The sequence below is a fragment of the Staphylococcus sp. AC872 genome, assembly GCF_979255425.1.
This window is the reverse complement of sequence record NZ_CEEDKW010000001.1, coordinates 1-57,264: the sequence shown is the minus strand read 5'-3', so window position 1 is coordinate 57,264 and position 57,264 is coordinate 1. Positions and strand designations below refer to the sequence as shown.

71 protein-coding genes and 2 pseudogenes (1 of these 73 only partly in view) are annotated in these 57,264 nt (G+C 32.7%); 67 read left to right on the top strand and 6 right to left on the bottom strand.

The window, feature by feature from the left end; all coding sequences use genetic code 11:
• Positions 1-20: the 3' portion of an NCS2 family permease gene (locus tag ACZ267_RS00365; protein ID WP_002466521.1), read on the top strand. 1,315 nt of this gene lie to the left of the window's left edge; 20 of the gene's 1,335 nt are visible here — the last part of the coding sequence; its start codon lies off the left edge, out of view; its stop codon occupies positions 18-20.
• 64 nt (positions 21-84) lie between these two features.
• Here the strand turns inward: ACZ267_RS00365 and ACZ267_RS00360 are convergent, their stop codons facing one another.
• Positions 85-477 carry a hypothetical protein gene (locus ACZ267_RS00360; protein WP_002450527.1) on the bottom strand — a complete coding sequence of 131 codons (393 nt, stop codon included), beginning with the start codon at positions 475-477 and terminating at the stop codon, positions 85-87.
• 355 nt (positions 478-832) lie between these two features.
• On the opposite strand from ACZ267_RS00360, the gene rpsJ reads away from it, so the two are divergent.
• The 37 genes from rpsJ (at position 833) to ACZ267_RS00175 (ending at position 21,179) form a co-directional block, all read left to right on the top strand.
• Complete coding sequence (gene rpsJ, locus ACZ267_RS00355) at positions 833-1,141, top strand: 30S ribosomal protein S10 (RefSeq protein WP_001118667.1); 309 nt, start codon at positions 833-835, stop codon at positions 1,139-1,141.
• A 27-nt stretch (positions 1,142-1,168) separates the two neighbouring features.
• Positions 1,169-1,840, top strand: coding sequence for a 50S ribosomal protein L3 (gene rplC / locus ACZ267_RS00350; protein WP_002450526.1), 672 nt, complete (start codon positions 1,169-1,171; stop codon positions 1,838-1,840).
• A gap of 28 nt (positions 1,841-1,868) precedes the next feature.
• Positions 1,869-2,492, top strand: a complete 624-nt coding sequence (rplD, locus tag ACZ267_RS00345) for a 50S ribosomal protein L4 (RefSeq protein ID WP_002450525.1) — start codon at positions 1,869-1,871, stop codon at positions 2,490-2,492.
• Positions 2,492-2,767: a 50S ribosomal protein L23 gene (gene rplW / locus ACZ267_RS00340; RefSeq protein WP_002450524.1), complete on the top strand. Its 276-nt coding sequence runs from the start codon at positions 2,492-2,494 to the stop codon at positions 2,765-2,767. Before rplD ends, rplW begins: the two co-directional genes overlap by 1 nt.
• Positions 2,768-2,798: 31 nt before the next feature.
• Positions 2,799-3,632, top strand: a complete 834-nt coding sequence (gene rplB / locus ACZ267_RS00335; RefSeq protein ID WP_002450523.1) for a 50S ribosomal protein L2 — start codon at positions 2,799-2,801, stop codon at positions 3,630-3,632.
• Between the two features lie 67 nt (positions 3,633-3,699).
• Positions 3,700-3,978: a 30S ribosomal protein S19 gene (gene rpsS, locus ACZ267_RS00330; RefSeq protein WP_002450522.1), complete on the top strand. Its 279-nt coding sequence runs from the start codon at positions 3,700-3,702 to the stop codon at positions 3,976-3,978.
• Between the two features lie 28 nt (positions 3,979-4,006).
• The gene (rplV, locus tag ACZ267_RS00325; RefSeq protein ID WP_001829734.1) at positions 4,007-4,360 is read left to right on the top strand and encodes a 50S ribosomal protein L22; all 354 of its coding nucleotides are present in this window, start codon (positions 4,007-4,009) and stop codon (positions 4,358-4,360) included.
• 23 nt (positions 4,361-4,383) lie between these two features.
• A complete protein-coding gene (gene rpsC, locus ACZ267_RS00320; RefSeq protein WP_002450521.1) occupies positions 4,384-5,040 on the top strand; it encodes a 30S ribosomal protein S3 in 657 nt (218 codons plus the stop codon).
• 2 nt (positions 5,041-5,042) lie between these two features.
• Entirely contained in the window at positions 5,043-5,477 is a 435-nt protein-coding gene (gene rplP / locus ACZ267_RS00315; RefSeq protein WP_002450520.1) for a 50S ribosomal protein L16, read from the top strand.
• Entirely contained in the window at positions 5,467-5,676 is a 210-nt protein-coding gene (gene rpmC / locus ACZ267_RS00310; protein WP_000644737.1) for a 50S ribosomal protein L29, read from the top strand. Before rplP ends, rpmC begins: the two co-directional genes overlap by 11 nt.
• Before the next feature lie 25 nt (positions 5,677-5,701).
• Positions 5,702-5,965, top strand: coding sequence for a 30S ribosomal protein S17 (rpsQ, locus tag ACZ267_RS00305; protein WP_002432741.1), 264 nt, complete (start codon positions 5,702-5,704; stop codon positions 5,963-5,965).
• 31 nt (positions 5,966-5,996) lie between these two features.
• Positions 5,997-6,365 (top strand): 50S ribosomal protein L14, encoded by a 369-nt coding sequence (rplN, locus tag ACZ267_RS00300; RefSeq protein WP_002466492.1) that lies wholly within the window; start codon positions 5,997-5,999, stop codon positions 6,363-6,365.
• A 35-nt stretch (positions 6,366-6,400) separates the two neighbouring features.
• On the top strand, positions 6,401-6,718 hold the full coding sequence (rplX, locus tag ACZ267_RS00295) for a 50S ribosomal protein L24 (protein ID WP_002466469.1): 318 nt from the start codon (positions 6,401-6,403) through the stop codon (positions 6,716-6,718).
• A 25-nt stretch (positions 6,719-6,743) separates the two neighbouring features.
• Positions 6,744-7,283, top strand: a complete 540-nt coding sequence (gene rplE / locus ACZ267_RS00290) for a 50S ribosomal protein L5 (RefSeq protein ID WP_002466470.1) — start codon at positions 6,744-6,746, stop codon at positions 7,281-7,283.
• 22 nt (positions 7,284-7,305) lie between these two features.
• Positions 7,306-7,491 carry a type Z 30S ribosomal protein S14 gene (locus ACZ267_RS00285; RefSeq protein WP_001829713.1) on the top strand — a complete coding sequence of 62 codons (186 nt, stop codon included), beginning with the start codon at positions 7,306-7,308 and terminating at the stop codon, positions 7,489-7,491.
• Between the two features lie 31 nt (positions 7,492-7,522).
• Positions 7,523-7,921, top strand: a complete 399-nt coding sequence (rpsH, locus tag ACZ267_RS00280; protein WP_002450517.1) for a 30S ribosomal protein S8 — start codon at positions 7,523-7,525, stop codon at positions 7,919-7,921.
• Positions 7,922-7,945: 24 nt separating this feature from the next.
• Positions 7,946-8,482: a 50S ribosomal protein L6 gene (rplF, locus tag ACZ267_RS00275; protein WP_002450516.1), complete on the top strand. Its 537-nt coding sequence runs from the start codon at positions 7,946-7,948 to the stop codon at positions 8,480-8,482.
• 31 nt (positions 8,483-8,513) lie between these two features.
• Positions 8,514-8,876, top strand: coding sequence for a 50S ribosomal protein L18 (gene rplR, locus ACZ267_RS00270; protein WP_002450515.1), 363 nt, complete (start codon positions 8,514-8,516; stop codon positions 8,874-8,876).
• Between the two features lie 20 nt (positions 8,877-8,896).
• The gene (gene rpsE / locus ACZ267_RS00265) at positions 8,897-9,397 is read left to right on the top strand and encodes a 30S ribosomal protein S5 (RefSeq protein WP_002450514.1); all 501 of its coding nucleotides are present in this window, start codon (positions 8,897-8,899) and stop codon (positions 9,395-9,397) included.
• Positions 9,398-9,413: 16 nt separating this feature from the next.
• Positions 9,414-9,593, top strand: a complete 180-nt coding sequence (rpmD, locus tag ACZ267_RS00260; RefSeq protein WP_001096576.1) for a 50S ribosomal protein L30 — start codon at positions 9,414-9,416, stop codon at positions 9,591-9,593.
• 16 nt (positions 9,594-9,609) lie between these two features.
• On the top strand, positions 9,610-10,050 hold the full coding sequence (rplO, locus tag ACZ267_RS00255) for a 50S ribosomal protein L15 (RefSeq protein ID WP_079448959.1): 441 nt from the start codon (positions 9,610-9,612) through the stop codon (positions 10,048-10,050).
• Positions 10,050-11,345, top strand: a complete 1,296-nt coding sequence (secY, locus tag ACZ267_RS00250) for a preprotein translocase subunit SecY (protein ID WP_002466482.1) — start codon at positions 10,050-10,052, stop codon at positions 11,343-11,345. The genes rplO and secY overlap by 1 nt, the downstream gene beginning before the upstream one ends.
• A gap of 17 nt (positions 11,346-11,362) precedes the next feature.
• Positions 11,363-12,013, top strand: a complete 651-nt coding sequence (locus tag ACZ267_RS00245; RefSeq protein WP_002450511.1) for an adenylate kinase — start codon at positions 11,363-11,365, stop codon at positions 12,011-12,013.
• Positions 12,014-12,208: 195 nt separating this feature from the next.
• Complete coding sequence (gene infA / locus ACZ267_RS00240) at positions 12,209-12,427, top strand: translation initiation factor IF-1 (RefSeq protein ID WP_001829792.1); 219 nt, start codon at positions 12,209-12,211, stop codon at positions 12,425-12,427.
• 31 nt (positions 12,428-12,458) lie between these two features.
• Complete coding sequence (gene rpmJ, locus ACZ267_RS00235) at positions 12,459-12,572, top strand: 50S ribosomal protein L36 (protein ID WP_000868342.1); 114 nt, start codon at positions 12,459-12,461, stop codon at positions 12,570-12,572.
• 22 nt (positions 12,573-12,594) lie between these two features.
• On the top strand, positions 12,595-12,960 hold the full coding sequence (gene rpsM / locus ACZ267_RS00230) for a 30S ribosomal protein S13 (RefSeq protein WP_002450510.1): 366 nt from the start codon (positions 12,595-12,597) through the stop codon (positions 12,958-12,960).
• 23 nt (positions 12,961-12,983) lie between these two features.
• Positions 12,984-13,373 carry a 30S ribosomal protein S11 gene (gene rpsK / locus ACZ267_RS00225; protein ID WP_002450509.1) on the top strand — a complete coding sequence of 130 codons (390 nt, stop codon included), beginning with the start codon at positions 12,984-12,986 and terminating at the stop codon, positions 13,371-13,373.
• A 76-nt stretch (positions 13,374-13,449) separates the two neighbouring features.
• Positions 13,450-14,394, top strand: a complete 945-nt coding sequence (locus ACZ267_RS00220) for a DNA-directed RNA polymerase subunit alpha (protein ID WP_002450508.1) — start codon at positions 13,450-13,452, stop codon at positions 14,392-14,394.
• Positions 14,395-14,410: 16 nt separating this feature from the next.
• Positions 14,411-14,779, top strand: a complete 369-nt coding sequence (gene rplQ, locus ACZ267_RS00215) for a 50S ribosomal protein L17 (protein ID WP_002466473.1) — start codon at positions 14,411-14,413, stop codon at positions 14,777-14,779.
• 305 nt (positions 14,780-15,084) lie between these two features.
• Positions 15,085-15,894 carry an energy-coupling factor transporter ATPase gene (locus tag ACZ267_RS00210; protein ID WP_002466476.1) on the top strand — a complete coding sequence of 270 codons (810 nt, stop codon included), beginning with the start codon at positions 15,085-15,087 and terminating at the stop codon, positions 15,892-15,894.
• On the top strand, positions 15,891-16,751 hold the full coding sequence (locus ACZ267_RS00205) for an energy-coupling factor transporter ATPase (RefSeq protein ID WP_079448958.1): 861 nt from the start codon (positions 15,891-15,893) through the stop codon (positions 16,749-16,751). The genes ACZ267_RS00210 and ACZ267_RS00205 overlap by 4 nt, the downstream gene beginning before the upstream one ends.
• Positions 16,741-17,547: an energy-coupling factor transporter transmembrane component T family protein gene (locus tag ACZ267_RS00200; protein WP_002466501.1), complete on the top strand. Its 807-nt coding sequence runs from the start codon at positions 16,741-16,743 to the stop codon at positions 17,545-17,547. Before ACZ267_RS00205 ends, ACZ267_RS00200 begins: the two co-directional genes overlap by 11 nt.
• Before the next feature lie 4 nt (positions 17,548-17,551).
• Positions 17,552-18,355, top strand: coding sequence for a tRNA pseudouridine(38-40) synthase TruA (gene truA, locus ACZ267_RS00195; RefSeq protein ID WP_002466509.1), 804 nt, complete (start codon positions 17,552-17,554; stop codon positions 18,353-18,355).
• 269 nt (positions 18,356-18,624) lie between these two features.
• The gene (gene rplM, locus ACZ267_RS00190; protein WP_002450502.1) at positions 18,625-19,062 is read left to right on the top strand and encodes a 50S ribosomal protein L13; all 438 of its coding nucleotides are present in this window, start codon (positions 18,625-18,627) and stop codon (positions 19,060-19,062) included.
• A gap of 19 nt (positions 19,063-19,081) precedes the next feature.
• On the top strand, positions 19,082-19,474 hold the full coding sequence (rpsI, locus tag ACZ267_RS00185; protein ID WP_002450501.1) for a 30S ribosomal protein S9: 393 nt from the start codon (positions 19,082-19,084) through the stop codon (positions 19,472-19,474).
• A gap of 185 nt (positions 19,475-19,659) precedes the next feature.
• Positions 19,660-20,481 carry a DUF2268 domain-containing putative Zn-dependent protease gene (locus tag ACZ267_RS00180; RefSeq protein ID WP_079448957.1) on the top strand — a complete coding sequence of 274 codons (822 nt, stop codon included), beginning with the start codon at positions 19,660-19,662 and terminating at the stop codon, positions 20,479-20,481.
• Positions 20,460-21,179, top strand: coding sequence for a MerR family transcriptional regulator (locus ACZ267_RS00175; RefSeq protein WP_002466500.1), 720 nt, complete (start codon positions 20,460-20,462; stop codon positions 21,177-21,179). Before ACZ267_RS00180 ends, ACZ267_RS00175 begins: the two co-directional genes overlap by 22 nt.
• A 49-nt stretch (positions 21,180-21,228) precedes the next feature.
• Here ACZ267_RS00175 and ACZ267_RS00170 read toward each other — a convergent pair whose 3' ends face one another.
• Entirely contained in the window at positions 21,229-21,957 is a 729-nt protein-coding gene (locus ACZ267_RS00170) for an NAD-dependent protein deacylase (protein WP_002466505.1), read from the bottom strand.
• Positions 21,958-22,216: 259 nt separating this feature from the next.
• Here ACZ267_RS00170 and ACZ267_RS00165 point away from each other — a divergent pair, with 259 nt between their 5' ends.
• The 9 genes and pseudogenes from ACZ267_RS00165 to ACZ267_RS00125 all read left to right on the top strand — a co-directional run bounded on the left by ACZ267_RS00165 (position 22,217) and on the right by ACZ267_RS00125 (position 30,596).
• The gene (locus ACZ267_RS00165; RefSeq protein ID WP_015364794.1) at positions 22,217-22,972 is read left to right on the top strand and encodes a DeoR/GlpR family DNA-binding transcription regulator; all 756 of its coding nucleotides are present in this window, start codon (positions 22,217-22,219) and stop codon (positions 22,970-22,972) included.
• A 277-nt stretch (positions 22,973-23,249) separates the two neighbouring features.
• The gene (gene lacA / locus ACZ267_RS00160) at positions 23,250-23,678 is read left to right on the top strand and encodes a galactose-6-phosphate isomerase subunit LacA (RefSeq protein WP_002466484.1); all 429 of its coding nucleotides are present in this window, start codon (positions 23,250-23,252) and stop codon (positions 23,676-23,678) included.
• 17 nt (positions 23,679-23,695) lie between these two features.
• A complete protein-coding gene (lacB, locus tag ACZ267_RS00155) occupies positions 23,696-24,211 on the top strand; it encodes a galactose-6-phosphate isomerase subunit LacB (RefSeq protein ID WP_002466506.1) in 516 nt (171 codons plus the stop codon).
• Positions 24,212-24,223: 12 nt separating this feature from the next.
• Positions 24,224-25,156, top strand: a pseudogene (lacC, locus tag ACZ267_RS00150) (tagatose-6-phosphate kinase).
• 3 nt (positions 25,157-25,159) lie between these two features.
• Positions 25,160-26,131, top strand: coding sequence for a tagatose-bisphosphate aldolase (gene lacD, locus ACZ267_RS00145; protein WP_002466502.1), 972 nt, complete (start codon positions 25,160-25,162; stop codon positions 26,129-26,131).
• Between the two features lie 31 nt (positions 26,132-26,162).
• Positions 26,163-26,474: a PTS lactose/cellobiose transporter subunit IIA gene (locus tag ACZ267_RS00140; protein WP_002450492.1), complete on the top strand. Its 312-nt coding sequence runs from the start codon at positions 26,163-26,165 to the stop codon at positions 26,472-26,474.
• Between the two features lie 5 nt (positions 26,475-26,479).
• The gene (locus ACZ267_RS00135; RefSeq protein ID WP_124747918.1) at positions 26,480-28,198 is read left to right on the top strand and encodes a lactose-specific PTS transporter subunit EIIC; all 1,719 of its coding nucleotides are present in this window, start codon (positions 26,480-26,482) and stop codon (positions 28,196-28,198) included.
• A gap of 18 nt (positions 28,199-28,216) precedes the next feature.
• Positions 28,217-29,629, top strand: a pseudogene (gene lacG, locus ACZ267_RS00130) (6-phospho-beta-galactosidase).
• A gap of 106 nt (positions 29,630-29,735) precedes the next feature.
• Complete coding sequence (locus ACZ267_RS00125) at positions 29,736-30,596, top strand: alpha/beta hydrolase (protein ID WP_079448955.1); 861 nt, start codon at positions 29,736-29,738, stop codon at positions 30,594-30,596.
• Positions 30,597-30,702: 106 nt separating this feature from the next.
• On the opposite strand, the gene ACZ267_RS00120 is transcribed toward ACZ267_RS00125, so the two are convergent.
• Positions 30,703-31,701 (bottom strand): LLM class flavin-dependent oxidoreductase, encoded by a 999-nt coding sequence (locus ACZ267_RS00120; RefSeq protein WP_019236020.1) that lies wholly within the window; start codon positions 31,699-31,701, stop codon positions 30,703-30,705.
• A 124-nt stretch (positions 31,702-31,825) separates the two neighbouring features.
• On the opposite strand from ACZ267_RS00120, the gene ACZ267_RS00115 reads away from it, so the two are divergent.
• From ACZ267_RS00115 to ACZ267_RS00090, 6 genes are all read left to right on the top strand, one after another.
• Positions 31,826-32,833 (top strand): NADP-dependent oxidoreductase, encoded by a 1,008-nt coding sequence (locus ACZ267_RS00115; RefSeq protein WP_015364800.1) that lies wholly within the window; start codon positions 31,826-31,828, stop codon positions 32,831-32,833.
• A 64-nt stretch (positions 32,834-32,897) separates the two neighbouring features.
• Entirely contained in the window at positions 32,898-33,905 is a 1,008-nt protein-coding gene (locus tag ACZ267_RS00110; RefSeq protein ID WP_079449202.1) for a zinc-binding alcohol dehydrogenase family protein, read from the top strand.
• A gap of 299 nt (positions 33,906-34,204) precedes the next feature.
• Positions 34,205-35,767 (top strand): BCCT family transporter, encoded by a 1,563-nt coding sequence (locus tag ACZ267_RS00105; RefSeq protein WP_002466475.1) that lies wholly within the window; start codon positions 34,205-34,207, stop codon positions 35,765-35,767.
• Positions 35,768-35,949: 182 nt separating this feature from the next.
• Complete coding sequence (gene amaP / locus ACZ267_RS00100) at positions 35,950-36,486, top strand: alkaline shock response membrane anchor protein AmaP (protein ID WP_002450483.1); 537 nt, start codon at positions 35,950-35,952, stop codon at positions 36,484-36,486.
• Between the two features lie 12 nt (positions 36,487-36,498).
• Positions 36,499-36,738 (top strand): DUF2273 domain-containing protein, encoded by a 240-nt coding sequence (locus tag ACZ267_RS00095; protein ID WP_002450482.1) that lies wholly within the window; start codon positions 36,499-36,501, stop codon positions 36,736-36,738.
• Positions 36,739-36,821: 83 nt separating this feature from the next.
• Positions 36,822-37,343, top strand: coding sequence for an Asp23/Gls24 family envelope stress response protein (locus ACZ267_RS00090; RefSeq protein ID WP_002466478.1), 522 nt, complete (start codon positions 36,822-36,824; stop codon positions 37,341-37,343).
• Between the two features lie 88 nt (positions 37,344-37,431).
• On the opposite strand, the gene ACZ267_RS00085 is transcribed toward ACZ267_RS00090, so the two are convergent.
• Positions 37,432-39,387 carry an IucA/IucC family protein gene (locus ACZ267_RS00085; RefSeq protein WP_079449203.1) on the bottom strand — a complete coding sequence of 652 codons (1,956 nt, stop codon included), beginning with the start codon at positions 39,385-39,387 and terminating at the stop codon, positions 37,432-37,434.
• A gap of 102 nt (positions 39,388-39,489) precedes the next feature.
• On the opposite strand from ACZ267_RS00085, the gene ACZ267_RS00080 reads away from it, so the two are divergent.
• From ACZ267_RS00080 to ACZ267_RS00050, 7 genes are all read left to right on the top strand, one after another.
• Entirely contained in the window at positions 39,490-40,665 is a 1,176-nt protein-coding gene (locus tag ACZ267_RS00080; RefSeq protein ID WP_002466514.1) for an MFS transporter, read from the top strand.
• Positions 40,662-42,419: an IucA/IucC family protein gene (locus ACZ267_RS00075; protein WP_002466481.1), complete on the top strand. Its 1,758-nt coding sequence runs from the start codon at positions 40,662-40,664 to the stop codon at positions 42,417-42,419. Before ACZ267_RS00080 ends, ACZ267_RS00075 begins: the two co-directional genes overlap by 4 nt.
• Before the next feature lie 4 nt (positions 42,420-42,423).
• Entirely contained in the window at positions 42,424-43,503 is a 1,080-nt protein-coding gene (locus tag ACZ267_RS00070; RefSeq protein ID WP_002466487.1) for an alanine racemase, read from the top strand.
• Between the two features lie 238 nt (positions 43,504-43,741).
• The gene (locus tag ACZ267_RS00065; RefSeq protein ID WP_002466489.1) at positions 43,742-44,749 is read left to right on the top strand and encodes an ABC transporter substrate-binding protein; all 1,008 of its coding nucleotides are present in this window, start codon (positions 43,742-43,744) and stop codon (positions 44,747-44,749) included.
• Positions 44,750-44,760: 11 nt separating this feature from the next.
• The gene (locus ACZ267_RS00060; protein ID WP_079449204.1) at positions 44,761-45,792 is read left to right on the top strand and encodes a FecCD family ABC transporter permease; all 1,032 of its coding nucleotides are present in this window, start codon (positions 44,761-44,763) and stop codon (positions 45,790-45,792) included.
• Positions 45,789-46,754, top strand: coding sequence for a FecCD family ABC transporter permease (locus ACZ267_RS00055; protein WP_019236015.1), 966 nt, complete (start codon positions 45,789-45,791; stop codon positions 46,752-46,754). Before ACZ267_RS00060 ends, ACZ267_RS00055 begins: the two co-directional genes overlap by 4 nt.
• 281 nt (positions 46,755-47,035) lie before the next feature.
• Complete coding sequence (locus tag ACZ267_RS00050; RefSeq protein WP_015364805.1) at positions 47,036-48,406, top strand: YjiH family protein; 1,371 nt, start codon at positions 47,036-47,038, stop codon at positions 48,404-48,406.
• 81 nt (positions 48,407-48,487) lie between these two features.
• Here the strand turns inward: ACZ267_RS00050 and ACZ267_RS00045 are convergent, their stop codons facing one another.
• Entirely contained in the window at positions 48,488-48,811 is a 324-nt protein-coding gene (locus tag ACZ267_RS00045) for a heme oxygenase (RefSeq protein ID WP_079449205.1), read from the bottom strand.
• 160 nt (positions 48,812-48,971) lie between these two features.
• A complete protein-coding gene (locus ACZ267_RS00040; protein WP_002450471.1) occupies positions 48,972-49,232 on the bottom strand; it encodes a SunI/YnzG family protein in 261 nt (86 codons plus the stop codon).
• A 197-nt stretch (positions 49,233-49,429) separates the two neighbouring features.
• Here ACZ267_RS00040 and ACZ267_RS00035 point away from each other — a divergent pair, with 197 nt between their 5' ends.
• The 7 genes from ACZ267_RS00035 (at position 49,430) to ACZ267_RS00005 (ending at position 56,787) form a co-directional block, all read left to right on the top strand.
• Positions 49,430-49,951, top strand: a complete 522-nt coding sequence (locus ACZ267_RS00035; RefSeq protein ID WP_002466485.1) for a metal-dependent hydrolase — start codon at positions 49,430-49,432, stop codon at positions 49,949-49,951.
• A 66-nt stretch (positions 49,952-50,017) separates the two neighbouring features.
• Positions 50,018-51,205: a UTP--glucose-1-phosphate uridylyltransferase gene (locus tag ACZ267_RS00030; protein WP_015364806.1), complete on the top strand. Its 1,188-nt coding sequence runs from the start codon at positions 50,018-50,020 to the stop codon at positions 51,203-51,205.
• 18 nt (positions 51,206-51,223) lie between these two features.
• Positions 51,224-51,907: a PAQR family membrane homeostasis protein TrhA gene (gene trhA, locus ACZ267_RS00025; protein ID WP_002466495.1), complete on the top strand. Its 684-nt coding sequence runs from the start codon at positions 51,224-51,226 to the stop codon at positions 51,905-51,907.
• A 226-nt stretch (positions 51,908-52,133) separates the two neighbouring features.
• Positions 52,134-53,471 (top strand): multidrug efflux MFS transporter SdrM, encoded by a 1,338-nt coding sequence (gene sdrM, locus ACZ267_RS00020; protein WP_079449206.1) that lies wholly within the window; start codon positions 52,134-52,136, stop codon positions 53,469-53,471.
• 119 nt (positions 53,472-53,590) lie between these two features.
• Positions 53,591-54,058, top strand: a complete 468-nt coding sequence (locus tag ACZ267_RS00015) for a SepA family multidrug efflux transporter (protein ID WP_002466494.1) — start codon at positions 53,591-53,593, stop codon at positions 54,056-54,058.
• 75 nt (positions 54,059-54,133) lie between these two features.
• Positions 54,134-55,576: an MDR family MFS transporter gene (locus tag ACZ267_RS00010; RefSeq protein WP_002466479.1), complete on the top strand. Its 1,443-nt coding sequence runs from the start codon at positions 54,134-54,136 to the stop codon at positions 55,574-55,576.
• Positions 55,577-55,722: 146 nt separating this feature from the next.
• Positions 55,723-56,787: an Mrp/NBP35 family ATP-binding protein gene (locus ACZ267_RS00005; RefSeq protein ID WP_002466519.1), complete on the top strand. Its 1,065-nt coding sequence runs from the start codon at positions 55,723-55,725 to the stop codon at positions 56,785-56,787.
• Positions 56,788-57,264 lie beyond the last annotated feature (477 nt).

Here is a 57,264-nt window from a genome sequence, read left to right as displayed (position 1 = left end):
TCGTATTCGTACATGGCTAAATAAAAAGGACGTTCACACCAACATGAGTGTGAACGTCTTTTTTAGATTGAAGTAATAAGATATCTATTTAGATTTATGACCATCTTTATATTGTGTATAGATGACTCTTGCGTTTTTATTCGGAATGTACGTTGGCGCAGCTAGTACAATAAAGACAAAGAAAATCATCAATACAAACAATGCCCAATGAATAATCATACCTACAAAAGGAATAAATGCGACAAACGATCCAATGATCCCAAGTATCGGAATAATCACCATAGGTTTAATAGTATTTTGAGTATCTACTAATAATATTATAGTAAGAATTAGATATAAAAATGCATTAAATAATAATGGCTGCCATCCAAAGCTTACAATAACGCTGCCACCTAAAAATGGAATGCCGTAAAAGAATTCGCAAATGATTAAAAATACTCCAATAATTGCTAGGGTTAGTTTAATACCGTTTTTCATTTAATTCACCCCCGTTCTCTTCTATTATAATAAAAAGAAACTAAAGTTAGTATTAAAAAGTTTATAACAGACAAAATGAAAATAGAAATAAAGTAAAAAAATTCCCTAAAACGGTTGAATAAGCAATACATTTAAAGTACAATAACAAAGTATGTGTTAGACAAAACAGAAAAAAGTTAGTGAAAACCATTGATTTATCAGTGTTTTTCATGTAACATATCTAATGTTGGACTTTAAGAAACGCGATGAAGCGAAAGGTTACTGACACACCCGGCCGCTTTGCCATGGCGCTGTGTGAGATAGTTTTCGTGGAGAAGTCTATCACTTAAATGTAGACGAATAAGGAGGGAAAATTATGGCAAAACAAAAAATCAGAATCAGATTAAAAGCTTATGATCACCGCGTGATTGATCAATCAGCAGAGAAAATTGTTGAAACTGCTAAACGTTCTGGTGCAGATGTTTCTGGACCAATTCCGTTACCAACTGAAAAGTCAGTTTATACAATCATCCGTGCCGTGCATAAGTACAAAGATTCACGTGAACAATTCGAACAACGTACTCATAAACGTTTAATCGATATTGTTAACCCAACACCAAAAACAGTTGATGCTCTTATGGGCTTAAACTTACCATCTGGTGTAGACATCGAAATCAAATTATAATAGAAAAATTTAGGAGGTGGACTTTCGATGACCAAAGGAATCTTAGGAAGAAAAATCGGGATGACACAAGTGTTTGGAGAAAACGGTGAATTAATCCCAGTTACAGTAGTAGAAGCAGGACAAAACGTTGTATTACAAAAGAAAACTGAAGAAGTTGATGGTTACAACGCAATCCAAGTAGGATTTGAAGATAAAAAAGCATACAAAAAAGGTTCTAAAACTAATAAATATGCTAATAAACCAGCTGAAGGTCATGCTAAAAAAGCTGACACAGCACCTAAGCGCTTCATTCGTGAATTCAGAAACGTTAACGTTGATGAATACGAAGTAGGTCAAGAAGTCTCAGTTGATACATTCGAAACTGGTGACATCATTGATGTTACAGGCGTTTCAAAAGGTAAAGGTTTCCAAGGTGCTATTAAACGTCACGGACAAGCTCGTGGACCAATGGCACACGGTTCTCATTTCCACAGAGCACCAGGTTCTGTAGGTATGGCTTCAGATGCTTCAAGAGTATTTAAAGGTCAAAAAATGCCAGGCCGTATGGGTGGAAACACAGTTACTGTACAAAACCTAGAAGTAGTACAAGTTGACACTGAAAACAGTGTAATCTTAGTAAAAGGTAATGTACCTGGACCTAAAAAAGGTTTAGTAGAAATTTCAACTTCAATTAAATCAATTAAAAAAGGTAATAAATAATTAACAAGCGAAAGGAGGAAAATGCATAATGGCTAATTATGATGTTTTAAAAGTAGACGGATCAAAAAGTGGTTCAGTTGAATTAAGCGATGCAGTATTTGCAATCGAACCTAATAATAGCGTTCTATTTGAAGCTATTAATTTACAACGTGCTTCATTACGTCAAGGTACACATTCTGTTAAAAACCGTTCAGCAGTACGTGGCGGTGGACGTAAACCATGGAGACAAAAAGGAACAGGTCGTGCTCGTCAAGGTACAATCCGTGCACCACAATGGCGTGGCGGTGGCGTTGTATTCGGACCAACTCCAAGAAGTTATGGTTACAAAATGCCTAAGAAAATGCGTCGTTTAGCATTACGTTCTGCATTATCATTCAAAGTTAAAGAAAATGGATTCACAGTTGTAGATGCATTCGGTTTCGATGCACCAAAAACAAAAGAATTCAAAAATGTTTTAACTACATTAGAACAACCTAAAAAAGTCTTAGTAGTTGTTGAAAACGAAGATGTAAATGTTGAATTATCAGCACGTAACATCCCAGGTGTTCAAGTAACAACTGCTCAAGGTTTAAATGTATTAGATATCACAAGCGCTGACAGTGTTGTAATCACTGAAGCTGCTGCTAAAAAAGTTGAGGAGGTGCTCGGATAATGGAAGCTAGAGATATTCTTAAGCGCCCCGTAATCACTGAGAAATCTTCAGAAGCAATGGCAGAAGATAAATATACATTCGATGTTGATACTCGTGCTAACAAAACACAAGTTAAAATTGCTGTTGAAGAAATCTTCGACGTAAAAGTTGATAATGTAAACATCATCAACTACAAACCTAAGAAAAAGCGTATGGGCCGTTACCAAGGCTACACAAATAAAAGAAGAAAAGCGATTGTAAAACTTAAAGAAGGTTCAATCGACTTATTCAACTAAAAAAACATTACCAATAAGGAGGTAAACGACAATGGCTCTTAAAAAGTATAAGCCAATAACTAATGGTCGTCGTAATATGACTTCATTAGATTTCGCTGAAATTACGAAAACTACACCAGAAAAGTCATTATTACAACCGCTACCGAAAAGAGCGGGACGTAACAACCAAGGTAAATTGACTGTTCGCCATCATGGTGGAGGACATAAACGTCAATACCGTGTTATCGATTTCAAACGTAACAAAGACGGCATCAACGCTAAAGTTGATTCTATCCAATATGATCCAAACCGTTCAGCTAACATTGCATTATTAGTATATGCTGATGGTGAAAAACGTTATATTATCGCACCTAAAGGATTACAAGTAGGTCAAACAGTTGAAAGTGGTGCTGAAGCAGATATCAAAGTAGGTAATGCTTTACCATTACAAAATATTCCTGTTGGTACAGTAATCCACAATATCGAGTTAAAACCTGGTAAAGGTGGACAAATCGCTCGTTCAGCTGGTGCTAGCTCACAGGTATTAGGTAAAGAAGGTAAATATGTATTAATCAGATTACGCTCTGGTGAAGTTCGTATGATTCTTTCAACTTGCCGTGCTACTATTGGTCAAGTTGGTAATATCCAACACGAACTAGTAAATGTTGGTAAAGCTGGACGTTCAAGATGGAAAGGTATCCGCCCTACAGTTCGTGGTTCTGTAATGAACCCTAACGATCACCCACACGGTGGTGGTGAAGGTCGTGCACCAATCGGTAGACCATCTCCAATGTCACCTTGGGGTAAACCTACGCTTGGTAAGAAAACACGTCGTGGTAAAAAATCATCAGACAAACTTATCGTTCGTGGACGTAAGAAAAAATAATAAAATTAACTTATTTGGGTGTGCGGCGTAACAGCTGCACGCACAGAATAAGAAGGGAGGCGCCCAAATGGCTCGTAGTATTAAAAAAGGACCTTTCGTCGATGATCACTTAATGAAAAAAGTTGAAGCACAAGACGGAAGTGAAAAAAAACAAGTAATTAAAACATGGTCTCGTCGTTCTACAGTTTTCCCAAATTTCATTGGTCATACTTTCGCAGTATACGATGGACGTAAACATGTACCTGTATATGTTACAGAAGATATGGTAGGTCACAAATTAGGTGAATTCGCACCAACTCGTACATTTAAAGGTCATGCTGTTGACGATAAAAAAACAAGAAGATAATTTTTAATAAGTAGAGGAGGAAATCCTAATGGAAGCAAAAGCGGTTGCTAGAACAATAAGAATCGCACCTCGTAAAGTAAGATTAGTTCTTGACTTAATTAGAGGTAAAAATGCTGGAGAAGCTATTGCAATTTTAAAATTAACAAACAAAGCTTCATCTCCAGTTATCGAAAAAGTATTAATGTCCGCTTTAGCTAATGCTGAACATAACTACGACATGAACACAGATGAATTAGTAGTTAAAGAAGCTTACGCTAACGAAGGACCAACTTTAAAACGTTTCCGCCCACGTGCGCAAGGACGTGCAAGTGCGATCAACAAACGTACAAGCCACATTACAATCGTCGTAAGTGACGGTAAAGAAGAAGCTAAAGAAGCTTAATAACTTTCTAAGGAGGGAATACTGTGGGTCAAAAAATTAATCCAATCGGACTTCGTGTTGGAATTATCCGTGATTGGGAAGCAAAATGGTATGCTGAAAAAGATTTCGCTTCACTATTACACGAAGATTTAAAAATCCGTAAATTTATTGATAATGAATTAAAAGAAGCATCAGTTTCTCACGTAGATATCGAACGTGCTGCAAACCGTATTAATATCGCAATTCATACTGGTAAACCTGGTATGGTAATTGGTAAAGGCGGTTCTGAAATTGATAAACTTCGTAACAAATTAAACGCTTTAACTGATAAAAAAGTACACATCAACGTAATTGAAATTAAGAAAATTGATATCGATGCAAGATTAGTTGCTGAAAATATCGCACGTCAATTAGAAAACCGTGCTTCATTCCGTCGTGTACAAAAACAAGCTATTACAAGAGCTATGAAACTTGGTGCTAAAGGTATTAAAACTCAAGTATCAGGTCGTTTAGGCGGAGCTGATATTGCTCGTGCTGAACAATATTCTGAAGGAACTGTTCCACTTCATACATTACGTGCTGACATCGATTATGCACACGCTGAAGCAGATACTACTTATGGTAAATTAGGCGTTAAAGTATGGATCTATCGTGGAGAAGTTCTTCCTACTACTAAGAACACTAGTGAAGGAGGAAAATAATCATGTTACTACCAAAACGTGTTAAATATCGTCGTCAACATCGTCCTAAAACAACTGGTCGTTCAAAAGGCGGTAACTATGTAACATTTGGTGAGTATGGTTTACAAGCAACTACAACGTCTTGGATCACTTCTCGTCAAATCGAATCAGCTCGTATTGCAATGACTCGTTATATGAAACGTGGTGGGAAAGTTTGGATCAAAATCTTCCCTCATACACCATATACTAAAAAACCTTTAGAAGTACGTATGGGTGCCGGTAAAGGTGCGGTTGAAGGCTGGATCGCAGTCGTTAAACCTGGTAGAATTTTATTCGAAGTCGCTGGTGTACAAGAAGAAGTTGCACGCGAAGCACTACGTTTAGCAAGTCACAAACTTCCAGTAAAAACTAAGTTTGTAAAACGTGAAGAATTGGGTGGTGAAACAAATGAAAGCTAAGGAAATTAGAGACTTAACCACTTCAGAAATCGAAGAACAAATCAAATCTTCAAAAGAAGAGCTTTTTAACCTACGCTTTCAGTTAGCTACAGGTCAATTAGAAGAAACTGCACGTATTCGCACAGTAAGAAAAACGATTGCACGTCTAAAAACTGTTGCTCGTGAAAGAGAAATTGAACAAAGTAAGGCTAATCAATAATTAATTGAAAGAGGAGGTTACAAAAGTGAGCGAAAGAAATGATCGTAAAGTTTATGTAGGTAGAGTTGTTTCTGACAAAATGGACAAGACAATTACAGTACTTGTTGAAACTTACAAAACACACAAATTATACGGCAAACGAGTAAAATACTCAAAAAAATACAAAACTCATGATGAAAACAATTCAGCTAAATTAGGAGACATTGTTAAAATTCAAGAAACTCGTCCTTTATCAGCAACAAAACGTTTTCGTTTAGTAGAAATTGTTGAAGAGTCAGTAATTATTTAATTCAAGATTAGAGATAAGGGAGGTTTAACTAATGATCCAACAAGAGACACGTTTAAAAGTAGCAGACAACTCTGGTGCTCGTGAAGTTCTTACAATCAAAGTATTAGGTGGATCTGGTCGCAAAACAGCGAACATCGGCGATGTTATCGTATGTACTGTTAAAAATGCAACACCAGGTGGCGTTGTTAAAAAAGGCGATGTTGTCAAAGCTGTTGTAGTACGTACTAAATCAGGTGTACGCCGTAACGATGGTTCATATATCAAATTTGACGAAAATGCATGTGTTATCATTCGTGATGACAAAGGCCCACGTGGTACTCGTATCTTTGGTCCTGTTGCTCGTGAATTACGTGAAGGTAACTTCATGAAAATCGTATCATTAGCACCAGAAGTACTATAAAATCAATTAACCAAAATATATAAGGAGGTGCCCACATGCATATCAAAAAAGGTGACAACGTAAAAGTTATCGCAGGTAAAGACAAAGGTAAAGAAGGTAAAGTAGTAGCTACTGAACCTAAACGTGACCGTGTCGTTGTGGAAGGTGTTAACGTTATTAAAAAACACCAAAAACCAACTCAATTAAACCCTGAAGGTGGAATTTTAGAAACAGAGGCAGCTATCCATGTTTCTAACGTACAATTATTAGACCCTAAAACAAACGAACCAACACGTGTAGGTTACAAATTTGTTGATGGTAAAAAAGTTCGTATTGCAAAAAAATCTGGCGAAGAAATTAAATCTAATAATTAATTACTAGTTGAAAGGAGGATCCACTTTGAACCGTTTAAAAGAAAAATTCAATTCTGAAGTTACTGAGAACTTAGTAAAGAAATTTAACTATAGTTCAGTAATGGAAGTACCTAAAATTGACAAAATCGTAGTGAACATGGGTGTAGGTGACGCTGTTCAAAACTCTAAAGTGTTAGATAACGCTGTTGAAGAGTTAGAATTAATCACTGGTCAAAAACCATTAGTAACTAAAGCTAAAAAATCAGTTGCAACATTCCGTTTACGTGAAGGTATGCCAATCGGTGCGAAAGTTACACTTCGCGGAGAAAGAATGTATGAATTCTTAGACAAACTAATTTCAGTATCACTACCACGTGTACGTGACTTCCAAGGTGTTTCTAAAAAAGCATTCGATGGTCGCGGTAACTACACATTAGGTGTTAAAGAACAATTAATTTTCCCTGAAATCGATTATGATAAAGTAAGCAAAGTAAGAGGAATGGATATTGTTATCGTAACTACTGCTAACACTGACGAGGAAGCTCGTGAATTGTTATCAAACTTCGGTATGCCATTTCGTAAATAATCTCTAAAAGGAGGCTAATTAAGTGGCTAAAACTTCAATGGTTGCTAAGCAACAAAAAAAACAAAAATTCGCAGTTCGTGAATACACTCGTTGTGAACGCTGTGGTCGTCCACATTCTGTATATCGTAAATTTAAATTATGCCGTATTTGTTTCCGTGAATTAGCTTACAAAGGCCAAATTCCTGGCGTACGCAAAGCTAGCTGGTAATAAACAAGAGTCTGAAAGGAGGCAACAATCAATGACAATGACAGATCCAATCGCAGATATGCTAACTCGTGTAAGAAACGCAAACATGGTTCGTCACGATAAATTAGAATTACCTGCGTCTAATATCAAAAAAGAAATTGCTGAAATCTTAAAAAACGAAGGTTTCATTAAAAACGTTGAATACGTAGAAGACGATAAGCAAGGTGTTATTCGTTTATTCTTAAAATATGGTCAAAACAATGAACGTGTTATCACAGGATTAAAACGTATTTCAAAACCAGGTTTACGTGTTTATGCTAAAGCTAACGAAGTACCAAAAGTACTTAATGGTTTAGGTATTGCATTAGTATCAACTTCTGAAGGTGTTATCACTGATAAAGAAGCAAGAAAACGTAATGTTGGTGGAGAAATTATCGCATACGTTTGGTAATAAATAATAAGGAGGTGCCATAACATGAGTCGTGTTGGTAAGAAAATTATTGACATCCCTAGTGACGTAACAGTAACTTTTGACAAAAACAATGTAACTGTTAAAGGTCCAAAAGGTGAATTATCAAAAACATTAAACGAAAGAATGACATTCAAACAAGAAGAAAACACAATTGAAGTTGTAAGACCATCTGATTCTAAAGATGACAGAACAGATCATGGTACAACTCGTGCTTTATTAAATAATATGGTACAAGGTGTTTCTCAAGGTTTCGAAAAAACGCTTGAACTTGTTGGTGTAGGTTACCGTGCTCAAATGCAAGGTAATGATTTAGTACTTAACGTTGGTTACTCTCACCCAGTTGAAATTAAAGCCGAAGATGGAATTACTTTCGCTGTAGAGAAAAACACAACTGTTAAAGTTTCTGGTGTATCTAAAGAGCAAGTTGGGGCAATCGCTTCTAACATCCGTTCAGTAAGACCTCCAGAACCTTATAAAGGTAAAGGTATTCGTTACCAAGGTGAATACGTACGCCGTAAAGAAGGTAAAACTGGTAAATAATAGATAACACTCTACAGAAAGGAGTATTGAAATGATCAGTAAAATTGATAAAAATAAAGTGCGTTTGAAAAGACATTCACGTGTTCGTACTAAATTATCAGGTACAGCTGAAAAGCCACGTTTAAATGTATATCGTTCAAACAAACACATTTACGCACAAATCATTGATGATGTTAAAGGCGAAACATTAGCTCAAGCTTCATCTAAAGATAAAGATATTGCTAACGAATCAGCTACAAAAGTTGATTTATCAACAAAAGTTGGCGAAACAATTGCTAAAAAAGCAAGTGATAAAGGAATTAAAGAAATCGTATTCGATCGTGGAGGTTACTTATACCACGGACGCGTTAAAGCATTAGCAGAAGCTGCTAGAGAAAACGGTTTAGAATTTTAATTTAAAGGAGGGACAAATACATGGCTCGTAGAGAAGAAGAAACGAAAGAATTTGAAGAACGCGTTGTTACAATCAATCGTGTTGCTAAAGTTGTTAAAGGTGGACGTCGTTTCCGTTTCACTGCATTAGTAGTAGTGGGAGACAAAAATGGTCGTGTAGGTTTCGGTACTGGTAAAGCACAAGAGGTACCAGAAGCAATCAAAAAAGCTGTAGAAGCAGCTAAAAAAGATTTAGTTGTAGTTCCACGTGTTGAAGGTACTACACCTCACACAATCACTGGCCGTTATGGTTCAGGTAGTGTATTCATGAAACCTGCAGCTCCTGGTACTGGTGTTATCGCTGGTGGACCAGTTCGTGCGGTATTAGAATTAGCAGGTATCACTGATATCTTAAGTAAATCATTAGGTTCAAACACACCAATTAACATGGTTCGTGCAACTTTAAATGGTTTACAAAACCTTAAAAACGCTGAAGATGTTGCGAAATTACGCGGCAAAACAGTTGAAGAATTATATAATTAAGGAGGGAAAATAAGTTATGGCTAAATTACAAATTACCCTCACTCGTAGTGTTATTGGTCGTCCTGAAACACAACGTAAAACTGTTGAAGCTTTAGGTCTTAAAAAGACTAATAGTTCAGTAGTTGTTGAAGATAACCCTGCTATTCGTGGGCAAATCAACAAAGTTAAACATTTATTAACAGTAGAAGAAAAATAATTAAGGAGGTGCCGACATGAAATTACATGAGTTAAAACCAGCAGAAGGTTCACGTAAAGAACGAAACCGTGTAGGTCGTGGTGCAGCAACTGGTAATGGTAAAACAAGTGGCCGTGGACATAAAGGTCAAAAAGCACGTTCAGGTGGTAAAGTAAGACCTGGATTTGAAGGTGGACAATTACCATTATTCCGTCGTTTACCAAAACGTGGTTTCACTAACATAAATCGTAAAGAATATGCTATTGTTAACTTAGACCAACTTAATCGATTCGAAGATGGTACTGAAGTAACTCCAGCTTTATTAGTAGAATCTGGTGTTGTTAAGAACGAAAAATCTGGTATCAAAGTACTAAGTAACGGCTCACTAGATAAAAAATTAACAGTGAAAGCTCATAAGTTCTCAACTTCAGCAGCAGAAGCTATTGATGCTAAAGGTGGAGCACACGAGGTGATCTAATGTTTCAAACGCTTGTGAGCTTCTTTAAAACTAAAGAAGTTCGAAACAAGATTTTCTTCACTCTAGCAATGTTAGTGATCTTTAAGATTGGGACTTATATTCCAGCTCCTGGAGTAAATCCTAATGCTTTTGATCAAGCAGCAAAAGGTTCTCAAGGTGTCACTGATTTACTTAACACTTTCGGTGGTGGAGCCTTGAAGAACTTTTCAATATTTGCGATGGGAATCATGCCATACATTACCGCATCTATTGTAATGCAATTATTACAGATGGATATTGTTCCTAAGTTCTCTGAATGGGCTAAACAAGGTGATGTAGGTAGAAGAAAAATCAACAATGTAACACGTTATTTCGCTATTATTTTAGCATTCATTCAGTCAATAGGTATGTCGTTCCAATTCAATAACTTATATGGTGGCCGCTTAATTGTAAGTCATTCTGTATATAGTTATTTATTGATTGCACTAACTTTAACAGCAGGAACTGCATTCTTGATATGGCTTGGTGACCAAATCACTCAGTTTGGTGTTGGTAATGGTATTTCACTTATCATCTTTGCAGGTATTTTATCAACGTTACCATCAAGTATCATTCAAGCAGGCCAACAAGCATTTGTAGGTCAAGAAGATACGTCTTTAGCTTGGTTGAAAATAGTAGCACTCATTGTTGCATTAGTACTGTTAACAGTAGGTGCAATATTTGTACTTGAAGCGAAACGTAAAATTCCTATTCAATATGCAAAGAAACAAACAGCTCAACGATTAGGTTCACAAGCAACTTATCTACCTTTAAAAGTTAACTCAGCTGGTGTTATTCCTGTTATCTTTGCGATGGCATTTTTCTTATTACCAAGAACGTTGACGCTATTTTTCCCTAAAGCTGAATGGGCACAACAAATAGCTGATACAGCAAATCCATCAAGCAACATAGGAATGGTTATCTATATTGTATTAATCATTGCATTTGCATATTTTTATGCATTTGTTCAAGTTAATCCAGAAAAAATGGCTGACAACCTTAAGAAACAAGGTAGTTATGTCCCAGGAATTCGTCCTGGTGAACAAACAAAAAAATATATTACTAAAGTGCTTTATCGATTAACATTTGTTGGCTCTATTTTCTTAGCTGTCATTGCAATTTTACCGATATTAGCGACTAAGTTTATGGGCTTACCAAGATCAATTCAAATTGGTGGTACAAGCTTACTTATCGTTATCGGTGTTGCTATAGAGACTATGAAATCATTAGAAGCGCAAGTAAATCAAAAAGAGTATAAAGGCTTTGGTGGTAGATAATTTGTAGGAGGGCACTTATGAATATCATTTTAATGGGCTTACCTGGTGCAGGTAAAGGAACTCAAGCGAGTGAAATTGTTAAGAAATTCCCAATACCACACATATCTACTGGTGACATGTTCAGAAAAGCGATTAAAGATGAAACTGATTTAGGTAAAGAAGCTAAATCGTACATGGATCGTGGAGAATTAGTCCCTGATGAAGTTACTGTGGGTATCGTTAAAGAAAGAATTTCTGAAGACGATGCAAAAAAAGGATTTTTATTAGATGGATTCCCTAGAACAATCGATCAAGCAGAAGCTTTAAATTCAATTATGGCTGAACTTGATAGAAATATTGATGCTGTCATCAATATTGAAGTTCCAGAGGAAGAACTAATGAATCGTCTTACAGGTCGTCGTATCTGTGAGAATTGTGGTACAACTTATCATCTTGTATTTAATCCTCCAAAAGTTGAAGGTATTTGTGATCTTGATGGCGGTAAATTATATCAACGTGAAGATGATAATCCGGAAACTGTTTCAAATCGTTTGAAAGTCAATGTTAAACAATCAAAACCTATATTAGAATACTATGATAATAAAGGTGTATTAAAAAATATTGATGGTTCAAAAGATATTGAAGAGGTTACTACTGATGTCATTGATATCTTAGACCAATTACAATAGATCAACTTTTACGATCTATGTTGATGTGAATGTTTACTAACACTGTAATATACAATTTAATATGAGTGACAAATAACGATAATTAATTCCCGTAATTTTTGTTAAACTTATTAAAGCTAGTCACTAATAGATTCGTATCGTTGAAGTTGTCTATTGACGATAACCTTACTATTGCAAAAAGGGGGAAGTTAATCAATGGCTAAACAAGATGTTATTGAATTAGAAGGTACTGTATTAGATACTTTACCAAACGCAATGTTTAAAGTAGAATTAGAAAATGGTCATGAAATTTTAGCACATGTAAGTGGAAAAATTAGAATGAACTACATTCGAATTCTACCTGGCGACAAAGTAACTGTTGAGATGTCTCCGTATGATTTATCACGCGGTAGAATTACTTATCGTTATAAATAATCGTCACTCCATAATATAGGGAGGTATTAAAATGAAAGTAAGACCATCAGTAAAACCAATTTGCGAAAAATGTAAAGTCATTAAACGTAAAGGTAAAGTAATGGTAATTTGTGAAAATCCAAAACACAAACAAAGACAAGGTTAATAAAAGAGAGGTGTAAATGTATATGGCACGTATTGCAGGAGTGGATATTCCACGTGAAAAACGCGTTGTTATTTCTTTAACTTATGTATATGGTATCGGTACTTCTACTGCGAAAAAAATCGTTGAAGAAGCTAACGTATCAGCAGACACTCGCGTAAAAGATTTAACTGACGATGAATTAGGTCGCATCCGTGAAGTAGTTGATAGCTACAAAGTAGAAGGTGACTTACGTCGTGAGCAAAACTTAAACATTAAACGTTTAATGGAAATTTCATCATACCGTGGTATTCGTCACCGTCGTGGCTTACCAGTTCGCGGTCAAAAAACTAAAAACAACGCTCGTACGCGTAAAGGCCCAGTTAAAACTGTAGCGAACAAGAAAAAATAATCGGTAAAGGAGGCAAATAATAAATGGCACGTAAACAAGTATCTCGTAAACGTAAAGTGAAAAAGAATATTGAAAGTGGTGTTGCACACATCCGTTCAACATTCAATAATACAATTGTAACGATTACTGACGAATTCGGTAATGCATTATCTTGGTCATCAGCTGGTGCATTAGGATTCAAAGGATCTAAAAAATCAACACCATTCGCAGCGCAAATGGCGTCTGAAACAGCTTCTAAAACAGCTATGGAACATGGTTTAAAAACTGTAGAAGTAACAGTTAAAGGACCTGGACCAGGCCGTGAATCAGCTATCCGTGCATTACAATCAGCAGGACTTGAAGTAACAGCAATCAGAGACGTTACTCCAGTACCACATAATGGTTGTCGTCCACCAAAACGTCGTCGCGTCTAATTTATGGTTGTGTTGTTACAGGTCACTGAGCAAACAGTATAAATCAAGTCGACGTATTTAAGGAGGATATTTGTAAATGATAGAAATCGAAAAACCTAGAATTGAGACAATTGAAATTAGTGAAGATGCTAAATTCGGTAAGTTCGTTGTTGAACCACTTGAACGTGGCTACGGTACTACACTAGGAAACTCCTTACGTCGTATCCTACTATCTTCATTACCAGGATCAGCAGTTAAGTACATCGAAATTGAAGGCGTGTTACACGAATTCTCAGCAGTAGATAATGTTGTTGAAGATGTATCTACTATTATTATGAACATCAAAAAGCTAGCATTAAAAATCTATTCTGAAGAAGATAAAACTTTAGAAATCGATGTTAAGGATGAAGGTGAAGTTACTGCAAGTGATATTACTCACGACAGTGATGTAGAGATTTTAAATCCTGAACTTAAAATTGCTACTGTTTCTAAAGGTGGACATTTAAAAGTTCGTCTTGTTGCTAATAAGGGTAGAGGTTACGCATTAGCTGAAACAAATAATACTAGTGATTTACCAATTGGTGTAATTCCAGTAGATTCACTATATTCACCTGTAGAACGTGTTAACTATACAGTTGAAAACACACGTGTAGGTCAAAGTAGTGATTTTGATAAATTAACTTTAGATGTTTGGACTAATGGTTCAATCACTCCTCAAGAATCAGTATCATTAGCAGCAAAAATAATGACTGAACACTTGAATATCTTTGTAGGTCTAACTGATGAAGCACAAAATGCTGAAATCATGATCGAAAAAGAGGAAGATCAAAAAGAAAAAGTATTAGAAATGTCTATTGAAGAACTAGACTTATCTGTACGTTCTTATAACTGCTTGAAACGCGCAGGAATCAATTCTGTACAAGAGTTAGCTGATAAATCTGAAGCTGACATGATGAAAGTGCGTAATTTAGGTCGTAAATCTCTTGAAGAAGTAAAATATAAATTAGAAGATTTAGGATTAGGATTAAGAAAAGAAGATTGATAAAGGAGGTTAACTCATGGGTTACAGAAAATTAGGTCGTACTTCTGATCAACGTAAAGCTATGTTACGTAACTTAGCTACTTCACTTATCGTAAGTGAGCGTATTGAAACTACAGAAGCTCGTGCAAAAGAAGTTCGCAGTGTTGTTGAGAAATTAATCACTTTAGGTAAAAAAGGAGATTTAGCTTCTCGTCGTAATGCAGCTAAAACATTACAAAATGTTGAAATCTTAAACGAAGATGAAACTACTCAAACTGCTCTTCAAAAATTATTCGGTGAAATCGCTGAACGTTATACAGACCGCCAAGGTGGTTATACTCGTATTCTTAAAGAAGGCCCTCGTCGTGGTGACGGTGCTGAATCAGTAATTATCGAATTAGTATAATTTAATTATAAATACACTAACTACTTATATATAAAGCAAATGAGTGCAACGATAATATCTGCCACATACAGACATTGTCTAGCTCAGAGTACCCCATCAAACTAAATATTAAATTAAAGCGTGAACTCAACAAAACTGATGGGGTGCGCGCTTTTTTATTTTAAGCTGAGATATTTATATCCTCAGCTTTTTTTAATACTTCATTGATAGAAATACAAAATGCTTTTAATCATAATGAACACGTATACATATGATATTAAATAATGTAAAATGTTAAAGGTAACTAAAAATAAGGGGGAATAAAAGTGAAGGAAGAACAAAATATTATAGAATTCAAAAATGTATCTTTTAAATACCAAAGTGATTCTGCCTTCACTTTAAATGACGTGTCATTTCATATTCCTCGAGGCCAATGGACGAGTATTGTTGGTCACAACGGTTCAGGTAAGTCTACTGTTACTAAACTAATGGTAGGCATTGAAGAATCAGATGAAGGACAAATTTTATTTAATCAACATAAAATTGATAAAGATAATATAGCCCAAATAAGAAAACAAATTGGTATTGTTTTTCAGAATCCAGACAACCAATTTGTGGGTGCAATTGTAAAGTATGATGTTGCCTTTGGTTTGGAAAATCATTCAGTACCTTATCACGAAATGCAGGAAAAAGTGACAAGAGCATTGAAACAAGTAGACATGTTAGATTTAGCAGAATACGAACCACATTCTTTATCGGGTGGTCAAAAACAAAGAGTAGCTATTGCTAGTGTTTTAGCATTAAATCCATCCGTCATTATCTTAGATGAAGCTACATCAATGTTAGATCCTGTAGCTAAAACATCATTATTACAATTAGTAAAAGAACTTCAAAAGGAACAACAAATTACAATTATTTCTATTACACATGATTTAGCAGAAACGATGAGTGCAGATAATATTATTGTTATGAATCATGGGAGAATTTATAAACAAGGTAAACCCAATGAAATCTATAATGATGTTGATCAATTAATGAAAATAGGTCTAGAATTACCTTTTGCTATGAAAATGAATCAACTATTGTTTGAAAGTTCATCATTTGTCACATATGAAGGGTTGGTTGATCAATTATGAGTCTAAATATGAATAATGTGAGCTATATTTATCAACCTAAAACACCATATGAGTTTAAAGCCATAAATAACATTTCACTTACTTTTGAACAAGGACATTATTACGCGATTGTCGGACAAACTGGTAGTGGTAAATCAACATTGATTCAACATATCAATGCACTTCTAAAGCCAACAAATGGGTCAATAGAATTTAATGAAAAGCGTATAGACAGAAAAACGAAAGATAAATTTTTAAGACCTATACGTAAACATGTAGGTATGGTTTTCCAATTTCCAGAATCACAACTTTTTGAATATACTGTAGAAAAGGAAATTGAATTTGGACCGAAAAATTTCAATATGAATGTACAAAAAGTGAAAGACACAGCTTTTGATATGTTATTAGAACTTGGTTTTTCACGAAATGTCATGTCTTTATCACCGTTTCAAATGTCGGGTGGTCAAATGAGAAAATTAGCATTAGTTTCTATTTTAGCTATGGATCCTGATATAATCGTTGTCGATGAACCAACTGCAGGTCTAGACCCTAAAAGTAGACTTCAAGTTATGACTTTACTTAAAAAATTGCAAACTGAACAGCATAAGACAATTATACTAGTGACTCATGACATGAATGATGTTGCTAAATATGCTGAAGAAATCATCGTTATGCAAAAAGGTGAGGTAAAGGCTATTGAAAATCCTAGAACGCTTTTCAGTCGCCCTGAAACACTTAATCAATGGCATATCACTATGCCTGATGTTGTTTGTTTACAACATGACTTTGAAACGAAATATAATACAAAATTACCAACCACTGCTTTAACAGAAGAAGAGTTTGTAGAGTTGTACAAGGAGTGGCAAAATGAAAAATAAATTAATAATTGGACGCTACCTTCCTAGCAATTCATTTATTCATCATTTAGATCCAAGATCAAAACTGATATTTGTATTTATTTTTATTATTTTTATATTTTTATGCCATTCCTTTGGTACATATGCATGGTTGTTTATATTGATTTTATTAATTGTGAGAATGGCTAAAATTAATTTTATGTTTTTAATTAAAGGACTAACACCAATATTTGTCTTTTTAATATTTACATTTTTAATGCACTTATTCTTTACAAAAGGTGGTACAGTTCTTTTACATTGGCACTTTATCACTATTGAAAGTAATGGTATTTTAGAAGGCGTTTATATTTCCTTACGCTTAATTTTCATTGTTATGATAGCGACTGTAATGACACTTTCAACAAGTCCTATTGATTTGACAGATGCGTTTGAAAAATTATTAACACCATTAAAATGGTTGAAACTACCAGTACATCAATTAAGTATGATGATGTCTATCGCATTAAGATTCATACCAACGCTTATGGATGAACTTGATAAAATTATTTTAGCGCAAAAATCTAGAGGCTCTGAAATAAGTTCTGGAGGCGTTGTTACAAGAATTAAAGCATTCATTCCATTGATGATTCCATTGTTCATTTCTGCCTTTCAAAGAGCAGAGGAATTAGCGATTGCTATGGAAGTAAGGGGATATGATGCATACGCAGAAAGAACGAGCTACAGACTACTTCAGTGGCGTCTGAGAGATACATTGATATTGTTACTATTAATTCCTATATTAGGTGTATTATTGTTAATTAAATTTATGGGAGTGTAAATGATTGCGTATTTTAGTAGAAATAGAATATCAAGGTAACCAATTTTTAGGATTTCAAATTCAACAACAAGGTAGAACTGTGCAACAGCAATTTGAAAAAATACTAAAAAGAATGCACAAACGCCATATACGTATACACCCTTCTAGTCGTACTGATAGAGGTGTACATGCGTACCAACAATATTTTCATTTTGATACAGAATTACAAATTGAAAATAGTAAATGGCAATATGCAATGAATAGTGCATTACCAGATGATATATATGTGAAATCTGTTCAACACGTCGATGAAGATTTTCATTGCAGATATGATTGTGTAGGCAAACGGTATCGATATAAAGTTTATCAAGCTAAGCATCGGGATCCATTTCAAAGTGGGTTGAAAACCTATATAGCAGATTCATTAGACTTAAATCAGATGAATGAAGCTGCAAAACGATTTATAGGTACTCACGACTTTACTGGATTCTGTTCACAAAAAACAGAAGTAGAGAGTAAGGTGAGAACCTTATACCAAAGTGAAATCGTAAAAACAGATGAAGGCTTCGATTACATCGTTACTGGATCAGGCTTCTTATATAATATGGTTCGTGTACTAGTCGCCTTTTTAATAGAAGTAGGAAAAGGTAAAAGATCTCCAGAAGAAATCCCACAATTACTAGAGGAGAAAAATAGAAATAAAATACCTTTTACTGCGCCATCTGAAGGGCTATATTTAGAAAAAGTTTATTTATCAGATAAAGCATTAATTAAAGATTTTGGAGACGAAATTAAAATACATTATAAAAAATCATTACAAAATGATTGAATTGCATTGACAAAAGGCCTATGAAATTATAAGATTATTAACGGTATTGTTTTATATCCACCCCACGATAAGCCCCGGAATCTTATTGTGTTACAAGATATATAAGCAAAATAGAACAACAGTTAACAAAATAAATGAAATCTACGCTTTAAATCGTAACAATTTTTAAATCAAACCAAATAGAATATAGACATTACGGAAGTAACTATTGTTAATCAAGTTTGTCTAGAGTCTAAAACGAAGCATTTATTTTTAGGAGGACAATTATTATGCGTCAAACATTTATGGCAAATGAATCAAACATTGAGCGCAAATGGTATGTTATCGATGCTGAAGGCCAAACATTAGGTCGTTTATCATCAGAAGTAGCATCTATCTTACGCGGTAAAAATAAAGTAACTTATACACCACACGTTGATACAGGTGATTATGTAATCATTATCAACGCTTCAAAAATTCAATTCACTGGTAATAAAGAACAAGACAAAATGTATTACCGTCACTCAAATCACCCAGGTGGTTTAAAATCTATTTCTGCTGGTGAATTAAGAAGAACTAACCCAGAACGTTTACTTGAAACTTCAATTAAAGGTATGCTACCAAGTAGTCGTTTAGGCGAAAAACAAGGTAAAAAATTATTTGTATATGGTGGCGCTGAACATCCACACGCTGCACAACAACCAGAAAACTACGAGTTACGTGGTTAATTAGAAGGAGGAAATTACATTGGCACAAGTTGAATATAAAGGCACAGGCCGTCGTAAAAACTCAGTAGCACGTGTACGTTTAGTACCAGGTGAAGGTAACATCAAAGTTAACAACCGTGACGTACGTGACTACTTACCATTTGAATCATTAATCTTAGACTTAAACCAACCATTCGATGTTACTGAAACTAAAGGTAACTATGACGTTTTAGTTAACGTTCACGGTGGTGGATTCACAGGACAAGCACAAGCTATCCGTCACGGAATCGCTCGTGCATTATTAGAAGCAGATCCTGAATACAGAGGTTCTTTAAAACGCGCTGGATTATTAACACGTGACCCACGTATGAAAGAACGTAAAAAACCAGGTCTTAAAAAAGCTCGTCGTTCACCTCAATTCTCAAAACGTTAATATTGCCAAGCTTGTTGCGAACTTGTTCGCAAACAAATTGGTTTACCATTAATAGAGCGAAAAGCACTTCTCGAAAGTTCGAGAAGTGCTTTTTTGTGTTGTTTAAAGATAATATTAATTATAAATATTTCTTGAAAGTAACGTTACGTTATCCCTTATGTTAGTTGTAAGGAGGTAAAAATCATATGTACAATATAAAATTAATTAGATCTGATGAAGTATATAGACAACTTGTTAGTATGGAAAAAGATAAAAGAAACAAATATTTTAAAAAGAAAGTACTTAGAGAGTTTGAAATGAAGTTTCAAATACAGCAGATACCTTTTGATAAAGAGTGCAGTAATAATTTTGATATATTTTCATATTTAGGCCAATCGCATATTATTCCTAGTGAGATTAAATTAAATGACATAGACAAGATAAAAGAATATATATTTACAGCTTTATTAGGTGATGAAAATAAACCCACTATGTTCTTGAATCAAAATTATGTTGGTGATGGGGGCATACCAGGGTACATTATTCTATCATTAGTACCTAATAGTTATACATTAAGTAGAGTTAAAAGTGCAATTGCTCATGAAATTAATCATAATATTAGATATCAATATGTTGATTGGGATGGTGGTTCATTAGCAGAATTAATTGTAGCTGAAGGTTTAGCAGAAAATTTTGTAGAATCATTATATGGTACAGATTATATAGGTCCATGGGTAACATCAACAGACTGGAATAAGAACCAAAAATTAATCAAAAATCTTATAAAGAATAATTTGTCTATTAATAATATTTTTGAATCAACTCCTTATTTATACGGTGACGAAATTTCAAAATCATATGGAGGCGAACCAATGGGGATACCATACGCTGCTGGTTATACATGTGGGTATTACTTAATAAAATATTATTTAGAAAAAACAAAATGTAGTATTGAAAAAGCAACAATCAAATCAGCTGATGAAATTTTAAGTGAGGTGGAAGCGTTTTGGAATACCAATATAGTTTAAAAGAAATCATGAAAATAACAGGGGTAACCAAAAGAACACTACATTATTATGATGAAATTGCATTATTGAAAGTTAAAAAGAATGGAAGTAATCATAGAATATATTCTCAAAAAGATTTAGTGAAGTTACAAAAAATAATATTATTAAAAAGCATGGATATGAGTATTAAAGATATAAGTAAAGTTATCAATAAAAGTGATAGCGAATTGAAAATGGTATTAAAAAAGCAGAAAGAAATTTTAAATAGAAAAATAGAAAGTTTAGAAAATACAAAGAGTGCAGTTGAACAGTATATTAAAGATGTTCCAATTACAGAAATTAATGAATTGAATAATATAGCTTTTAAGCAATATCAGGAAGAAGCAAAAATAAAATATGGACATACAGATATTTATAAAGAATTCGTCATATCAAACGGTGAAAATCTATTTAAAGAAGAAAAAATGAAAGAGTTTGAAGAGATTTTCCAAAAATTTAATAAGCTATCTTTAAATAAAATAGATGTTGAGGATGCTTATGAAGTTGTGTATGAGTGGAAAGAGTTTATGAATCAAATTGGACTTATGGATAATCAATTGCTTTGTTTAATAGCAGATACATATCAAAGCGATGAAAGATTTAATAATTATTTTAAAAAATACGAAAATCCATATATAACTGAGTATATTTCTCAATCAATCAACTATCATTTATCATAATTGTCATAGTGAACAAGCACTTCTCGAAAGTTCGAGAAGTGCTTGTTTGTTATTTATTTAATTCTGAAACGACATTTATCATATCATCATTAATGACCAAAGAAGCATGAGCATCATAAGGTGTATAATCTTTATTGATAATAATTAAATTGTCACCTTTGAAATTGGATATGAGCCCTGCTGCAGGTTGTACGACTAAAGAAGAGCCTAGTACAACTAATGTGTCTGCATTTTCAATTTTCTGTAATGCACGCATTATAACATTTTGATCCAACATTTCCCCGTATAATACGATGTCAGGACGAATTGTAGCGCCACAAATATCACATTGCTTTAATTGTCTTTCAATAACATCCTTTTTAGAATATTGATGGTGACATTGATTACAATAAAAGGTGTTTAGTGACCCATGTAACTCATCTACATATTTACTACCTGCGTCCGAATGGAATCCATCGATATTTTGTGTGATGACACCTAAAGATTTTTCGTCATGTTCTAATTGTGCGATCCAATGATGAACTATATTTGGTGACTTATCTATATACATTAGTCTTTTATGACAAAAATTAATAAAACCTTTTGGATCATCTTGTAAATAATCACGACTTAGTAAGTATTCTGGAGAGTAACCTTCTTTAGATATTTCATCGAATAATCCGCCCATAGAGCGAAAGTCAGGTACACCACTTGCTACCGAAACGCCAGCACCTGTAAAAAATACAATGTTGCTAGAATGATTTAGTATATTTTTTAAAGATTCAATTTTATTATTCAAAAAGACACCTCATTTTTATAAAAATTTATCTATACTTTAACTTTATCTCAATCACAAAAACACTTTACAATGATATTATAATAATAAACCTATCGATATTGAAGACACCTGTAATTTAATAAAGTTCAATATAAGATGGAATTTACATAAAACTAGCATGGTAAACATTAGTAGAGTCACAGTGAGTAATATATGTTTAACTATCATTATATTACAATCAATGATACATTATAGAGCCTAATTAAGGAGGCAAAATAAGGTGAATAAGCACGACAGATTAGATGCGATTGCAAAATTAGTAAATAAAAAAGGAACTGTAAGAACCAATGAAATAGTAGACGGATTAAATGTTTCAGATATGACTGTAAGAAGAGATCTAGTAGAACTTGAAAATCAAGGCATTTTGACGAAAATACATGGTGGTGCACGTAGTAATTCTACTTTTCAATATAAAGAGATGTCACATAAAGAAAAGCACACACATCAGATGGAAGAAAAAAGATATATTGCTAAAAAAGCTATTTCATTAATAGAAGATGGAGATACTTTATTTTTAGGTCCTGGAACTACTGTAGAAATTTTAGCTGAAGAAATGAATCATCATTCTCTAACCATCATTACGAATTGCTTGCCTGTATACAAAATATTATTAGAGAAGCAAACAACTAATTTTCGTGTCTACTTATTAGGCGGAGAAATGCGACATTTGACCGAAGCATTTGTAGGTGAAATGACTAATACCATACTTGAAAAGCTACGTTTTAGTAAAATGTTCTTTAGTAGCAATGGTGTTAATAATGGTGCTGTCATGACATCTTCAATGGATGAAGCATATACGCAACAACTAGCCTTAGAACATTCGATTGAGAAGTATTTGTTAATCGACCATTCGAAAGTTGGAAAAGAAGACTTTACATCTTTTTGTCATTTAGATGATTTGACAGCAGTAGTGATGGACGTAACTGATTCTGAAAAGTTAGACCAAATTAAATCATATATTGAAGTTGTTGAATAATATTAAAATGAACCAAAACCTTGAATCAATCGATTCAAGGTTTTTTATTTTTGTTCATAAATTCAACATTTTCAAGTAGTTTTTCACACATTAATGTGTGATATTCACACAATTTAATTATAAATGTTTGAATAAACTATGAATTCAAACAAAATAGCAACATATTATGTTGGATTAATGTTTGATTACGTTTATAATTTAAACATGAAGATTTGAAAGCCTTTTCTCTAATTTTTGAAAGTCGCTTTTAATTAATAAATCAAAAAGGAGATTTTTTATGACAATCATTATTGGATCAGATGTTGATGGTAAACGTTTAAAAGATTTAATTAAAACATACCTAGTTGAAAAGAATTTCGATATTTTAGACGTAACAGAAGGTAAAGAATTAGATTTTGTTGATTCTACACTTGCCATAGCGAAAGAAGTACAAAAGAACGATGACAATTTAGGAATTGCTATCGATGCTTTTGGTGTAGGTAGCTTTATGACTGCTACAAAAATTAAAGGCATGATTGCTGCAGAAGTATCAGATGAAAGATCTGCTTATATGACAAGAGGTCATAATAATTCAAAAATGATCACTATGGGTTCAGAAATTGTTGGGGATACTTTAGCCAAAAATGTAGTTAAGGGATTCGTAAATGGTCATTATGATGGCGGACGTCATCAAATACGTGTAGATATGCTTAATAAAATGTGCTAATTAAAGGAGGATAAAAAATGAAGATAGCTTTAGGTTGCGATCATATAGTAACTGATACAAAAATGGAAGTTTCACAATTCTTAAAATCAAAAGGTCATGAAGTCATTGACGTTGGTACTTATGATTTTACACGAACACATTATCCAATCTTCGGTAAAAAAGTAGGAGAACAAGTCACTAGTGGGAATGCAGATTTAGGTATTTGTATTTGCGGAACAGGTGTAGGAATAAATAATGCAGTAAACAAAGTTCCAGGAGTAAGAGCAGCACTTGTACGTGATATGACATCAGCACTATACGCTAAAGAAGAACTCAATGCAAATGTTATTGGTTTCGGTGGGAAAATCATTGGTGAACTATTAATGTGCGATATTATTGAAGCATTTATCGATGCTAAATATAAACCAACTGAAAAAAGTGAAAAGTTAATTGCAAAAATTAAACATTTAGAAACGCATAATGCAGATCAAGCAGATCCTCATTTCTTCGATGAATTTTTAGAAAAATGGGACAAAGGCGAGTATCACGATTAAAGGACGACGCATATGATATTAACACTAACATTAAATCCATCTGTAGATATTTCATATGCAATTGAAGCGTTTCATCTAGATACAGTTAATCGAGTTTCAAATATCGATAAGACAGCAGGCGGTAAAGGTCTTAATGTGACACGTGTATTAAATCAATTAAGTGAACCTGTTACTGCTAGTGGTTTAATAGGTGGTCCATAAGGAGATTTTATTGAAAATCAATTAGATGATTCACAAATTAAACATTCGTTTTTCAAAATTAATGATGCAACGAGAAATTGTATTGCTGTACTACATCAAGGAAAGCAAACAGAGATTTTAGAACAAGGTCCAACAATAAGTGAAGAAGAAAGTTCTGATTTTTTAAATCACGTTGATACATTAATTAAAAAAATGGACGTCGTAGCGATATCAGGTAGCTTACCAAAGGGATTAAATCTGGATTATTATTCAAAGATTATTGAGAAATGTCATGAACATCAATTACCAGTCATACTTGATAGCTCTGGAGACACATTGATGACATCTATACACTCTCCATTTAAACCAACAGTTATTAAACCTAATATAGATGAACTATATCAACTTTTAAACCAACCAGTTGATGAGAGTATTGAAGGACTTAAGAAAGCACTAAATAACCCAATTTTCAATGATATCGAATGGGTTATTGTGTCATTAGGTGCCAAAGGTATGTTTGCTAAGCATCATAATCAATATTACAAAGTTAATATTCCATCTATAGAAGTATTAAATCCAGTTGGTTCGGGTGACTCTACAGTGGCTGGAATCGCTGCTGCATTGTTAAATCATGAGAGTGATGAACAACTACTTAAAAAGGCGAATACTTTAGGTATGCTAAATGCTCAAGAATCACGTACTGGATACGTCAATTTAAATAATTATGATGATTTGTATCATCAAATTGAATTATTAGAGGTGTAAATAATGGTAAAAACTCAAAATAAAACGGCAGCAATTTCACAATTAAGTAATGAGCAAGGTGTTATTTCAGCACTTGCATTTGACCAACGTGGTGCTTTAAAACGTATGATGGCTAAATATCAAACTGGTGAGCCAACAGTTGAACAAATTGAACAATTAAAAGTTTTAGTAGCAGAAGAATTAACTCAATACGCTTCATCTATCTTACTTGACCCAGAGTATGGTTTACCAGCAACAGAAGCAAGAAATAAAAATTGTGGTTTATTATTAGCTTACGAAAAAACTGGTTACGACGTAAATGCTAAAGGCCGTTTACCAGATTGTTTAGTTGAATGGTCAGCAAAACGCTTAAAAGAACAAGGTGCAGATGCAGTTAAATTCTTATTATATTATGACGTTGATGATGAAGAACAGATCAATATTCAAAAACAAGCTTATATTGAAAGAATCGGTTCAGAATGTGTAGCAGAAGACATTCCATTCTTCTTAGAAGTTTTATCATATGATGACAATATTGCAGATAATGGCAGTGTTGAATTTGCAAAAGTAAAACCTAGAAAAGTGAACGAAGCTATGAAATTATTCTCAGAACCTCGATTCAACGTTGATGTATTAAAAGTAGAAGTACCTGTAAATATGAAATATGTTGAAGGATTTGCAGACGGAGAGGTTGTTTATACAAAAGAAGAAGCGGCACAACATTTCAGAGATCAAGAGGCTGCAACAAATTTACCATACATTTATTTAAGTGCTGGTGTATCTGCAGAATTATTCCAAGAAACATTAAAATTTGCACATGAAGCAGGTGCTAAATTTAATGGTGTACTTTGTGGACGTGCTACTTGGGCAGGTGCTGTTCAAGTATATATTGAGCAAGGTGAAGCGGCAGCACGTGAGTGGTTAAGAACAACTGGATTTAAAAATATCGACGATCTTAACAAAGTACTTACAAAAACAGCAACATCTTGGAAATAAATGATATTGATTTGAGGGGAGTATAACGCTCATGAATAGAGAAGAAGTACAATTAATTGGATTTGAAATTGTGGCATTTGCAGGAGATGCACGATCTAAGTTTTTAGAAGCATTAACAGCTGCACAAAATAAAGATTTTGACAAAGCAGAAGCTTTAATTGAAGAAGGTAAAAGCCTTATAGCAGATGCACACAAAGCTCAAACTAGTCTTTTAGCTAAAGAAGCTCAAGGAGAAGATATCGCATATAGTGTGACAATGATGCACGGTCAAGACCATTTAATGACAACGATTTTATTAAAAGATGTCATGTCACATTTAATAGAATTATATAAAAGAGGGTGAAGACCTTGATGAAAAAGTTAATTGCTCAAATTGAGAAGGGTAAACCATTTTTTGAAAAATTATCAAGAAACATTTATTTAAGAGCTATCCGTGATGGATTTATTTCAGCAATGCCTGTCATCTTATTCTCAAGTTTATTTTTACTAATCGCTTTTGTACCTAACGTATTTGGTTTCAAATGGGATAAAGAGATGGAAGGCATCTTGATGAAACCATATAACTATACAATGGGACTTGTAGCATTACTCGTAGCTGGAACGACAGCTAAATCACTTACAGATTCATACAATCGTAAGCTTGAAAGTACTAACCAAATCAACTTTATTTCAACAATGCTTGCGTCAATCTGTGGTTTCTTATTCTTAGCAGCCGATCCTGCTAAAGAAGGCGGATTTTTAAATGCATTTTTAGGAACTAAAGGATTATTAACTGCCTTTATATCAGCATTTATCACAGTTATTGTTTATAACTTCTTTATTAAACGTGATATTACTATCAAAATGCCTAAAGAAGTACCACCGAATATTTCACAAGTATTCAAAGATATTTTTCCATTTTCAGCAGTTATTTTAATTTTATATGGTATTGATTTAACAATTAGAGCGACTATTAAAACGAATGTTGCAGAAGCGGTACTTAAAGTATTTGAACCGTTATTTACAGCAGCTAATGGTTGGATTGGAATAACAATCATCTTTGGTGCCTTTGCATTATTCTGGTTTGTAGGTATCCATGGTCCTTCCATCGTAGAACCTGCAATTGCTGCCATTACATATGCAAATATTGAAGCTAACTTTAAGTTAATTCAAGCTGGTGAACATGCAAATAATGTTATTACATCAGGTACACAAATGTTTATCGTAACAATGGGTGGTACTGGTGCCACATTAGTTGTTCCATTTATGTTTATGTGGGTAGCTAAATCTAAACGTAACAGAGCTATTGGTAGAGCATCTGTTGTACCAACATTCTTTGGTGTAAATGAGCCGATCTTGTTTGGTGCTCCATTAGTTTTAAACCCAGTATTCTTTATACCTTTTGTATTAACACCAATTGTAAACGTATGGATCTTTAAATTCTTCGTTGATGTTTTAGGAATGAATAGTTTCTCAGTTAACTTACCATGGACTACTCCAGCGCCTTTAGGTATCGTCATGGGTACACAATTTGCACTGTTATCATTTGTTCTTGCAGTAGTATTAATCGTTGTTGATATCATTATCTATTATCCATTCTTAAAAGTGTATGATAATGAAATTTTAGAAGAAGCCGGCATTAAGGAAAGTAATAGTGAGTTACAAGATAAAGTAGCAGCTAATTTCGATACTAAAAAGGCAGACGCTATTTTAGCATCACATTCAAATAAAGGTACTGAAACTAAAGCAGACTTAACAAACAATATTAAAGAACAAACAAATGTATTAGTCCTATGTGCAGGTGGAGGAACAAGTGGATTATTAGCTAATGCTTTAAATAAAGCAGCTGAAGAATTTAATGTTCCTGTCAAAGCTGCAGCTGGTGGCTACGGTGCACATATGGATATTATGAAAGATTATCAGTTAATTATTTTAGCCCCTCAAGTGGCTTCCAACTATGAAGATATCAAACAAGACACTGACAAATTAGGTATCAAGTTAGTTAAAACTCAAGGTGTTGAGTATATTAATTTAACGCGTGATGGACAAGCAGCACTAGCATTTGTACAAAAACAATTTGAAGATTAGATAGGAGCGTTTTTCATAATGACTAAAAAATTACCTGAAGATTTTATTTTTGGTGGAGCGACTGCCGCATATCAAGCTGAAGGAGCAACTCAAACGGATGGTAAAGGGCGTGTCGCATGGGATACTTATCTAGAAGAAAATTACTGGTATACTGCAGAACCTGCAAGTGATTTTTATCATCGCTATCCAGTGGATTTAGAATTAAGTGAAAAATTTGGTGTGAATGGTATTCGTATATCTATCGCATGGTCTAGAATTTTCCCAAATGGTTATGGAGAAGTAAATCCAAAAGGTGTTGAATATTACCATAAACTATTTGCCGAATGCCATAAGCGTCATGTAGAACCATTTGTTACATTACATCATTTCGATACACCTGAAGTACTTCACAAAGATGGTGACTTTTTAAATCGTAAAACGATTGACTATTTTGTAGATTATGCAGAATTCTGCTTTAAAGAGTTCCCTGAAGTAAAATACTGGACAACATTTAATGAAATTGGTCCTATTGGAGATGGTCAATACTTAGTTGGGAAGTTCCCTCCAGGTATAACATATGACTTTGGAAAAGTATTTCAATCTCATCACAACATGATGGTGGCACATGCCAAAGCAGTGAAGCTATTTAAAGATGGAGGATATAACGGCGAAATTGGTGTTGTACATGCATTACCAACTAAATATCCTTTAGATCCTAACAATCCAGAAGATGTTAAAGCAGCAGAATTAGAAGATATCATTCATAATAAATTCATTTTAGATGCAACATATTTAGGTAAATATTCAAGAGAAACTATGGAAGGCGTTCAACATATACTTTCTGTGAACGGTGGCAAATTAGATATCACAGATGAAGATTACCGAATTTTAGATGCAGCTAAAGATTTAAATGACTTCCTAGGTATTAACTATTATATGAGTGATTGGATGAAAGCTTACGATGGAGAATGTCTAATTACACATAACTCAACTGGAGATAAAGGTGGATCAAAATACCAATTAAAAGGTGTCGGACAAAGAGAGTTTGATGTCGATGTACCAAGAACAGATTGGGATTGGATGATTTAGCCACAAGGTTTATATGACCAAATTATGCGTGTTGTCAAAGACTATCCAAATTATCATAAAATCTATATCACTGAAAATGGTTTAGGTTATAAAGATGAATTTATAGAATCTGAAAAAACAGTTCATGATGATGCACGTATTGATTATATTAAACAACATTTAAATGTTATCTCAGATGCAATAGCTGATGGTGCTAATGTTAAAGGTTATTTCTTATGGTCATTAATGGATGTGTTCTCATGGTCAAATGGTTATGAAAAACGATATGGATTATTCTATGTAGATTTTGATACACAAGAACGTTATCCAAAGAAAAGTGCTTATTGGTACAAACAATTAGCTGAAACAAGAGAAATTAAATAGAGTATTTTTTACAAGGTGTATCATTGCGATGCACCTTGGTTTTTTATGTGCGAAATTTGAAAAAATACTATATACTGAATGAAATATATGAAAAAGAGGTAACTTTATGAAGTCAAAATGGCTACTAATGATGAGTGTTTTAATCATTGCATTGATTATAGTTGCATCAGTGATATTCGTTCGTCAACATCACGCAACAAAAGTAGATACAGAACATTTTAAACAATCACATATTGGTACAATATTCGTGCATGGTTATGGTGGTAGTGAAAACTCAGAAAAATATATGGTAAACCAAGCTGTCAAACAAGGTGTAACTAATAATGTCATCACAGCAAGGGTATCAAAGGATGGCAATGTCAATTTTAAGGGGAATCTTAAAGACAATGCTTCAAATCCTATAATCAAAGTAGAGATGGAAGATAATAAAAATGGTGACACTGAACAAAACGCTAAAAATATCAAAAATGTGTTAGCAAATCTTAAATCCAAATATAAGATTGATAAATATAATTTTGTAGGACACTCAATGGGGAATTTATCATTTGCATACTTTATGAAAATGTATGGTACAGATAAAGACTTACCTCAATTAAATAAAGAGGTTAATATTGCTGGGACATTCAATGGCGTTTTAAATTTAAACGAAAAGGTAAATGAAATTACGGTTGATCAAAATGGTAAGCCAAGTAAAATGACTGATAATTACAAAGCATTATTATCTCTTAAAGATAGTTATAAAAATAAAGATATTAAAGTATTAAATATATTTGGAGACTTAAAAGATGGAACACATTCTGATGGGCGTGTTTCAAATGCTTCATCTCAATCTTTAAAATATTTAATAGGAGATTCGGTGAGTAGTTATAAAGAATCTAAATATACTGGAAAGTCAGCACAACATAGCCAATTACATGAAAATAAACAAGTAGCCAATGAAATAATAGATTTTCTTTGGTCTAAATAAGAAAAAGGTACAATTTCCATACGTACAAATCGAACCTTTCTATTTATAGGTAGAAAGGTTCGATAATGTATTCAATTGGATATTGTACCTTTATTTTTATAATTTCTCATGTTTTACTATATTCCATTACTAGTTCTAATAATCTTTTACGATTGGCTTCTCCATATACATGCGGCAAGATCATTATTTCGTCAACATGATAATCCTTCTTCAGTTGCTTTAGCTGGGTAGCTACTTGATATGGTGAACCGCTAATCACACGGTTTGCGTTGGATGACTTCTTCTTAAGTTCTCTATCAGTCCATTGTCGATTTATAACTGTATCAATTGAAGGGTAAGATTTAGGCTGATTAGCATAAAAAATCCTAATTAACCACAAATGAAAGGCATTTAGTAATTGATTGGTTTTGTCTAGGTTTTCTCCGGTAACAACAAACGTTGCTAATATGACATATGGTTTGACTCGGTCTCCATAGTGCTGATATATAGTAGATTTATATGTTTTAATAGCCGCTTGAAGGTGATGTGATGCTTGACCCATCTGTGCTATGACAAAAGGCAAGCCTTTTCTACCTGCTAGTTTCGCACTTCGTTCACTCATTCCAAGGATAAACATTTCAGGATAACTATTGATTTGTGGCGTTGCAATTAAAGTTTGAAAGCGATGTGGTTGAGTAACATCTTCAGTAAAATATTTTTGTAAATCGTTTAATTGGGTTTCGAATTGTAGTGGTTGAGTTTTATTTTCGTTCAATGCTGCAAAAACATTTGGGTAGCTTTTAGAACGGCCTAAAGCTAAATCAACACGTTGAGGATGTCGTGCTTCCATAATTTTAAACTGTTCTGCTACTTTATACGGACTATAGTGTGGAATCATGATACCACCACTTCCAATACGTATATGTGTCGTTTGTTCTAACAGAGCCATCATAATCATCTCTGGCGCACTAGATGCTACTGATAAAACTTGGTGATGTTCTGCTACCCAATACCTTTCATATCCTAGCTTTTCTGCAAGTTGTGCTAATTCGATACTATGATTCAGTGCATCAGTAGCATTTCTATTTTCAAAAATAGGCACATAATCTAAAATACTTAGTTTCATGATTGAATACATCTCCAACTTTTTCTCATTTATTGATTCATATTATACAGTTCGAACAAAATGATTGCGACATCTTGAACTGAGGTATTATGGTAATAACTATAAATTGAAAAAGGATGATTCGATGAATAATGAACAAATTAATTTCAATAAATATCCTGATGGCATGCCACAGGATGATACATTTAAATACGAGGAAATAGACATTAAAAATCCACAAAATGGTGAAATACAATTAAAAACTTTATATATTTCAGTTGATCCTTATATGAGAGGCAGAATGTCACAAGGAGACTCCTATGTTCAACCATTTGAAGTTGGCCAACCAATTGTAAGTCATATCGTTGCTCAAGTAACTGCTTCAGAAGCGGATGGGTTCCAAGAAGGCGATATTGTTACTGGTATGTTGCCTTGGAGAAAATATAATACAGTAACTAGTGACAAAGTTAATATAGTGCCGTCTACAGAAGTACCACTAGAATTATATTTAAGCGTACTAGGTATGCCAGGTCAAACAGCTTATCATGGTTTATTAGATATTGGACGCCCACAAGAAGGTGAAACGGTTGTGGTTTCAGCAGCATCAGGCGCAGTAGGTTCTGTGGTAGGTCAAATCGCTAAGATCAAAGGTTGTCGTGTGGTAGGCATCGCTGGTGGTCCTGATAAAGTAAATTATTTAACGGATACATTGGGTTTTGATGCTGGTATTGATTACAAAGATAAACAATTCGCTGAGAATTTAGCACAAGCATTACCAGATGGTGTGGATGTATATTATGAAAATGTTGGTGGAACTATTGCAGATGAAGTATTTAAACATCTTAATCGCTTTGCACGTGTGCCAGTGTGTGGTGCTATTTCTTCATATAATCACCCGGAAGATGACATTGGTCCAAGAATACAAGGCACATTAGTTAAAAAACAAGCCATGATGAGAGGTTTCTTAGTTGCCGAATTTGCAAATGATTTTAAAAATGCGAGCGAAACATTAGCACAATGGGTTCATGAAGATAAAATAAAAACGCAAACAACTGTGGCGAATGGGTTTGATAAAGTACCTGAAGCATTTAGAAATCTTTTTACAGGTGACAATTTCGGTAAGCAAGTGATTAAAGTAGCAGATCCTGAATAAAAAAGTAGATGTTAAATTACGAGGCAGACAGTTTTATTTAAAATCAATTTGAGGTGATTGCAGCATGAAAGCAATAGGGTTTGATCAACCATTTAACTTAGACGAAGGAAATCAATTTAAAACATATGACATAGACCTGCCGCAGCCAAATAGCACAGAAATTTTAGTAAAAGTAAAAAGTATTAGTGTAAATCCTGTAGATACTAAACAAAGACAATTGACAGTATCACATCCACCAAGAATTTTAGGATTTGATGCAGTTGGTACAGTTGAAGCAATTGGAAATAATGTGTCTATGTTTGAAGTAGGAGATAGAGTGTTTTATTCAGGTTCTCCTAGTCAACATGGTTCCAATGCTGAATATCAAGTAATTGATGAACAGTTAGTCGCACATGCACCTGAAAATATTACAAATGAACAAGCTGCAAGTTTACCGTTAACAGGGCTTACAGCATCAGAAACGTTGTTTGATTGTTTCAATATTTCAGATAACCCAAAGGATAATAAAGGTAAGACTATATTAATTATTAATGGTGCTGGTGGTGTAGGCAGTATTGCAACACAAATTGCAAGTCACTATGGTTTACAAGTGATTACGACTGCGTCCAGAGATGAAACAGAGAAATGGTGTTACGACATGGGGGCAGACATCGTTATCAATCATAAAAAAGATTTAAAACAACAATTAAATCAACAAAGTATTGAAGAAGTAGATTATATATTCTGTACATTTAATTCTGATATGTATTACGAAACGATGATTGATTTAATTAAACCAAAAGGACATATCGCGACAATTGTAGCATTTAATGAAAAACAAGATTTAAATCTACTTAAGTCTAAAAGTATTTCATTTTCTCATGAGTTTATGTTTGCAAGACCTGTTCATCAAACTAATGATATGATTAAGCATCATGATTACTTAAAAGATATTACAACGAAAATAGAGCAAGGTATCTACCAACCAACTACTACAAAAGTGATTGAAGGATTAACAGTAGACAATCTATACAAAGCACATCAAACATTAGAAAGTCATACAATGATAGGAAAGTTGGTAATTAACATTTAATTATTAGTGAGAAAATAACTTCGAAAAATAGTGTTTTAGAACAAGTAATCATTTATTTAATTAAGCAAATGATACTGGATAGTAAACACTATATTATCTGGAATCATTAATATACAAAATCAAAATATATTGTCAAAACCTGGGATATCACGTCTCAGGTTTTTTATTTTTTTTATAGATCAATCTTATTTCAATAAATTATTAAAATATTAATTGATATAAATTGAAAAATAATTAAACATGATTGGAAGTAAGTAGCTAGGGTATATGAAAGTTAGAAAAAGGGGAGTGTTATACATATGAAAAATAAATCTATTAGCATTGTATTTTGGGTTGCATTATCCATTTGTACTCTTTTTGTTATCTATGGTGCAATCTTGCCAAAACAATTAGAAACCGTTACTAAAAATATCACTTCATTTATAGCGGTTCATTTTTCATGGTATTACCTATTATTAGTATTACTTATATTAATTGTATGTGTTTATTTACTATTTTCTAGATATGCAACAATTACTTTAGGTAAAGAAGGTGAAGATCCAGAGTTTTCATTACCATCGTGGTTTGCGATGTTATTTAGTGCTGGTATGGGGATTGGTTTAGTATTTTGGACAACGGCTGAACCCATTAGTCATGCCTTTAAACTAACACCAATACATAAAGCAGGTACACAAACTGCAATTAATGATGCCATGCAATTTTCATTTTTCCATTGGGGTATTCATGCATGGGCTGTGTACGGTATTGTTGCACTTGTCTTTGCTTATTTTAGCTTTCATAAAGGCTATCCTGGTTTAGTGAGTGCAACATTAGTACCTATTTTTGGAGAAAAAGCAATGAAAGGACCGATTGGAGGCGCCATTGATGTATTAGCAGTGATAGCTACTGTGACAGGGGTAGCGGCGACATTAGGATTCGGTGCTTTACAAATTAATGAAGGACTTCATTTTCTATTCCATTTGCCGAATAATTTTGGTACGCAAGTGATATTAATTGCGATTGCAACAGTGTTATTTACTTGGTCTGCCTGGTCAGGTATTGATAAAGGCATTAAAACACTAAGTAATATCAATATGGCATTAGCGTTTATTGTATTAGTTGGTTTATTTATTGTGGGTCCAACGCTTTATATTTTAAATACGTTTACGAATGGTTTAGGGAATTATATAGCTAATTTCTTTAGTATGAGTTTAAGAATTCCATCCAGCCAGCAAAAATTCCAATGGTTACAAAATTGGACAATCTTTTATTGGGCTTGGTGGGTATCCTGGGCGCCGTTTGTAGGCATCTTTATTGCACGTGTTTCAAGAGGACGTACCATTAAAGAATTTATTTTAGGTGTATTATTCGTTCCTGCATTAGTTTGTTTTATATTCTTTGCTGTTTTCGGTGCTTCTGCAATGTATTTACAAGACAATAAAATTGCTAACATCGCGAAAGAAGCAACTGAAACCGCTACATTTGCAACATTAGAACATTATCCACTTGGATTTATTTTAAGCATTTTAACGTTAATTGTGATAATGATTTTCTTTGTTACCTCTGCAGATTCAGCAACTTATGTATTAGGAATGCTCAGTTCACAGGGTGATATTAATCCATCTTCAATTGTAAAGGTCAGTTGGGGAATCATTATGGCTTTATTTGCTATCATTATGATTTATACAGGTGGAACACAAGCCATACAAAATTTACTGATTATCGCAGCATTACCGTTTTCAATTGTCATTATTTTAATGATATGGTCATTATTTAAATCACTGGGTGAAGAAAAACCTAGACCAAGTAACAAGATATTAGTGAAAGATAGAGATTCAGACGTTTTAGAATATAAAAGTTCGAAAGATAAAAAAAGTTTTTAGATTTTTTGAAAAAAATGTTTCCGATTACAATTAAATGGGAATAAACCATATAAGTAGTACTTAATTAAATATAAAAACTGATAATTAAATTTTAAATTATTGGTTTTGATTTATTTATAATAGGGTACTCATTTTGTGTGATACTAAAAAATATAATACTAATTGAGGAGGTGTCATACGAGGTGAAAAGACTTAAAAACTTTATCCTTGGCCTACTTATCGTAGTCATCGTTGGTTTCCTATTGTTTATGTATATTAAAGATAGTCGTATTTCTCAATATCAAGATTACTTCTTACAATTCAATTGGTTCCAACCACTATTGATTGGTCTAGCAGGATTGCTAATATTAATTGGTTTAATATTAGTACTAAGCATATTTAAACCTACGTATAGAAAACCTGGATTGTACAAAGAATTTGACGACGGTCATGTCTATGTATCAAGAAAAGCTGTTGAGAAAACAGTTTATGATACGATTGCTAAATATGATCAAGTTAGACAACCTAACGTTGTTACAAAAATGTACAACAAGAAGAAAAAATCATTTATTGATATTAAGGCAGATTACTTTGTTCCAAACAATGTTCAAGCAACATCATTAACAGAAAGTATTCGTGCTGATATTAAACAAAATGTTGAGCACTTTACTGAAATGCCAGTAAGAAAATTAGAAGTAAACGTCAAAGATCAGAAAACTTCTGGTCCAAGAGTGTTGTAAGGGAGGGATATCATGGCTAATAATAATAACCAAAATGGACAAGACTCTACGCAACAGCTTATTAACATATTGAAAACTTTCAAATGGAGAATCATCGGATTTTTAGCATTTTTACTTATAGCTATATTATTCCTAACTTTAGGTTTCTGGAAAACAATTTTAATTATTGTTTTATGTTTAATAGGAATAGGAATTGGGTATATTAAAGACCGTACACAAGACTTTTTGAATTTTCTAAATAGATGGAGTTAATTTAACTTTAATTTCTAAGATGTTCATTTAAAGTTTTAAAAAGATTAAAGAATAATAATTTTATTTAAAAAGGAGAATGCAAAATGGCAGTAGATAACAATAAAGCAAAACAAGCGTATGATAACCAAACAGGTGTTAACGAAAAAGAAAGACAAGAACAACAAAAACAACAGCAACAACAAGAAAACCAACAACCTCAATTTGAAAACAAATTAACTTTCTCTGATGAAGTAGTTGAAAAAATTGCTGGTATCGCAGCTCGCGAAGTTAAAGGTATCTTAGATATGAAAGGCGGCTTCACTGATAGCTTTACTAACGCTTTCTCAAGTGGTAACAATGTAACAACAGGTGTTTCTGTTGAAGTTGGTGAAAAACAAGCTGCTATCGACTTAAAAGTTATTTTAGAATATGGTGAATCTGCACCAAAAATCTTCCGTAAAGTAACTGACTTAGTTAAAGAACAAGTGAAATATATCACTGGTTTAGAAGTTGTAGAAGTTAACATGCAAGTTGACGATGTTATGACTAAAAAAGAATGGCAACAAAAACATGAAAAAGATAACAACCAAAACAACAACAATAACGAAAGACAAGGTTTACAATAATCTGTCCATTTAGTTATTTAGTTTTATAATAAAGAATCCGTGAGATACTTAAATATGTATCTCACGGATTTTTTCATACGTTTTAGTATTAAGAATGTAAGGGATTATTTACTTTAATATATGTGTATTCGTGTGCTTCATCTTCTAAGCGCATGGTAGTTACGCATTTATAATCAATTGTTTTAGCAAACATTACATTTTGAATTTCAGAGATTCTTTCATTAGGAACATCGGTCATTGTATCTAATATTTGGTGAATGATGTTTGCTATATCGTTCCAAATTATATCTTCTAAATTCTTATGATCAGCTGATTGTACAATGGTTAAGATTAATTCGCCTAAATGATTTTGAACGGTTGAATAAAAAGCTTTATTGAAAACAGAAACTTTAGATTCTGTTAAAATGCGTGATTTCTCGTGAAATTGGTCTGTAGCATAACCCATATCATTTAATCTTGCTTGATCGATTCTTAATCCTTCAAAGTCTCTCACATATAAATGATTTAATGAACCATCTTCGTTAAAATGTACAATTGCGTTCTGCAAATGTGCTTCAAGTGCAATTCCGTACTTCGTTAATAACGGTACAACTAAGCCTAATAGGGCATGACTATAATCTTTCATCCACGTTAGAGCAGCTTCATCGTATGAAGTGAATTTATGGTGACTTTGGTATAACTTAATTAATGACACTATTGGTGGCTCAGGGTGATATGGATATTGAGCGACTAGACTAGATGGAATCATTGAAGTTAAACCATTTTGCTTGAGATGAGTGTTAATATTGGTTCTAAATAAAGTACCTAATTGTTCACTACGCTCAGTTTGTATTGGGTCTAGGTCGTTTTCATTATAAAAATGGATACCAGCAACTTCATCAATGACCGATGATGCATATGGTTTGAATGTCGTATCATTAACTAATATTTGATTTAAAATGTGGGTCACTAACGGGCCATTATGTGTGGTTTGCTCCGATAATGTTCTAATCTCTCCAGTAATATGCACATTAGTTGATAACTTAATATGAGGATCTTCATTTGGCGCTTTTGGCATCAATGTTCTAAAAGATAATCCAGCATAATACGGTAATGTACATTGAGTCTTAATGATCATATGTTGATCTAGTTCTTTACTATAATCTCGATCGAGCACTTCATCATACTGCCAAGGATGTACTATCATGACATGATAATCATCTATATTGATATCATCATATTGTTTTATTTCATCCAAAAGTTGTTGATACATACTAGGGAAAAGTTGGTTGATCGTATCATTATAAGATTTATCTAATGATTGCACTTTACTAAATTGATGATGTATCAAAATAATTTTCAAATCAATGGGTTGAGCAAATTCAGGAGAATATTTAAATGTCTCACTTGAATCCATACCTTTTCTTAATTTTGCACCTGGATGTAGAGGGTGACCTTCGATAACAGCTTGTTCTGAACGTAAATAGCTATCATTATGATTTTTAATAATATCAAACAAAGGTTGTGACTCACCTTTCATGCTATAGGCTTGATAACTAATAGCAAATATCATATTTGCTGCGCTATTTGTTAAATCATCTTTAAATTGATCGCTAGCCTCGTTATCTAACTCCGGTGCTTCAATTAAAACCCATTCTAATATATCATTCGGATGTTCTACTCGATAAAAAGATGAATCATTTATAGATTGATAATAAAAAGGACCTTCAACATCTACACGATTAAATGCGTGTTGACAACTTATAGGTGCATATAACTTTTTATGTGATGCTTTAAATTCTATTTCTAAAACTTCAGGTCGATGGATGGACAAAGCTTCGATATCTTTACTTTTTAATATTCTACTATGATCTTTGCCGTGTACCAGATTTTCTCTATGTATTGATGTGACTAATCTTTGTGTCACTTTATCGCGACCAATATTTATATTTTCAATAAAGTATTGCGACCATTCTGGATGAGATTGACTTAAAAATTGATAAGCATTTTGCTCATCTTTGGTCAGTTTTAAATTATGTTCTTTTGTGTTTTTAATTAAATTCATAATTCACCTCTAAAAAAATATTTTACAAAAATTAATAAGATTTGTATAATCCATATTAATGATAATGATTATTATTATCAATTAAAAAGACAGGTGAAATTTATGGCTAAATTTTTCTTTTCCAGTTCATTTCTACTGTTTTTAGGGAATTGGATTGGGCAAATCGGGTTAAACTGGTTTGTACTTACTACATATCATAACGCAGTTTATTTAGGTTTAGTTAATTTTTGCCGGCTCGTACCCATTTTGTTACTAAGTGTATGGGCAGGTTCTATAGCTGATAAATATGATAAAGGAAATTTACTGCGTATTACAATCTCTTCATCATTTTTAGTTACAGCAATACTGTGTGTGATGACGTACTCATTTAATCAAATTCCTGTATATATTGTATTAATCTATGCGACATTACGAGGAATGCTAAGTGCTGTTGAAACACCAGTAAGACAAGCAGTCTTACCAGATTTATCTGATAAAATCACAACAACACAAGCAGTATCATTTCACTCATTTATTATTAATATATGTCGTTCTATTGGTCCAGCCATTGCAGGTGTTATTTTAGCAGTTTATCATGCACCAACGACATTTTTAGCTCAGGCTATTTGTTATCTCATAGCGGTAGCTTTATGTTTACCAATACATATTCAAGCAACTGATTTGGGGGAACACCAAAAAGAGATGTCATTAAAAGTAGTGTTGGATTATTTCAAACGCAATTTAGAAGGTAGTAAGATTTTCTTTACTTCACTTCTAATTATGGCAACCGGTTTTTCATATACAACAATATTACCGGTCTTAACTAATCATGTTTTTCCCGGACAATCTGAAATATTTGGTATTGCAATGACTTGTTGTGCTATTGGTGGCATTATCGCTACTGTGATATTACCTAAAATTCTAGATCATATCGATGCTGTTAAAATGTATTATCTTAGTTCATTACTTTTTGGTATCGCCTTATTAGGTATCATTGTTCATAATTTAGTAATGATGTTTATCTGTATTACTTTAATTGGATTATTTAGCCAATGGGCGAGAACAACAAATCGCGTTTATTTCCAAAATAGTGTTAAAGATTATGAAAGGGGTAAGGTATTAAGTATTGTAATGATGGACCGAGGCATGATACCGTTAGGAAGTTTAATTATGAGTTTCTTTGCTGACAAATTTGGCGTATTAAATACATTTTTAATTATGGGAATAAGTACAGTAGCCATTTCGATCATATTTTACTTAATGCAACGAGTTCATAAAATTGGAGGAATTTCACAATGACACGCAATGAGTGGTTACTTGCAGATAAAAATATTCAACATAGAATGTTAAATGCAATTGTAAAAGAACGAATATGTCCTGAGGACGCAAAAATAAATCAATCAACAGATAAAATAGAAATACAATATCATGGACGAGTTCTAACTGCCTATGTTTTAAGAAAAAGTATGTTAGAAAGATATGTATTTGATGGACCATTCACATATCAATGTGGTGATGAACGCATTCAAATTACAAGTTTAGAAAGTTTACTTAACATATTGAATGATGCTTTTGATATTGAAATATCTGAGCGTTTATATCATGAGCTTATCCATAGTAGGGATAGCTTTGTAGAATCATATAAACAATTTAATAATAGAACATCATTAATTCATCAAAGTATGACATTTTCAATGCTACCAGACACGATTAATTTTTTTACATGGTTGCAACATATCAAAGATAATGGTACTACAAACGATTTAAGTTACTCTGAAAGTTTAGTTTTAGAAGGTCATCCTACACATCCTTTAACTAAGACCAAGTTGCCATTAACATCAGAGGAAATACGTCGCTATGCACCAGAATTTGAAAAAATTATTCCATTACATATTATGTTAGTTTCATCTTCACATATAAGGACAACATCAATGGAAAATGATGAACAGTATATCGTTAATCAAGTTATTCCAGAACTTAAGGATAAATTACAATCATTTCTAAAACCGCTCGATTTAGAAATGAATAATTATCGGGCGATCTTTGTACATCCATGGCAATATGATCATGTGATTGGTGAACGTTTTAAAACATGGATTAGTGAGAAAATATTAATTCCAACACCGTTTACAGTCGAATCTAAAGCCACATTGTCTTTTAGAACAATGGAGTTATTGCATCATCCATTTCATATAAAATTACCTGTAAATGTACAAGCGACAAGTGCTGTACGAACAGTATCTACTGTGACAACGGTTGATGGTCCTAAATTAAGTTATGCACTGCAAGATATGTTGAATATTTATCCTGAATTAAAAGTGTCTGCTGAGCCATTTGGCGAGTATGTCGATGTGGACGCGGATTTAGCACGTCAATTAGCGTGTATTGTTAGAGAAAAGCCAGTGTTAGCTCAAGAAGGATCAACTATAGTTAGCGCAAGTCTAGTGAATCGCAATCCGGTTGATGATGACGTCATAGTTGATAGTTATATTAAATGGATAAATAACGAGCTCACTACAGAATCGATAGAACAATTTATTCGACAATATACAAGCACATTAGTAAGACCATTAATAGCGTATATTCAAGATTACGGTATTGCTTTAGAAGCACATATGCAAAATACCATCGTAAATCTTGGTCCTAATTATCAAATGAACTTTTTAGTCCGAGATTTAGGTGGTTCCCGTATTGATTTACAAACATTAAAACATAAGCTACCAGATGTTAAAATTACGAATGAAAGTTTAATTGCAGATTCAATTGAAGCAGTAATAGGTAAGTTTCAACATGCCGTTGTCCAAAATCAATTGGCAGAGTTAATTCATCATTTTAATCAATATGACATGGTGAATGAAGAGAGATTATTTAAAATAGTACAACAAGAAATTGAAGCGGCGATTGATGCCAATAAAAATCATGCTCAAGCTTTACATCGTGTCTTATTTGGACCAACAATTTCAGTTAAAGCATTATTAAGTATGCGAATGGAAAATAAAGTGAAGAAATATTTAAATACAGAATTGGAAAATCCAATAAAAAAAGAGGTGTAAGTACATGGCAAATATAAAAATAAATTTATCCAAAATACAATACAATGCCAAAGTACTTCAAACCATTTTAGATGCTAAACACATACAATTTACACCTGTCATTAAATCTATCGCAGGGGACCTACAAATTGTTCAAAAATTAATTGAATTAGGTATCACACATTTTGCAGATTCTCGATTAGAGAATATAAGACAATTAACTAATTTTGATTGTTCATTCACGATATTACGATCAACACAATTATCACAGTTAGATAATATGATTAAAGATACACAAATCAGTATTCAAACCGAATTAAATACTATTATTGAGCTGAATCGTATAGCGCAACATTTAAATATAAAACATCAAGTGATATTAATGGTTGATTGGAAAGACGGTAGAGAGGGTGTTCTAACTTACGATGTTGTTAAATATATCGAAACCATATTGAATTTATCCCATATTCAACTTGTTGGTGTGTCATTTAATTTTATGTGTTTTAAATCAAGTTCACCAATCGAAGATGATGTCTTTATGATTAACAAATTTGTTAGTGCCATTGAGAGAGAAATAGGTTATCGCATGAAAATTGTATCGGGTGGAAACTCAAGTATGCTACCGCTAACGATGTATAATGACTTAGGCAAAATAAATGAATTACGAATTGGTGAAACATTATTTAGAGGCGTCGATACAACTACAGACAAGCCCGTTTCACATTTGTATCAAGATGCGATAGTATTGGAAGCAGAAATATTAGAAATTAAACCACGTATGAATAGTCATACGAAACAGTCATATTTGCAAGCGATAGTTGATATAGGATACATTGATACGGATACAACTCATATAAGCCCGATAGCCAATGATATCCAAATTATTGGTGCATCAAGTGATCATTTAATGATCGATTTAAATAATCAAGATCATTATCAAATTGGTAATAAAATACAATTTCAATTGAGTTATGAAGCATTATCTCGCTCGATGTATAATAAAAACCTAGAAAAAGTATATGTAACTGATACGAAAGTTGAAACGATGATTCATTCATTTAATGAGCCATTTTGTTCAACGTATCATATAAATTCAAATATCTAATCAACGGAGCACCGACATCAGTGATCTCAATTAATTTTGAGAGTAATGTAAGGTGCTCCTTTTTAATATCTTGGAAATTTAAAATTCAAATATATGATAAAACCATTCCGCATTATATATGATAAAAGTATTCGAAGGGTTCATATTAATTATAAAATTTATAAAAATCATATTGACAATGAGAATCGTTATCAATAAACTATATATGTAAGCATATACATAGTTAAGGAGTGGAAAAATGAAAGGTATCAAGTTTTTGAGCATACTCGGCTTAATGTTAGCTTTAGTATTAGTCACTGCATGCGGTAGCGTAAGTAATAATGGGTCAGACGACTCTAAAAATAAATCAGCGTCTAAAGATGGGGTTGAAATTAAACATGCTGAAGGAACAACTAAAGTTCCTAAACATCCTAAACGTGTGGTCGTTCTTGAATATTCATTTGTAGATGCATTAGCAGCGTTAGATGTTAAACCTGTAGGGGTTGCAGATGATAATAAAAAAGAACGTATTATTAAACCCTTAAGAGATAAAATCGGAAATTATACTTCAGTAGGTGCTCGTAAGCAACCCAATTTAGAAGAGATTAGTAAGTTAAAACCAGATTTAATTATTGCTGATAGCAACAGACATAAAGGTATTTATAAAGATTTAAACAAAATTGCACCAACGATCGAACTAAAAAGTTTCGATGGGAACTATGATGATAATATCGATGCATTCAAAACAATTTCTAAGGCATTAGGTAAAGAAGACGAAGGTAAAAAACGTCTAAAAGAACATGATAAGAAAATTGCTGAATACAAAAAAGACATCAAATTTGATAAAGATGAAAAAGTATTACCAGCTGTAGCGGCAAAATCAAGTTTCTTAGGACATCCTAGTGAATCATATGTTGGTCAATTCCTAACACAATTAGGATTTAAAGAAGCATTATCACCAGATGTTACAAAAGGTTTAAGTAAATACTTAAAAGGTCCTTATTTAGAAATGAATTCAGAAACATTGTCTGACGTTAATCCAGGTCGTATGTTTATTATGACTGATAAAGCGAGTCCAGATGAACCAACATTCAAGAAAATGCAAAAAGATCCAGTCTGGAAAAAACTTGACGCTGTTAAAAATGATCGTGTAGACGTTGTAGATCGTGATTTATGGGCTAGAGCTCGTGGATTAATTTCTTCTGAAGAAATGGCGAAAGAATTAGTTGAGATTTCTAAAAAGGATCACAATAAAGACGATAAGTAAGGTGGAAAACTATGACTATGAAGGAACAAAGTAGTCAATCCGCTATACTACAAGAAAAAAGAAAACGCACTACACTCACATATATTGTGAGTGTGTGCTTTCTTTTTATTTGTATTTATTTAAATTTAGCGATTGGTTCTTCTCATATTGAATTTAAAGATATCATTCATTATATAACAGGTCATACTGATACGAAACAGACATTCTTGATACATAATTCTAGAATGCCACGCATGTTAGCAGGTTTATTAATCGGTGGTGCATTGGCACTTGCAGGTTTATTAATGCAATCTATTACGAGGAACCCATTAGCCTCACCACAAATATTTGGTGTGAATGCTGGAGCTTCTTTCGTTATTGTATTAATAACGGTTCTGATACCTTCACTTGAAAGCTATTCCATGATTTTAGCAATGATTGGTGCATTCTTAGGTGGATTAACGGTCTATACACTTTCAGGTTCAACTAAGGCAATGACACCAGTTAAATTAGCATTGGCAGGTATGGCTATTCATCTATTCTTCAGTAGTATGACTCAAGGAGTAATATTGTTAAATGAAGATTCCAACTCATCAGTGATGTTTTGGTTAGTAGGTTCATTGTCAGGTGTTAAGTGGCCAGAAGTGATTGCTATTACACCATGGTTAGTTGTGGCTATGATAGTTACAATGCTTATGGGACGTCAATTAACAATAATGGAACTAGGCGACGATATTGCTAAAGGATTAGGTCAAAAAATTCAAGTTGTTCGAATGCTCTTAGGATTATTAGTCATTATTTTAGCGGGTTTATCAGTTTCAATCGCAGGTCCAATAGGATTTGTAGGCTTAATCGTACCTCATATTGTAAAACGTTATATCAAAAATAATTATATCTTAATGATTCCACTCACTATTATAATTGGTGCCGATTTATTATTATTTTCTGATGTTTTATCACGACTTGTCACACATCCTTTTGAATCTCCAGTTGGTATCGTGACTTCTTTCGTAGGTGCATTTTACTTCTTATTTATCACAGTTAAAGAGGTGAAACGCGTATGACAAGGAAGAAGCATATGATTAGATATAGTATTGTTACAATATTATTAGTTATTAGTGCCATTTTTAGCCTATGTATTGGCTCAGTAATCGTGAATCCTATCGAGGCGATTAAAGGCATCTTCACACATGATAATTTTATTTTAAATGAATATAGAATCCCTAGAACATTATTAGGACTGATTATCGGTAGCAGTTTAGCGATATCTGGGGCAATTATCCAAGGTGTTGTTCGAAATCCACTTGCCTCTCCAGATGTGATAGGTATCTCTAAAGGTGCCAGTTTAGCTGCTGTTATTATCATCATGCTATTTCCATCAGCACCATTAGCGATATTACCTATTGGTTCGTTTATTGGGGCGTTAATGATTAGTTTAATATTGTCTTTTTTAATTTCTAAATTTGATGTTAAAGGATCTAATTTAGCTTTAATTGGTTTAGCAATAGGGGCAATATGTACGGCGATTGTGCAGTTTTTATTAATTCGCAATCCAATGGATGCTAATAATGCGCTTGTTTGGTTAACTGGTAGTTTATACGGTCATAATATTTCAAACTTCTTATCTATATTACCTTGGTTCATTATCACTATTCCGATAATTTTAATGTTGAGCCATCAATTGGATATCCTAGGATTGGGAGATAACGTCGCTGTCGCATTAGGTGCTAAAGTTAAAAGATTAAAAATGGTGTTACTCATCTTATCAGTAATGTTAGCAGGCGCTTCAATTTCAGTTGTTGGTGGTATTAGTTTCTTAGGATTGATTTCACCACATATCGCAAGACAAATAGTTGGCCATAAAACAATGCATGTCGCAATAATGTCAGGTTTAATCGGAGCGATATTATTAACATTTGGTGATGGTTTAGCGAGAGGTATTCATCCGCCATTAGATATTCCAGTAGGTGTCATTATTGCTATTATCGGTGCACCTTACTTCTTATTCTTATTAAGAAAAATGTAATAATTAGTGATACGACTCATAGACATTGTATGCATCAAGATACATGATATTGTGTTTCTTGGTGCATTTTCCATGTCACAAAATATTTAAATGAGTAACTATATATTTATAAAATTATTTAACTTTTAGCCATTGCACTTTGAATGTAAATCGCGTATAGTATTAAATACTTAATTATTCATAAAAATGTATATATATGAAAGAGTGTTTTGAAACAAATATAAATGTAATTTGAGTATATATAATTGTATTTTTAAATAGAAAGAAATGGATGACGAAAGATGAATAGATATTCTAAGCAAGAAATCATTAAAGGTCGAATTAAATTTATAACGATGTCACTTATCGGCATTATTTTATTTTTAATTCCTATACCAGTAGAACAAGATGGTAAAAAGCAAACGACGCTACCTGTTGCATTTTTAGCTAATTGGCTGAAAGATATTGTTGGTGGAGCAATGCCTTTTATCATTGTGACGATTATAACTTTATCAGCTATTTTAACACTCATTTGTTCTACGATTTTAAAAGATAAATTGGATCCAAAAGGATTATTATATAATGCGTTTAATGTGAATGTAAGTTGGATAATATTAAGGGTTTTAGCAGTAATCTTTGCATGGATGACGTTACTTAAAGTTGGACCTAAAATGATATATTCAGAAGATACTGGTGGTCTTGTGTTTTCTAGTTTATTACCAACTTTAGTAGCAGTATTTTTATTTGCGGCTTTATTTTTACCATTACTTATGGAATACGGCCTGTTAGAGTTGTTAGGGCCTTTATTTAGACCTGTCATGCGACCGTTGTTTACATTACCTGGCCGTTCAACAGTTGATAATTTAGCATCTTTTATTGGAGATGGTACTGTTGGTGTATTAATAACTAGTCGTCAATATGAAGAAGGTTTTTATTCAAGAAGGGAAGCAACAGTGATTTCAACTACTTTTAGTGTGGTTTCTATTACCTTTGCTATTATTATTGCAGATACTGTTAAAATGCAAGATCAATTTTTCTTATTCTATTTAAGTGTTATTATTTCATGTTTAATTGCGGCGGTTATCATGCCAAGAATATGGCCCTTGAATAAGATACCAGATGAATATGCGAAAGAAGTATCGAGTGATGCAAGAACAGAGCAACTTCCTGAAGGTAAAACAGCAATTGGTCATGGATTTGATATGGCTACAGAAGTAGGGATTAAAGCACCAGGTGTGAAAGGCTTCTTTAAAGCCGGATTAAAAACAGTCGTAGATATGTGGTTTGTTATATTACCTGTAGTGATGAGCATTGGTACGATTGCTACTATAATTGCGAACTATACGCCAATCTTTGAATTAATTGGGAAACCATTCGTTCCATTTTTACAACTCTTACAAATACCTGAAGCTACACACGCATCTCAAACCATTTTAATTGGTTTTGCAGATATGTTTTTACCATCTATATTAATTGAAAGTGCACATAGTGATTTAACTCGATTTGTTATTGGTGCATTGAGTATTACACAATTAATATATTTATCAGAAGTAGGCGGCGTCATTTTAGGTTCAAAAATACCAGTTAATATCGGTAAACTATTTGTTATCTTCTTAATCAGAACAATTATTACATTACCTATTATTACTTTAATCGCACATCTATTTTTATAATATATAAGCCAAGATGCCTTATTTGTTGTATTAACAACTGCACATCTTGGCTTTTTTTCTATTCTAACTATATTGATATTGTTATGGATTTAAAACAGATAGTACATTTGCTTTTACGATTTGGTTTTTAATAACTGGAGATGGTTCGTCGCTTTTTGAATCTTTTGGTCGTTGATGCGCCTCTTTAAATGCATCGCTTTTTACCCAGTTATTGAAATCATCTTTAGTTTCCCACCATGTATTAACGTACATATCCTCAGTTTCATCATCTTCGTTATTGACTTGCCAAACTTCGATTTTATTAAATCCTTTTAGCGATTCAATTTTTCCACCTTGTGTGAATCTTGGTGCCATTTTTTCTGCGAAACCTTGTTTAACAGTAATGCGATTTGTAACAACAAACATTAAAATCACTCCTTATATATATTTAAATTATTCGTCAAATGTTATCTAATTAAATTATAGTCCTTCATTAGGACTATTAAAAATAAAAAGAGACAATGAGCATTGCGATTATTAGCAATATCATTGTCTCAAAGTTTATGAAAACTCTATTAAAATAAGATTATTTTGTTAATTCGTTGTATACTTTTTGATCATTTTGAGTATAAATAATGTATTCATGGTCATCTGTATCGATAATAACGCGATTTGTTTTACCGAATGTAGAACCGATTCTAGAAACTTCTCTACCTTCAACGTTAGGTACTGCGTGAATATCTTGGTCTTGAGAGATATTTTTAATTTCGTTTGTTGGAATTTTAATATCTGCTACTCTCCATTGAATTCTAACCTCATTATTATCTTTTTTTACTGTCATTGCCATGATCCAATACACATCCTTTAATTAATTTTGTAAGTATATCATAAATCATTTTGTAACCGTTTTCAAGATATAATGTGATACTTTTTAAAATTAAGTCATACTAATTAATAATGATTTAAAAAATAGAAGAGACCGAAAATACGTTCGTATAAATAAGGAGAATATGATAAAATATTGCTATTAAAGGAGAGGTAATTATGACTGGAAAGACACATGCATCTTGTGGTTTATTAGTAGGTGCTCTAACAACTCAATATTTTCATACAGATTTATTTTCATCAGTGACAGTTATTGTATTGTCGGTTATTTCTAGTTTATTACCTGATATTTGTCATACCCAAAGTAAAATAGGTAGGAAATTTAAAATACTTAGTTTTTTAATTCGACTGTTATTTGGTCATCGGACATTTACCCATTCATTGCTATTTATAGGAATCATTGGATTTTTACTTCATATCATAGAGGCACCTATATATTATGAAGTAGCAATTATCATAGGATTGATTTCACATGTTATACTAGATATGGTAACACCTAAAGGGGTTAAATTATTGTATCCATTGCCAATAACAATTAAAACACCGTTGAATTTTAAAACAGGTGGACTTGTAGATTTATCACTTGCAACTGCTTTAACAGTTGGAGCTATTTATGTGTTTTTTCAAAGTGAAGTAAATGATATCATACATCATTGGGGATACATATTTACGCAATATTAAAAACAAGATACATAAATTCGAATATACAATCGAGTGAAATTATAATTTACATAAGGAGACAAATTAATGTTAGAGAAAAATAAATTAGAGAAATTTAATCAACAACATTTATACGAATATGAAAAATTGATGAGTAGTAATGAAAAGCACGCGCTTGAAGATAAACTTGAATCATTAGATTTAGAAGAAATTCAAGAAATGTATAAAAACTTATATGTTAATAGACAAACCATTGATGATACATCAGATGTATCGGAAGTTAAATATACTGTAAAGTCTGAACTTGATGAACAAGTGAAAGATGAATATAGAAATCAAGGTATTGAAGCAATAAGAAATGGCCAGTTTGCAGTCGTATTAATGGCTGGTGGTCAAGGGACTAGATTAGGGTATTCAGGTCCAAAAGGATCATTTGAAATAGAAGGCGTAAGTTTGTTTGAATTACAAGCGCGTCAATTGATGGCATTGAAGAAAGAAACAGGACATACAATGGATTGGTATATCATGACTAGTGATACCAATCATGAAGCTACTTTAGCTTATTTTGAACAACATCAATATTTTAATTATGATATAGATAAAATACATTTCTTTAAACAAGATAATATCGTTGCATTAAGTGAAGAAGGCCAACTTGTATTAAATGAAGCGGGTCATATTATGGAGACACCAAACGGTAATGGCGGTATCTTTAAATCACTTAAAAAAGCTGGCTACCTTGATAAAATGAAACAAGATAATGTTAAATATATATTTTTAAATAATATTGATAATGTTTTAGTTAAAGTTTTAGATCCTATGTTTGCAGGATTTACAGTTTCCAACAATAAAGATATTACGTCTAAGACAATACAACCTAAGCAAGGTGAAAGTGTCGGTAGACTTGTAAATAAAGATAGCAAAGATACAGTTCTTGAGTATTCTGAACTAGATCCTAATGTTGCAAATCAATTTGATAATGCAAACATCGGTATTCATGCATTTAAATTAGGATTTATTATGAGTGCAGTTGATAGGGAATTACCATATCACTTAGCAATTAAAAATTTAAAACAACTAGATGAAGACTTTGGAGTAGTTGAACGACCAACACTTAAATTCGAGTTATTCTATTTTGATATCTTCCGTTATGGTACTAGTTTTATTACGTTACAAGTACCTAGAGAAGAAGAGTTTTCACCATTGAAAAATAAAGAAGGAAAAGACAGTGTAGAAACGGCAACAGCTGATTTGAAACGAATGGGAATGATTTAAACTAAGGTGGTCCAGAGTATGTCAAACACAGAACAACATATTGAATCAAATCATAGTTCTTTTAAAGATATCATGCCTTTGTCATTTGGTGAGGAAGTTGGAAATACTGTCACGCATGGCTTTGCATCATTTTGTACAATGGTTATATTACCATACGCTGCAGTGCATAGTTTTAATAAGCATGGGGCATTGTTATCGACAAGTATTTCAATATTTGTCATTAGTTTATTTTTGATGTTCATATCATCAACGGTCTATCATGCAATGGCGAATCATACAGTACAAAAATATGTATTGCGAATTATAGACCATAGTATGATATATGTTGCGATATCAGGTACATATACACCAATATTGTTAAATGTAGTTGGTGGTTGGTTAGGTTGGACTGTGTTTATTCTATTATGGGGGACAACTGTGTGGGGGATTTTATATAAGTCAATCGCCACTCATGTCAATCATAAGCTAAGTCTAATAGTATATTTAGTTATGGGTTGGGTAGGTGTTATATTTGCACCTATTATCATTTTAAGAACATCATGGTTATTTATACTATTTATTGTATTAGGTGGTTTATCATATACTATTGGTGCTTGGTTTTATGCACAAAAGAACCGACCATATTTTCATATGATATGGCATATATTTATTTTAATTGCTTCATTTTTCCATTTAATAGGCATATTATTTTTTATGTCTTAGATGAAAAACTAAAGGTAGCTAGAGATTTTACAATCATGTCTCTAGTTACCTTTTTTATAAATTAATTAGGAATCAATTAAATAAAGCGTTTATTTACAATTACAGTTGGAAAGATGAAATAAAATATAACAAAACGAAAAGTCATACTAATTAATGATTGTTTTATTAAATGAAAGTCTATAATATAGATTGAGTTGTAAGAAAAATTAAGTTGGAGGACAACTAAATGAGATTAAAATCGATGATAACGGTATTAGCATTAATTTTGATAATGTTTATGGCTGCGATTGAAGCATCAATTATTTCACTAGCAATGCCGACCATTCGTCAAGATTTAAATGCTGGAAGCTTTATTTCTTTAGTATTTACAGCATATTTTATTGCTTTAGTTATAGCAAACCCGATTGTTGGTGAACTAATGTCGCGATTTAAAATTATATATATCGCTATCACAGGGTTAGTTTTATTTGCAATAGGTAGTTTTATGTCAGGTACAAGTGAAACTTTTATGATGCTCATTATATCTAGAGTCATTCAAGGATTTGGTGCTGGTGTGATGATGTCGTTATCACAAATTGTTCCTAAACTTGCATTTGAAATCCCATTAAGATATAAAATCATGGGCATAGTAGGAAGTGTTTGGGGTGTATCAAGTATTATAGGTCCACTTTTAGGTGGAGGTATACTTGAAATAGCAACTTGGCATTGGCTTTTCTTCATTAATATTCCGATTGCCATTATTGCGATTATATTAGTCATTTTTACATTCCATTTTCCAGAGGAAGAAATCATATCTAAGACAAACTTTGATGTAAAAGGTTTAAGTTTATTTTATGTATTTATTGGTTTATTAATGTTTAGCTTGCTTAATCAAAATCAAGTTTTATTGAATGTTTTATCACTATTACTTGCATTATTGATAGGGTATATTTTATATAAAGTTGAAAAAACAACTGATCACCTATTTTTACCAGTGGTAGAATTTAATAAATCCATTGCCTTAGTATTTATTACAGATTTACTCATTGCCATTTGTTTAATGGGCTTCAATTTATATATTCCAGTATATCTACAAGAACAAATCGGTTTATCACCGCTTCAAAGTGGATTTGTTATTTTTCCATTATCTGTAGCATGGATAATCTTAAACTTTAACCTAGCTAAATTAGAAGCGAAGTTTTCAAGAAAAGCATTATATATTGGCGCATTTACCTTCCTAATCATTGGAAGTATCATTATTATTTTCGGTATAAAAACCCCTTTACTTATAGCATTTAGCGTTATTCTTGCTGGCTTGAGTTTTGGGTTTGTATATACAAAAGATAGTGTCATTGTGCAAGAGGAAACATCTCCACATCAAATGAAAAAAATGATGTCATTTTACGCATTGACTAAAAACTTAGGGTCTTCAATTGGATCAACGGTTATGGGTTATATGTATGCTATGAAAGCAGGTTGGTTCGGTAGCAATTTGCATAATGTACTAGGTTTAGCAATTATTATTGCAATTGTATTAGTTGCATTATGGAGTTTCATTTATAAGAACAAACCGGTGACTAACTAATCAAACTTAACAATTCGTTTGAACGCCTACATTTATTGTGGGCGTTTTTATAATTTTATAAGGTCATCGATTAATGGTAAAATACTTAATGTATTCAAAATAGGAGGAGGATAAGTGTAATGAAGTTTTTTAGAAATAAGATGTACAATTTAATATCTACACTTATTGTTCTTACTATTTTTATTATATCAGGAACGATTTTTTTGATGTTTTTAGGATTTGGATTATATGGCTTAAGTAGGATTTTAATATATTTTAAATTAGGATATTTTGGCTATAATAAAAGCTTTTACGACAATATTTTCTATTATGGTAGTTATATTGTTTTAGGATACTTCACTTTATTCGCAGTTGAACATCTTATGGATTACTTTAGAAAACGTTTGCCACAAAATCCATATTTCCAAGGAATTACTTATCATTTAATTGGTTATTCAGTTACTACAATATTGTTTTATTTTATAATACATGTCCATTACACATATATTGATATTAAGTTTTGGGTGATTATGGTAATTATTGGATTCTTATATATTTGTAAAGAAATTTTCTATCCAGATAGCACAAATTTAAATAACAAAAAGTAATGAGCACTAAATTTGAATCGTTTTTCTTAATTTGTTTGAATGAAGTACTATTATCAAATAAAGGAGATTATGTTCATGAGCAATATAGAAATTAGTAAAAGACGAAGGAATTTAATTGTTTCTGTAATGCTAATTAGTGCTTTTGTAGCTATTTTAAACCAAACATTATTGAATACAGCCTTACCTCATATTATGAGAGAGTTAAAAATAGATGAAAGTACATCTCAGTGGTTGATAACGGGATTTATGTTAGTTAATGGTGTTATGATTCCGTTAACTGCTTATTTAATGGACCGAGTTAAAACGAGACCATTATACTTATCTGCAATGGGTACCTTTTTAATTGGATCGATTGTAGCAGCCATAGCACCTAATTTTGGTGTGTTGATGACTGCGAGAGTTATTCAAGCTATGGGGGCAGGTGTACTAATGCCACTAATGCAATTTACATTGTTTACTCTGTTTTCTAGGGAAAGACGTGGGTTTGCAATGGGATTAGCAGGTTTAGTGATTCAATTTGCACCAGCGATTGGTCCTACATTCACAGGCTTAATTATTGACCATGTTAGTTGGAGGGTGCCATTCATCATCATTGTTGGTATCGCATTAATCGCACTCATCTTCGGTTTTATATTTATTTCAAGCTATAATGAAACTAAGCAAACTAAGCTTGACAAACGTTCTATATTATATTCTACAATTGGATTCGGTATGATGTTATATGCATTCAGTAGTGCGGGTAGTTTAGGCTTCGGTAATCCAATTATCATTGGTACATTAATCATAAGTCTGATAATTATATTAATATTTATTAGACGACAATTAACAATATCTAATCCATTACTTAATTTAAAAGTATTTAAGACGAGAACTTTTTGTTTTAGTACCATAACTTCAATGATAGTGATGATGTCCATGGTTGGACCTGCATTATTAATTCCATTGTATGTACAAAATGCTTTAGCACTATCTGCATTATTATCAGGTTTAGTTATTATGCCAGGTGCAATAATTAATGGATTAATGTCTGTGTTTACAGGTAGTTTTTATGATAAATACGGCCCAAGACCACTTATCATTTCTGGCTTTACTATCTTAACGATATGTACATTTTTATTATGTTTCTTAAAAGCAGACACATCTTATATGTATTTAATTATAATATATGCGATAAGAATGTTTGCAGTTTCTTTATTAATGATGCCTATTAATACAGCTGGTATTAACGCGTTAGAAAATAAGAACATTTCCCATGGCACAGCCATTATGAACTTCGGACGTGTCATGGCTGGATCTTTAGGAACAGCTTTAATGGTCACATTTATGAGTATGGGATCAAAATGGTTAGGATCTACAATAGCTACATCTGGAAGTAAAGAAATGATACAACGACAAACCGTTGCTGCAGGTGTAGATGTGTCATTTGCGTTAGTTACTTTATTTGTAGTTGTTGCATTTAGTTTCGCATTATTTATCAAAGAACCTAGAAATAAGAATAAAAATATTAGAGAAGTTTAAATACAATTAATTCTTAGAAGTTAGCTATTAATTTAAAGCTAACTTCTTTTTTTATTACATAAAAAGTCTTATACTAAAAAAGATAGACTAGGTAATAGCACACTTTAGTTATTTAGTTGAGATAATATAAATAAGGGGGATTTACTTTGTTAACGGTAAATCAAGTCAAAGAATTAGTTGGAGAAATAAAAGATCCAATTATTGATGTTCCTTTAAAAGAGACTGAAGGAATAGTGGATGTTTCTATTAAAGAAGAAATTGAACATGTGAGTGTAAAAATTGCTATGGCACAATTAGGTGGGCAACCTCAACTAGACCTACAAATGGCTGTAGTTAAAACGCTAAAAGAAAATGGTGCAAAAACAGTAGGTATCAGATTTGAAGAATTACCTGAAGGTACAGTTGAACAATATAGAGGTAAAGGCACTGAAAAGCCTAAAACAATAGAAGGATTATTATCAAAAAATAATCCTGTTGAATTTATTGCAATCGCATCAGGTAAAGGTGGCGTGGGTAAATCAACTGTTGCAGTTAATCTAGCAGTTGCTTTAGCTAGAGAAGGAAAAAAAGTAGGGCTAGTAGATGCTGATATTTATGGATTTAGTGTACCAGATATGATGGGCATTGATGAAAAACCTGGTATCGAAGGAAAAGAAGTTATCCCGGTTGAAAGATATGGTGTTAAAGTAATTTCTATGGCATTTTTTGTTGAAGAAAATGCACCAGTCATTTGGAGAGGACCAATGTTAGGTAAAATGCTAACTAACTTTTTCACTGAAGTAAAATGGGGTGATCTAGATTACTTATTATTAGACTTACCTCCAGGTACAGGTGATGTTGCGCTAGATGTTCATTCAATGCTACCTTCTAGTAAAGAAATTATTGTCACTACACCTCATCCAACCGCAGCATTCGTCGCTGCAAGAGCAGGGGCTATGGCAAAACATACAGAACATTCAATTTTAGGTGTTATTGAAAACATGAGTTATTTCGAAAGTAAAGAGACTGGCAATAAAGAGTATGTATTTGGTAAAGGTGGCGGAACGAAATTAGCAGATGAGTTAGAAACTCAATTATTCGGCGAATTGCCATTAGAACAACCAACATGGAACCCTACAGACTTTTCTCCGTCCATCTATCAACCTGAAGATAGATTAGGTAAAATCTATCAGACAATTGCTCAAAAAGTAATCGCAACTACACAAAAGTAACAAAAAGTGATTTGGCGTATAAAATTAACTTTAATTTTATACGCTTTTTCTATTGCATTTTAGAAAAATCCTGTTAGAATAATTTCTTGTGAGTTATTCAACTCGAAAATATCAATTTAAAAAAAGTTTGATTTCATTGTTGACTTCAAAAGATAAAATTGATATTATATAAAAGTCGTCAAAAACGACAAGTTAAGTTTAATAAAACTTTGTTAAGAAAGTGTAAAACTTACTATTGCAAAGCGAAAATAAATCTATTAAACTTATTAAAGTAATCTTAATTAAATATTGACTTCGAGTTAAAGAAGTTATATAATGATGAAGATTGTATCAAATGAACATTGAAAACTGAATGACAATATGTCAACGTTAATTCCAATAATGTAACGAAAGTTACAACAATTAATTTAGTTTTATGAGCTAATCAAACATCATAATTTTTTATGGAGAGTTTGATCCTGGCTCAGGATGAACGCT

What these genes read in the sequence shown, in the direction of transcription:
- ACZ267_RS00140 (WP_002450492.1), top strand. Translation starts at nt 26,163, where the DNA reads ATGAATAGAGAAGAAGTACAATTAATTGGATTTGAAATTGTGGCATTT.
- rplQ (WP_002466473.1), top strand. Translation starts at nt 14,411, where the DNA reads ATGGGTTACAGAAAATTAGGTCGTACTTCTGATCAACGTAAAGCTATG.
- rplX (WP_002466469.1), top strand. Translation starts at nt 6,401, where the DNA reads ATGCATATCAAAAAAGGTGACAACGTAAAAGTTATCGCAGGTAAAGAC.
- ACZ267_RS00045 (WP_079449205.1), bottom strand. Translation starts at nt 48,811, where the DNA reads ATGTTTGTTGTTACAAATCGCATTACTGTTAAACAAGGTTTCGCAGAA.
- secY (WP_002466482.1), top strand. Translation starts at nt 10,050, where the DNA reads ATGTTTCAAACGCTTGTGAGCTTCTTTAAAACTAAAGAAGTTCGAAAC.
- ACZ267_RS00085 (WP_079449203.1), bottom strand. Translation starts at nt 39,387, where the DNA reads ATGAATTTAATTAAAAACACAAAAGAACATAATTTAAAACTGACCAAA.
- rplM (WP_002450502.1), top strand. Translation starts at nt 18,625, where the DNA reads ATGCGTCAAACATTTATGGCAAATGAATCAAACATTGAGCGCAAATGG.
- ACZ267_RS00105 (WP_002466475.1), top strand. Translation starts at nt 34,205, where the DNA reads ATGAAAAATAAATCTATTAGCATTGTATTTTGGGTTGCATTATCCATT.
- rpsK (WP_002450509.1), top strand. Translation starts at nt 12,984, where the DNA reads ATGGCACGTAAACAAGTATCTCGTAAACGTAAAGTGAAAAAGAATATT.
- ACZ267_RS00110 (WP_079449202.1), top strand. Translation starts at nt 32,898, where the DNA reads ATGAAAGCAATAGGGTTTGATCAACCATTTAACTTAGACGAAGGAAAT.
- rpsM (WP_002450510.1), top strand. Translation starts at nt 12,595, where the DNA reads ATGGCACGTATTGCAGGAGTGGATATTCCACGTGAAAAACGCGTTGTT.
- ACZ267_RS00070 (WP_002466487.1), top strand. Translation starts at nt 42,424, where the DNA reads ATGGCAAATATAAAAATAAATTTATCCAAAATACAATACAATGCCAAA.
- rplF (WP_002450516.1), top strand. Translation starts at nt 7,946, where the DNA reads ATGAGTCGTGTTGGTAAGAAAATTATTGACATCCCTAGTGACGTAACA.
- rpsH (WP_002450517.1), top strand. Translation starts at nt 7,523, where the DNA reads ATGACAATGACAGATCCAATCGCAGATATGCTAACTCGTGTAAGAAAC.
- ACZ267_RS00115 (WP_015364800.1), top strand. Translation starts at nt 31,826, where the DNA reads ATGAATAATGAACAAATTAATTTCAATAAATATCCTGATGGCATGCCA.
- ACZ267_RS00220 (WP_002450508.1), top strand. Translation starts at nt 13,450, where the DNA reads ATGATAGAAATCGAAAAACCTAGAATTGAGACAATTGAAATTAGTGAA.
- ACZ267_RS00200 (WP_002466501.1), top strand. Translation starts at nt 16,741, where the DNA reads ATGAAAAATAAATTAATAATTGGACGCTACCTTCCTAGCAATTCATTT.
- rpsE (WP_002450514.1), top strand. Translation starts at nt 8,897, where the DNA reads ATGGCTCGTAGAGAAGAAGAAACGAAAGAATTTGAAGAACGCGTTGTT.
- rplW (WP_002450524.1), top strand. Translation starts at nt 2,492, where the DNA reads ATGGAAGCTAGAGATATTCTTAAGCGCCCCGTAATCACTGAGAAATCT.
- lacD (WP_002466502.1), top strand. Translation starts at nt 25,160, where the DNA reads ATGGTAAAAACTCAAAATAAAACGGCAGCAATTTCACAATTAAGTAAT.
- trhA (WP_002466495.1), top strand. Translation starts at nt 51,224, where the DNA reads ATGTCAAACACAGAACAACATATTGAATCAAATCATAGTTCTTTTAAA.
- ACZ267_RS00360 (WP_002450527.1), bottom strand. Translation starts at nt 477, where the DNA reads ATGAAAAACGGTATTAAACTAACCCTAGCAATTATTGGAGTATTTTTA.
- ACZ267_RS00095 (WP_002450482.1), top strand. Translation starts at nt 36,499, where the DNA reads ATGGCTAATAATAATAACCAAAATGGACAAGACTCTACGCAACAGCTT.
- infA (WP_001829792.1), top strand. Translation starts at nt 12,209, where the DNA reads ATGGCTAAACAAGATGTTATTGAATTAGAAGGTACTGTATTAGATACT.
- ACZ267_RS00120 (WP_019236020.1), bottom strand. Translation starts at nt 31,701, where the DNA reads ATGAAACTAAGTATTTTAGATTATGTGCCTATTTTTGAAAATAGAAAT.
- rpmC (WP_000644737.1), top strand. Translation starts at nt 5,467, where the DNA reads ATGAAAGCTAAGGAAATTAGAGACTTAACCACTTCAGAAATCGAAGAA.
- rplV (WP_001829734.1), top strand. Translation starts at nt 4,007, where the DNA reads ATGGAAGCAAAAGCGGTTGCTAGAACAATAAGAATCGCACCTCGTAAA.
- rplB (WP_002450523.1), top strand. Translation starts at nt 2,799, where the DNA reads ATGGCTCTTAAAAAGTATAAGCCAATAACTAATGGTCGTCGTAATATG.
- ACZ267_RS00055 (WP_019236015.1), top strand. Translation starts at nt 45,789, where the DNA reads ATGACAAGGAAGAAGCATATGATTAGATATAGTATTGTTACAATATTA.
- rplO (WP_079448959.1), top strand. Translation starts at nt 9,610, where the DNA reads ATGAAATTACATGAGTTAAAACCAGCAGAAGGTTCACGTAAAGAACGA.
- ACZ267_RS00125 (WP_079448955.1), top strand. Translation starts at nt 29,736, where the DNA reads ATGAAGTCAAAATGGCTACTAATGATGAGTGTTTTAATCATTGCATTG.
- rplN (WP_002466492.1), top strand. Translation starts at nt 5,997, where the DNA reads ATGATCCAACAAGAGACACGTTTAAAAGTAGCAGACAACTCTGGTGCT.
- sdrM (WP_079449206.1), top strand. Translation starts at nt 52,134, where the DNA reads ATGAGATTAAAATCGATGATAACGGTATTAGCATTAATTTTGATAATG.
- ACZ267_RS00090 (WP_002466478.1), top strand. Translation starts at nt 36,822, where the DNA reads ATGGCAGTAGATAACAATAAAGCAAAACAAGCGTATGATAACCAAACA.
- rplD (WP_002450525.1), top strand. Translation starts at nt 1,869, where the DNA reads ATGGCTAATTATGATGTTTTAAAAGTAGACGGATCAAAAAGTGGTTCA.
- lacA (WP_002466484.1), top strand. Translation starts at nt 23,250, where the DNA reads ATGACAATCATTATTGGATCAGATGTTGATGGTAAACGTTTAAAAGAT.
- rpsS (WP_002450522.1), top strand. Translation starts at nt 3,700, where the DNA reads ATGGCTCGTAGTATTAAAAAAGGACCTTTCGTCGATGATCACTTAATG.
- rplC (WP_002450526.1), top strand. Translation starts at nt 1,169, where the DNA reads ATGACCAAAGGAATCTTAGGAAGAAAAATCGGGATGACACAAGTGTTT.
- ACZ267_RS00180 (WP_079448957.1), top strand. Translation starts at nt 19,660, where the DNA reads ATGTACAATATAAAATTAATTAGATCTGATGAAGTATATAGACAACTT.
- ACZ267_RS00245 (WP_002450511.1), top strand. Translation starts at nt 11,363, where the DNA reads ATGAATATCATTTTAATGGGCTTACCTGGTGCAGGTAAAGGAACTCAA.
- ACZ267_RS00015 (WP_002466494.1), top strand. Translation starts at nt 53,591, where the DNA reads ATGAAGTTTTTTAGAAATAAGATGTACAATTTAATATCTACACTTATT.
- ACZ267_RS00075 (WP_002466481.1), top strand. Translation starts at nt 40,662, where the DNA reads ATGACACGCAATGAGTGGTTACTTGCAGATAAAAATATTCAACATAGA.
- ACZ267_RS00065 (WP_002466489.1), top strand. Translation starts at nt 43,742, where the DNA reads ATGAAAGGTATCAAGTTTTTGAGCATACTCGGCTTAATGTTAGCTTTA.
- ACZ267_RS00040 (WP_002450471.1), bottom strand. Translation starts at nt 49,232, where the DNA reads ATGGCAATGACAGTAAAAAAAGATAATAATGAGGTTAGAATTCAATGG.
- ACZ267_RS00030 (WP_015364806.1), top strand. Translation starts at nt 50,018, where the DNA reads ATGTTAGAGAAAAATAAATTAGAGAAATTTAATCAACAACATTTATAC.
- rpsJ (WP_001118667.1), top strand. Translation starts at nt 833, where the DNA reads ATGGCAAAACAAAAAATCAGAATCAGATTAAAAGCTTATGATCACCGC.
- ACZ267_RS00205 (WP_079448958.1), top strand. Translation starts at nt 15,891, where the DNA reads ATGAGTCTAAATATGAATAATGTGAGCTATATTTATCAACCTAAAACA.
- ACZ267_RS00080 (WP_002466514.1), top strand. Translation starts at nt 39,490, where the DNA reads ATGGCTAAATTTTTCTTTTCCAGTTCATTTCTACTGTTTTTAGGGAAT.
- rplR (WP_002450515.1), top strand. Translation starts at nt 8,514, where the DNA reads ATGATCAGTAAAATTGATAAAAATAAAGTGCGTTTGAAAAGACATTCA.
- ACZ267_RS00010 (WP_002466479.1), top strand. Translation starts at nt 54,134, where the DNA reads ATGAGCAATATAGAAATTAGTAAAAGACGAAGGAATTTAATTGTTTCT.
- rpmJ (WP_000868342.1), top strand. Translation starts at nt 12,459, where the DNA reads ATGAAAGTAAGACCATCAGTAAAACCAATTTGCGAAAAATGTAAAGTC.
- ACZ267_RS00060 (WP_079449204.1), top strand. Translation starts at nt 44,761, where the DNA reads ATGACTATGAAGGAACAAAGTAGTCAATCCGCTATACTACAAGAAAAA.
- ACZ267_RS00050 (WP_015364805.1), top strand. Translation starts at nt 47,036, where the DNA reads ATGAATAGATATTCTAAGCAAGAAATCATTAAAGGTCGAATTAAATTT.
- ACZ267_RS00035 (WP_002466485.1), top strand. Translation starts at nt 49,430, where the DNA reads ATGACTGGAAAGACACATGCATCTTGTGGTTTATTAGTAGGTGCTCTA.
- rplP (WP_002450520.1), top strand. Translation starts at nt 5,043, where the DNA reads ATGTTACTACCAAAACGTGTTAAATATCGTCGTCAACATCGTCCTAAA.
- rpmD (WP_001096576.1), top strand. Translation starts at nt 9,414, where the DNA reads ATGGCTAAATTACAAATTACCCTCACTCGTAGTGTTATTGGTCGTCCT.
- lacB (WP_002466506.1), top strand. Translation starts at nt 23,696, where the DNA reads ATGAAGATAGCTTTAGGTTGCGATCATATAGTAACTGATACAAAAATG.